The organism is Rhizobium sp. NZLR8 (assembly GCF_019685025.1).
Taxonomy (GTDB): Bacteria; Pseudomonadota; Alphaproteobacteria; order Rhizobiales; family Rhizobiaceae; genus Rhizobium.
The window spans coordinates 57,672-115,342 of sequence record NZ_JABDVY010000010.1 but is presented as its reverse complement, the minus strand read 5'-3'; the positions used below and the strand labels follow the sequence as shown (position 1 = coordinate 115,342).

At 58.4% G+C, this 57,671-nt stretch carries 47 protein-coding genes and 4 pseudogenes (2 of these 51 cut by a window edge); 29 read left to right on the top strand and 22 right to left on the bottom strand.

The features are described from left to right. The 4 genes from HJB89_RS21500 to HJB89_RS21485 all read left to right on the top strand — a co-directional run. Positions 1-429 carry the 3' end of a molybdopterin-dependent oxidoreductase gene (locus tag HJB89_RS21500; RefSeq protein ID WP_028734623.1) on the top strand. 558 nt of this gene lie to the left of the window's left edge, so the window shows 429 of its 987 coding nt (coding positions 559-987); its start codon lies beyond the left edge, outside the window; the stop codon is at positions 427-429. Positions 430-2,009: 1,580 nt separating this feature from the next. Then, the gene (locus HJB89_RS21495; protein ID WP_158081456.1) at positions 2,010-2,717 is read left to right on the top strand and encodes a hypothetical protein; all 708 of its coding nucleotides are present in this window, start codon (positions 2,010-2,012) and stop codon (positions 2,715-2,717) included. A gap of 205 nt (positions 2,718-2,922) precedes the next feature. Then, positions 2,923-3,636 carry a GntR family transcriptional regulator gene (locus tag HJB89_RS21490; RefSeq protein ID WP_018482090.1) on the top strand — a complete coding sequence of 238 codons (714 nt, stop codon included), beginning with the start codon at positions 2,923-2,925 and terminating at the stop codon, positions 3,634-3,636. 209 nt (positions 3,637-3,845) lie between these two features. Next, the gene (locus HJB89_RS21485) at positions 3,846-4,598 is read left to right on the top strand and encodes a hypothetical protein (protein ID WP_245315078.1); all 753 of its coding nucleotides are present in this window, start codon (positions 3,846-3,848) and stop codon (positions 4,596-4,598) included. A 342-nt stretch (positions 4,599-4,940) separates the two neighbouring features. On the opposite strand, the gene HJB89_RS21480 is transcribed toward HJB89_RS21485, so the two are convergent. The 5 genes from HJB89_RS21480 to HJB89_RS21460 all read right to left on the bottom strand — a co-directional run bounded on the left by HJB89_RS21480 (position 4,941) and on the right by HJB89_RS21460 (position 10,347). Then, on the bottom strand, positions 4,941-6,011 hold the full coding sequence (locus HJB89_RS21480) for a hypothetical protein (RefSeq protein ID WP_017958604.1): 1,071 nt from the start codon (positions 6,009-6,011) through the stop codon (positions 4,941-4,943). A 48-nt stretch (positions 6,012-6,059) separates the two neighbouring features. Then, positions 6,060-7,268: a glycerophosphodiester phosphodiesterase family protein gene (locus HJB89_RS21475; protein ID WP_020572027.1), complete on the bottom strand. Its 1,209-nt coding sequence runs from the start codon at positions 7,266-7,268 to the stop codon at positions 6,060-6,062. Between the two features lie 304 nt (positions 7,269-7,572). After that, a complete protein-coding gene (locus HJB89_RS21470) occupies positions 7,573-8,094 on the bottom strand; it encodes a GNAT family N-acetyltransferase (RefSeq protein WP_245315079.1) in 522 nt (173 codons plus the stop codon). A 154-nt stretch (positions 8,095-8,248) separates the two neighbouring features. After that, positions 8,249-8,920, bottom strand: a complete 672-nt coding sequence (locus HJB89_RS21465; protein WP_018517066.1) for an HAD family phosphatase — start codon at positions 8,918-8,920, stop codon at positions 8,249-8,251. 140 nt (positions 8,921-9,060) lie between these two features. Further along, on the bottom strand, positions 9,061-10,347 hold the full coding sequence (locus HJB89_RS21460) for a DegT/DnrJ/EryC1/StrS family aminotransferase (protein ID WP_094231111.1): 1,287 nt from the start codon (positions 10,345-10,347) through the stop codon (positions 9,061-9,063). Between the two features lie 458 nt (positions 10,348-10,805). On the opposite strand from HJB89_RS21460, the gene HJB89_RS21455 reads away from it, so the two are divergent. Continuing rightward, the gene (locus HJB89_RS21455; protein WP_026242369.1) at positions 10,806-12,080 is read left to right on the top strand and encodes an ROK family protein; all 1,275 of its coding nucleotides are present in this window, start codon (positions 10,806-10,808) and stop codon (positions 12,078-12,080) included. Between the two features lie 71 nt (positions 12,081-12,151). Here HJB89_RS21455 and HJB89_RS33795 read toward each other — a convergent pair whose 3' ends face one another. The 7 genes from HJB89_RS33795 to HJB89_RS21425 form a co-directional block, all read right to left on the bottom strand. Next, positions 12,152-13,162 carry a methyl-accepting chemotaxis protein gene (locus tag HJB89_RS33795; RefSeq protein ID WP_376767660.1) on the bottom strand — a complete coding sequence of 337 codons (1,011 nt, stop codon included), beginning with the start codon at positions 13,160-13,162 and terminating at the stop codon, positions 12,152-12,154. Then, complete coding sequence (locus HJB89_RS33790) at positions 13,126-14,016, bottom strand: HAMP domain-containing protein (RefSeq protein WP_376767661.1); 891 nt, start codon at positions 14,014-14,016, stop codon at positions 13,126-13,128. The genes HJB89_RS33795 and HJB89_RS33790 overlap by 37 nt, the downstream gene beginning before the upstream one ends. A gap of 182 nt (positions 14,017-14,198) precedes the next feature. Then, entirely contained in the window at positions 14,199-15,365 is a 1,167-nt protein-coding gene (locus HJB89_RS21445; protein WP_077988183.1) for an ABC transporter ATP-binding protein, read from the bottom strand. 78 nt (positions 15,366-15,443) lie between these two features. After that, positions 15,444-16,469 (bottom strand): Gfo/Idh/MocA family protein, encoded by a 1,026-nt coding sequence (locus HJB89_RS21440; RefSeq protein WP_077988184.1) that lies wholly within the window; start codon positions 16,467-16,469, stop codon positions 15,444-15,446. A 28-nt stretch (positions 16,470-16,497) separates the two neighbouring features. Beyond that, positions 16,498-17,331, bottom strand: a complete 834-nt coding sequence (locus tag HJB89_RS21435; RefSeq protein WP_077988185.1) for a carbohydrate ABC transporter permease — start codon at positions 17,329-17,331, stop codon at positions 16,498-16,500. A gap of 1 nt (position 17,332) precedes the next feature. Further along, positions 17,333-18,262 (bottom strand): carbohydrate ABC transporter permease, encoded by a 930-nt coding sequence (locus HJB89_RS21430; protein ID WP_032982638.1) that lies wholly within the window; start codon positions 18,260-18,262, stop codon positions 17,333-17,335. Positions 18,263-18,332: 70 nt separating this feature from the next. After that, positions 18,333-19,787, bottom strand: coding sequence for an ABC transporter substrate-binding protein (locus HJB89_RS21425; RefSeq protein WP_077988186.1), 1,455 nt, complete (start codon positions 19,785-19,787; stop codon positions 18,333-18,335). A 286-nt stretch (positions 19,788-20,073) separates the two neighbouring features. Here HJB89_RS21425 and HJB89_RS21420 point away from each other — a divergent pair, with 286 nt between their 5' ends. After that, complete coding sequence (locus HJB89_RS21420; RefSeq protein ID WP_077988187.1) at positions 20,074-21,333, top strand: ROK family transcriptional regulator; 1,260 nt, start codon at positions 20,074-20,076, stop codon at positions 21,331-21,333. A 116-nt stretch (positions 21,334-21,449) separates the two neighbouring features. Here HJB89_RS21420 and HJB89_RS21415 read toward each other — a convergent pair whose 3' ends face one another. Continuing rightward, positions 21,450-22,607 (bottom strand): ROK family transcriptional regulator, encoded by a 1,158-nt coding sequence (locus tag HJB89_RS21415; RefSeq protein ID WP_018482070.1) that lies wholly within the window; start codon positions 22,605-22,607, stop codon positions 21,450-21,452. A 147-nt stretch (positions 22,608-22,754) separates the two neighbouring features. Between HJB89_RS21415 and HJB89_RS21410 the strand changes: the two genes are divergently transcribed. The 5 genes and pseudogenes from HJB89_RS21410 to HJB89_RS21390 all read left to right on the top strand — a co-directional run. Then, positions 22,755-23,759, top strand: a complete 1,005-nt coding sequence (locus tag HJB89_RS21410; protein WP_077988188.1) for an extracellular solute-binding protein — start codon at positions 22,755-22,757, stop codon at positions 23,757-23,759. A gap of 50 nt (positions 23,760-23,809) precedes the next feature. Further along, positions 23,810-24,814 (top strand): ABC transporter ATP-binding protein, encoded by a 1,005-nt coding sequence (locus tag HJB89_RS21405; protein ID WP_026236765.1) that lies wholly within the window; start codon positions 23,810-23,812, stop codon positions 24,812-24,814. Continuing rightward, positions 24,811-26,520 carry an iron ABC transporter permease gene (locus HJB89_RS21400; RefSeq protein ID WP_077988189.1) on the top strand — a complete coding sequence of 570 codons (1,710 nt, stop codon included), beginning with the start codon at positions 24,811-24,813 and terminating at the stop codon, positions 26,518-26,520. The genes HJB89_RS21405 and HJB89_RS21400 overlap by 4 nt, the downstream gene beginning before the upstream one ends. Positions 26,521-26,537: 17 nt before the next feature. After that, the gene (locus tag HJB89_RS21395; RefSeq protein ID WP_018482066.1) at positions 26,538-27,461 is read left to right on the top strand and encodes a sugar phosphate isomerase/epimerase; all 924 of its coding nucleotides are present in this window, start codon (positions 26,538-26,540) and stop codon (positions 27,459-27,461) included. A gap of 322 nt (positions 27,462-27,783) precedes the next feature. Beyond that, a pseudogene (locus HJB89_RS21390) lies at positions 27,784-27,927 on the top strand (L,D-transpeptidase); the annotation flags it as partial. Between the two features lie 37 nt (positions 27,928-27,964). Here HJB89_RS21390 and HJB89_RS21385 read toward each other — a convergent pair. Next, positions 27,965-28,687 carry a Crp/Fnr family transcriptional regulator gene (locus tag HJB89_RS21385; RefSeq protein ID WP_077988190.1) on the bottom strand — a complete coding sequence of 241 codons (723 nt, stop codon included), beginning with the start codon at positions 28,685-28,687 and terminating at the stop codon, positions 27,965-27,967. Between the two features lie 518 nt (positions 28,688-29,205). Between HJB89_RS21385 and HJB89_RS21380 the strand changes: the two genes are divergently transcribed. The 4 genes and pseudogenes from HJB89_RS21380 (at position 29,206) to HJB89_RS21365 (ending at position 31,629) form a co-directional block, all read left to right on the top strand. Then, positions 29,206-30,087, top strand: coding sequence for an N-acetylglucosamine kinase (locus HJB89_RS21380; protein WP_077988191.1), 882 nt, complete (start codon positions 29,206-29,208; stop codon positions 30,085-30,087). Further along, a pseudogene (locus tag HJB89_RS21375) lies at positions 30,084-30,847 on the top strand (GntR family transcriptional regulator). Before HJB89_RS21380 ends, HJB89_RS21375 begins: the two are co-directional and overlap by 4 nt. 29 nt (positions 30,848-30,876) lie before the next feature. Further along, entirely contained in the window at positions 30,877-31,296 is a 420-nt protein-coding gene (locus tag HJB89_RS21370; RefSeq protein WP_221150508.1) for a hypothetical protein, read from the top strand. Between the two features lie 198 nt (positions 31,297-31,494). Further along, entirely contained in the window at positions 31,495-31,629 is a 135-nt protein-coding gene (locus HJB89_RS21365; RefSeq protein WP_259666420.1) for a hypothetical protein, read from the top strand. A gap of 345 nt (positions 31,630-31,974) precedes the next feature. On the opposite strand, the gene HJB89_RS21360 is transcribed toward HJB89_RS21365, so the two are convergent. Next, entirely contained in the window at positions 31,975-32,124 is a 150-nt protein-coding gene (locus HJB89_RS21360; RefSeq protein WP_157633263.1) for a hypothetical protein, read from the bottom strand. Positions 32,125-32,310: 186 nt separating this feature from the next. Here HJB89_RS21360 and HJB89_RS21355 point away from each other — a divergent pair, with 186 nt between their 5' ends. The 5 genes and pseudogenes from HJB89_RS21355 to HJB89_RS21335 all read left to right on the top strand — a co-directional run bounded on the left by HJB89_RS21355 (position 32,311) and on the right by HJB89_RS21335 (position 41,977). Further along, positions 32,311-33,372: a DUF3991 and toprim domain-containing protein gene (locus HJB89_RS21355; RefSeq protein WP_108565351.1), complete on the top strand. Its 1,062-nt coding sequence runs from the start codon at positions 32,311-32,313 to the stop codon at positions 33,370-33,372. A gap of 64 nt (positions 33,373-33,436) precedes the next feature. Next, positions 33,437-34,042, top strand: coding sequence for a DUF1419 domain-containing protein (locus HJB89_RS21350; protein WP_077988196.1), 606 nt, complete (start codon positions 33,437-33,439; stop codon positions 34,040-34,042). A 10-nt stretch (positions 34,043-34,052) separates the two neighbouring features. Beyond that, positions 34,053-34,438: pseudogene (locus HJB89_RS21345) on the top strand (DUF3085 domain-containing protein). Between the two features lie 116 nt (positions 34,439-34,554). Continuing rightward, positions 34,555-39,654, top strand: a complete 5,100-nt coding sequence (locus HJB89_RS21340) for a DEAD/DEAH box helicase family protein (protein WP_026242325.1) — start codon at positions 34,555-34,557, stop codon at positions 39,652-39,654. Between the two features lie 514 nt (positions 39,655-40,168). Then, entirely contained in the window at positions 40,169-41,977 is a 1,809-nt protein-coding gene (locus tag HJB89_RS21335; protein WP_018516746.1) for a ParB N-terminal domain-containing protein, read from the top strand. Between the two features lie 279 nt (positions 41,978-42,256). Here HJB89_RS21335 and HJB89_RS21330 read toward each other — a convergent pair. After that, positions 42,257-42,887, bottom strand: a pseudogene (locus HJB89_RS21330) (IS3 family transposase); the annotation flags it as partial. 716 nt (positions 42,888-43,603) lie between these two features. Between HJB89_RS21330 and HJB89_RS21325 the strand changes: the two are divergent. From HJB89_RS21325 to HJB89_RS21310, 4 genes are all read left to right on the top strand, one after another. Beyond that, a complete protein-coding gene (locus HJB89_RS21325; RefSeq protein ID WP_221150507.1) occupies positions 43,604-44,710 on the top strand; it encodes a TlpA disulfide reductase family protein in 1,107 nt (368 codons plus the stop codon). 607 nt (positions 44,711-45,317) lie between these two features. Continuing rightward, positions 45,318-45,989: an NPP1 family protein gene (locus tag HJB89_RS21320; RefSeq protein WP_018516743.1), complete on the top strand. Its 672-nt coding sequence runs from the start codon at positions 45,318-45,320 to the stop codon at positions 45,987-45,989. An 849-nt stretch (positions 45,990-46,838) separates the two neighbouring features. Further along, a complete protein-coding gene (locus HJB89_RS21315; protein ID WP_018516742.1) occupies positions 46,839-47,423 on the top strand; it encodes a hypothetical protein in 585 nt (194 codons plus the stop codon). A gap of 296 nt (positions 47,424-47,719) precedes the next feature. Continuing rightward, positions 47,720-48,646, top strand: a complete 927-nt coding sequence (locus tag HJB89_RS21310; RefSeq protein WP_018516741.1) for an ArdC family protein — start codon at positions 47,720-47,722, stop codon at positions 48,644-48,646. Positions 48,647-48,652: 6 nt separating this feature from the next. On the opposite strand, the gene HJB89_RS21305 is transcribed toward HJB89_RS21310, so the two are convergent. Next, positions 48,653-48,829 (bottom strand): hypothetical protein, encoded by a 177-nt coding sequence (locus HJB89_RS21305; protein ID WP_018482051.1) that lies wholly within the window; start codon positions 48,827-48,829, stop codon positions 48,653-48,655. Between the two features lie 452 nt (positions 48,830-49,281). Here HJB89_RS21305 and HJB89_RS21300 point away from each other — a divergent pair, with 452 nt between their 5' ends. From HJB89_RS21300 to HJB89_RS21290, 3 genes are all read left to right on the top strand, one after another. After that, positions 49,282-49,593: a DUF736 domain-containing protein gene (locus tag HJB89_RS21300; protein WP_018516740.1), complete on the top strand. Its 312-nt coding sequence runs from the start codon at positions 49,282-49,284 to the stop codon at positions 49,591-49,593. Positions 49,594-49,892: 299 nt separating this feature from the next. Next, entirely contained in the window at positions 49,893-50,054 is a 162-nt protein-coding gene (locus tag HJB89_RS21295) for a hypothetical protein (protein WP_018516739.1), read from the top strand. Positions 50,055-50,346: 292 nt separating this feature from the next. Then, complete coding sequence (locus HJB89_RS21290; protein ID WP_018482048.1) at positions 50,347-50,520, top strand: hypothetical protein; 174 nt, start codon at positions 50,347-50,349, stop codon at positions 50,518-50,520. Positions 50,521-50,582: 62 nt separating this feature from the next. On the opposite strand, the gene HJB89_RS21285 is transcribed toward HJB89_RS21290, so the two are convergent. After that, complete coding sequence (locus HJB89_RS21285; protein WP_026242324.1) at positions 50,583-50,891, bottom strand: WGR domain-containing protein; 309 nt, start codon at positions 50,889-50,891, stop codon at positions 50,583-50,585. Between the two features lie 443 nt (positions 50,892-51,334). On the opposite strand from HJB89_RS21285, the gene HJB89_RS21280 reads away from it, so the two are divergent. After that, positions 51,335-51,649, top strand: a complete 315-nt coding sequence (locus HJB89_RS21280; RefSeq protein WP_018516737.1) for a hypothetical protein — start codon at positions 51,335-51,337, stop codon at positions 51,647-51,649. Positions 51,650-51,891: 242 nt separating this feature from the next. Here the strand turns inward: HJB89_RS21280 and HJB89_RS21275 are convergent, their stop codons facing one another. From HJB89_RS21275 to traC, 4 genes are all read right to left on the bottom strand, one after another. After that, positions 51,892-52,341, bottom strand: coding sequence for a thermonuclease family protein (locus HJB89_RS21275; RefSeq protein ID WP_018516736.1), 450 nt, complete (start codon positions 52,339-52,341; stop codon positions 51,892-51,894). Positions 52,342-52,778: 437 nt separating this feature from the next. Continuing rightward, on the bottom strand, positions 52,779-54,710 hold the full coding sequence (gene traG / locus HJB89_RS21270; RefSeq protein WP_018516735.1) for a Ti-type conjugative transfer system protein TraG: 1,932 nt from the start codon (positions 54,708-54,710) through the stop codon (positions 52,779-52,781). Next, the gene (gene traD, locus HJB89_RS21265) at positions 54,697-54,912 is read right to left on the bottom strand and encodes a type IV conjugative transfer system coupling protein TraD (RefSeq protein WP_018516734.1); all 216 of its coding nucleotides are present in this window, start codon (positions 54,910-54,912) and stop codon (positions 54,697-54,699) included. The genes traG and traD overlap by 14 nt, the downstream gene beginning before the upstream one ends. A 4-nt stretch (positions 54,913-54,916) precedes the next feature. Continuing rightward, on the bottom strand, positions 54,917-55,210 hold the full coding sequence (traC, locus tag HJB89_RS21260) for a conjugal transfer protein TraC (protein WP_018516733.1): 294 nt from the start codon (positions 55,208-55,210) through the stop codon (positions 54,917-54,919). A 255-nt stretch (positions 55,211-55,465) separates the two neighbouring features. Here traC and traA point away from each other — a divergent pair, with 255 nt between their 5' ends. Further along, positions 55,466-57,671, top strand: partial view of a Ti-type conjugative transfer relaxase TraA gene (gene traA / locus HJB89_RS21255; RefSeq protein WP_018516732.1) — the 5' portion only. The gene runs 1,121 nt beyond the window's last position; the window shows 2,206 of its 3,327 coding nt (coding positions 1-2,206); the start codon lies at positions 55,466-55,468; the stop codon falls past the right edge of the window.

Genomic DNA, 57,671 nt, shown 5'->3' with positions numbered 1-57,671 from the left:
GTAAAATGGGTTGGTTCGATCACGGCTGCGGATCGGCGCGCAAGCGGCGCCTATACGACGCGCTTCTACAATGACCCTGCGGCGTCGGGGATGAAGCCGGTTTGGGGGGTCGCCCCGGAGTCCGTTATCGTATCGCCGTCCCCAAATGATCTGCTGTCAGCGGACATGCCAACGAAAATATGGGGCTGGGCTTGGGGAGATCACCAGATCTCCAGCGTCGAGGTCAGCGTGGACGGTGGAGGCTCCTGGCGGACTGCCTCAGTAGGGCCGCGCGAAGGAAGGAGTTGGCAACGGTTCGAGTTGTCGTGGACCCCTACATCAGGCCAGAATATCTTGCTATGTCGGTGCACGGATGAATGTGGGGCGGGACAGCCGCTGACTGACGCGAGAAATGCGGTGCACACGGTTAAAGTTGAAGTTGATCCTTGACCCGGAGCCCACTGCGACATTGGGATGGGCGTCCACCGACGCACGAAAAAATCGAGATTTCTCGATGAGCCAGCGGCACTACGGTCTGCCAGATCGACAGGACAAGAGCTTTCCTGCGATCGGGTGGAACAGAGGCGGTAGCCCGCCGTCACACCGGCCCACGCATGACAAAAACCGCCTATTGAACGGCCGAGGCGATGATCGCGATCATGCGCTATAGATCAGCAGTTGTCGCAGCACCTGTCCGCGCTTGTCATCCGATCATTGGCGACACCAGGGCGCTTGTTTTGGAATGCGGACTGGTATCGTCATCATGGCCACCCGTCTTTCCCCTAGTCATCACGGGGTGCATTTCGTTTGTGACTCGATTGAGAAAACCATGCGCAAGAGCCCTCACTCCTGCCAAATCTGGGAGGCTCGCTGCCACGACCTCTTCGCCGATGTCCTCGGACTACCTACAATCTGGATACCTCATTCGTACGCCGATTGTGGGCAATATGGGCCCGACGAACACGCCTCGCTTTCTGTCACTCGCAAAGAAATTATGAAAATGACTGGTATTTTTCTCGACATCGGCGAATGTGCGTCGGCTCGTGGCTGCCATGGGGGGAGTAGGACATTAATCGGATGTACCTTTGCTGAATCTGCTGCGAGACTGTTCACCTCTGTAGGTACGCAACCGCCGGCGCGATAGTCTAGCGTGGCGCGCCCAACGATTCTCGCGGCGACAATTGCGTTCGCCGAATGTGCACGAATAGTAGCTGACCCTGCTACCTCATTCGGAAGACCAGATTCTCGGGAAAACCTTTCGCCTCCCAAGGCAGCGTGGTTGTCGTCGAACTTGTTTCGACGGCAGCCACGTGTTGTGGCTATGAGACCGCCTGTGTCGCGGGGATAAAAGTATCAATGGTCCGGGAGCGAGCGCCGGTGACTGGCGCGATAAGAATGCCGTTCGTTTTTGCTTTGCGGTGTGTCGCTCGCCCAGCGAAACTAGTCGGGTCCACCGCAAGGGAGCCAGAATGTCATCGTTTCCGACCTGACGAGAACGCCTTTTGTGCCGGCCGAATATAATGGTGGCCCGAGTAAACCGACTTCGGCGTAACCGGTGTTCTTCCCACGCGTTCTCCTGTCAGCGATCTGTGTTCGACTTTCAATACAAGAGCGAAGGAAGTGTCTTCGAGACTCCGATTCGGCCAATAAATTCAACTCACTGGCGATCGGCGCGATGGTGACGAAATACTCAATCCGACCAACTTTTCGGAGTTGTCAGATAGAGGGGAACTCTTCGTGCTGCTTGAGGGAGTCATAGCCGTACATGACCACTTCGAGCTTTGGCCATCACCAACGGAGATTGTCAGCTCGAACATTCGCGGACTCAATCAAACCTTCAGCTCGTATGAGAAAGACTATATCGTTTCGAGTTTTGTATTTGACGATTAAAGTATAAAGTTACGCTAGTGCGATTGGCCAAATATATAAAAAAATATATTATTGCTATATATTGATCTATGGCGGAGCGCCGTCTAGACCTGCTCAACACGCGCCAGGGGGACTACCCTGGTCAGCGACGGGAGGCTTAGATGAACCGACGTGACAAAATGCATCCAAACAAAGCCAGGCGTGATAGCCCGGAAATGAGGCTCGCCTTCCTCGATTGCGTACGTGTGGTTGCTCCACGGGGTGCTATACGCTGGCCGGCCGCACGGAACGACCATCTGAATGCGCTTCGCGAAGTCGCAGATAGCGGAAGATATTATCGGATTAACCGTCCCGTGGTGACCGGCACGGAGCCGAGCCTTGAAAAATTGCCGACATTGCAACAACCATCTGCCGAATACGAGGCAAGCATAGGCCTGGGCCTAACCAAGGCACTTCTCGCCACCAAACACGAACCGGAACGAATGGGCCAGATCACATGGTCTCTTTCAAAATCTGAACGTGTCTTTGATTGCGCTGGAGGTGATTCTGACAACGGCGAAACCATCGCTACTGATGGACACGTCGAGGCTCTCGCGAACCGCGGATACTCCAACACCCCCGATGCCTATTATCGGCTGGTTGATAGGAATAACCGATCGGAAAAATTGCTCATTGACGATGAGGCCGACACACGTCCACCGAAGAACTATCATGAACATGTTGATTTCGAAAACTGCCACCACATTGATGGCACTTGCAGGCCTTGGAGACACGGTTCGCTTAAAGCCGGCCGCTTACGCGAAATACGACAGGCGGTAGACATCGGACCAGCGCGCCATCCCGACGCAGCTTTGTGCCTATGGCATTGAAATTAGCGGCAGAATGCGATAGCTGCCAATTACGGCCGCGGCTGTAATGCAGGTGGTTGATGCCGTATCTGGTTCGGGCGCGAAACGCGGTGCCGGTGTTGGAAGGGCCGACTAATTCGACCTTCAATTCGAAGCGACCGTCCGGTCTCAATGCAAGAAGCTCCTGTAGGGTCCTTGAAGGATATCGACAGAGGAAAACTATCAAATGTGGTGTTGCAAGAACGCGCCCCAAGGTCGTGGGGGTGACCCAAATTTTTCTACTGAACCAGAACCTGCAAAGGCCGATATTGCCTACGAGGCTATTCGACGAATTCTCCACAGTAACGGTCGTGTGCCGGGGCAACATCTCAGGGAACAGGATCTAGCGTCTAAGCTCGATCTTGGTCGAACGCCAGTTCGCGAAGCACTTCAGCGGCTTGCAGCTGAAGGGAAGATCCAATACATCCCTCAAAGAGGCTTTTTCACGAGACCGATGTCGGAAAGAACTCTGTTAGATCTTTATGTTGTCGGACGTGAGACCCTGATCTCGGCATTAAATCGAATGCGGCCGCAGGTCCCAGAGAGCTGGACCGTGACGGATAAATTGTCCCCTGACGAACTCGCCTTAAGGGCAGAAGCGATATTCACTAAAGTCGCCCAAGAAGCATCGAATTGCGAGGCTTGCAAAATCGTCCACCGATTCTGTTTTTGCACTCACCCTCTACGAATGGAAATAACTGCGTCGGAACTTCGGCCCGCGTTTGTCGAAAGCCTCGAGAAGCTAATTGCCGCAATGTCTGAACTAGGCACGGCAACGACCCTGGTGGAGTCCGCGTTGGTGAACCACCTTGATCTAGAACAGGGTGCCGTCTCAAGGATTGTACAAGAGGTGAACGAACGTGGATTAACAGGTTTTCCGGGGCCTGCGAGAAGTTTGTGACATCGCATACCGTCATCTCGACGAATGATCCTAATCAACGAACCCGAAGAATCTTGTCGAGTGCCGCGCATATCTGCGGCTGCTGCGGGCAATCCAAAAGCCGACGTCGGCATTACCTACCAGCATTTTAATTATGTTGCCAAATCAAAGAGGCTGCCACCATCCCTTCAGCATTCCAGAATACAGCGCTGGCAAAGCGAAAGTTGCTCGTGTCCTATCGGGCAACGCCCTCCGCAGGTTTCCATTTGCCGCAGCTTGCCCAGGCCAGCTATGATGATCGAGCGACGTTTTCAGCCGAAGTCTCAAAAGACATTGTGCCAAAGATAATAACAGCCAACGGGATCGACGCTGCGACCTTGAGGACAGAGGTTACGCCAGGCGGGTATCTCCTCAAAACCAATGCATCGCTTCAGACCGAGGGTGATCTCGATGACGCCGCGGCGGATCGACTTGCCGGCTCCCTTGGCTACGTCTTCCGCCAATATCGCGTCCTTACCTCTCGCCTCAACGACACGACAGGTAAGACAGGCTTTGTTGTCGTGCGGTTTCCGCAGGGCAGCCTTAACGCCACCGTCGCGCAGAGATTCTTCGAGGCAGCGGACGCAACGAAAAAAGGCTTGGGCGGCGGATATGCCGTGTTCGGTGACGAGCAGATCTTCCTTAATGCAACGAATTCCGAAGGAAAGCCTTATAGCGGACTCGATGACGCAAGCTTCCAAGACGGATTGAGACGCGCAGCCGTATCGTTTGGCAGCCCCAAACCAATGGTTTCTTCCCTCGGCAATGCGACCGCGCGCTCTATTGGGAATGATTGGCAGAGGTCAACAAGAGGCGAGGGCTATCAAACTTTGCTCGGTGGATCGGACGGCGAGTTGGTGAGAAAGCTCGACGAGATCAGCAGGTGTTATGCATTCCTCCTCGCGAAGACAGCCGACAGCAAGGGCTGGGCCAAAGATGAATAAGGGCCGGACGAGGACCTACGCTCAAGTCGCTTAGCGAGTTCAAATGGCGTTTCGCAAAACGGATCTCGCAGTCGATACGATTTTGAGTGATCGTACGCCGGCCACCTGGGGCCGCGCCGGAGAAAATCTCACTGCTGCAATGCTCGAGAAATTCAAGACGGCTTAATCCTGCTTTGGTTCTAGAATATCTTAGCGCGGCGACGTCACAGCTTGAGTGGTCACCATCTTTGCTCGATCTGGCTCAGACATTTGCTGCGCAAGCGGCCGGGATTGCGGCATCGAGGTAGCTGAATCTGATGCCGTCTAATCGCCGTCGGAACAAATGAGAGTCGTCCAACATCGCTAGTCATAGCGTTCGATATTGGTGCGGATCCCATCACCAGCCACCGATTTTACATTCGACGGGGGATTACCAGGGCGAGCCGTGCCGCAGGGAGTCCTTATCTCGCCGGAAAGGTACTGGCCGCTGTTGCAGGGCAGCATGTTGACGTCGAGAAAGTCGCTCCTCTTCAGGGAGTTCTGATACGCTACAACTTCTTTTATCGACATCGGGGTCGAGAAGATCGTCGCTCCCTCAAATCCCGGCAACGCCTCTATTGGCTCAATCATGGGCGACGCCTGACCGGGCGCGGCTGCAGCGCCAATAACCCATGGTCCAACCGATCCGAAAATCACAGATTTCGGACGATCGGCTGGCGTACCAGAGCTGAAAGGAGAATGCGGAAACCCACTGTCGAGCACTGCCTCATCCCATTGGTAAGCTGTAAAAGCTAGAAAATAGGTATACGGCGCAAAACGGTCGATGCGCACTTTGCCGTCTGGAGTAAAGGTATAGTAAATCCACTCTGTGCCGGAGAATGCCCCTGTTGGCCCCACGACGTTCATATCCCAGGGCTTCTGCCACCATGCAATAGACGCCATGTCGCTTTGAAGCAGGCTTTTCGCAAAAGACCACTTTTGACCATTCGGATTGGGCGTGGCTCCCAACGCGAATGATAGGTAAGCATCGTTCGAATTAGAACTTAGAAGCGATAAGGCGCTACCGCCATTAGGAGCGGTATTTTCACGGGTCTTTTCGACCAAAAGGACAGTGAACCCCGTGTCCGGTCGGATCGACGCGCTTTGACTAGTCACGATTGACGCGTGCGGTGGAAAGTTGAAGGAAGTCTTGTTGGTATAGAAGTCAAATGCCTGCCTCGTATCTTCGGGCACCGGATAATCCGCTTCTGTCGCCGAGTCGTGGATGTACAGCTTTGGAAATTCCCAGAAAATTGGCACTACCTTCGGTGTGAGCGTCTGAGATACTTTGTCCGACGCGCTTCTAAGACAATTGGCTTCATTGGTGCATGATGCCCCTTGCCCTTCGCCAGCGACAAGACAGCCCAGCGTGGAAAACAACAGGAAGAATTTCATTCCATTATTCATCAAAACAATCCCGTTTTTGGAAGCGGAGGTCTTGCTCTAGCGCGTGAGCTCGGTGGTGTTGCGGCGCCCTATCTGGCGCAACATATCGCCGACTACGTCGGGCCAATCAGTGGTGATAAGATTGGTACGATTGACGATCGCCATCTCCGGATCTCCTCGGTAATCTGGTACGATCCCTCGTTGAGCGGTCGATTTCGGATCCGTGTTGTGGTCGAAGCAGCATTTTCCGGCGCTGTTGGCGACGCCCTCTGGAAAGTAGTTACTTTCATGATAGGTGGCGAAGCCCTGCTTCTGGTCGATATAGTCGAAATATGCCTGCAGACCGTCACCTTTATAGAATTGGTTCATTTCAAACTGAATGGAGAACGGCGCCACATTCCATTGATCGTAGATTGAGTCCTCGTGGGGATCGTAGCTGGAATCCTTCACATTCTCGTCATCCGGGTTTTCGACGACAATTAGCCCGCCAATGAGGTTGGGGTCGTAGGTCGTCCGATTTAAAATCGTGCCGACATCCACCGCATCCTTTGCTTTGAGCTTGAATACAACGGCTTTGCTGAGTTTCGCATTTCCCTTGGTCGCGAGAATGTCAAGGCAGCGTTGCATGAGCTCGATGGGATCAGTAGGGTCCTGATCATCGACTGCCGCCTTGATATCGACGATCATCACGTAGCCATGACCATCATCGGAGACATATTGGGCGAGTAGATCAAGCGCGGCAGAGAACGTTAGGAACTTCGCCTTTCGCCCTTGTGAATCCGTAAAAACGCGGCCATGTCGGTCCCGTAGATCGGCCTGTCGTAGCTGCGAAAAGTTCTGATTATATAATAGGCCGCTTCCAGTTGACTCGCGCTCAATCCTGTAGTCGTGAGATAGAACGACTTCATTGTCAGCGGTGAAGCGGGCATCGACTTCCACGCTCTCGATCTGCGAATTCCAGGCGTCTTGCAAGGCATAGGCTGAATTCTCGGGATAGATCTCCCAAGATCCGCGGTGCGCAGATAGCAGGACCAAGTCATCGTCGGGTTTCGGCAGCTTAAACATGTTTCTTGTAATCGCACTTACAAGATATGGTGAAGGCTTTACCGGAAGCAGCGCCTCTGCTTCGGCATAGGATGGAATAGCGAAAGCAAAAAAAGAAGTCAAAATGAGCGATGCCCGCAGATCCCGTCGGCCGCCGAGGTAACCAAAACGCGAGGCGTAAGAATTTAGGATCGCTGATGCTACGTTGTTGCTGGTGTGCATAAGGTTTCAGAACCTTTCGATGGGAATTTGGGTAGCTCGCTACGTTGTACGGCCTGTTCCTGGGGCTTTTTGCAACAGCACGAACCGCCTCAGCAGTGGCTAAGGCCTGGGCTGGGAACGAAAGAGGGGAGATGGCCTCGCTACGCGATGGGATTTGTTAGCCGACCGCCTGGTTCCCCCCTTGCTCTATGGCTGTAATAACAGGCTGTTCGACATCAAGATGATCCATAAAAGCGGAGCCTAACAAAGGCGTTGCGTTAAGAGAGTTTCGGTGAAAGCAGCTTGGAGCTCGACACGATTATTTTCATCCTGGTGCAGCGGTTCTCAGGTGAGGAGGCGTTGGCAGGGTTTTCTCCATCAAAGCTGCTGCGCCATAGGGTGTTTGGACGCAATCAATTGCCTGCCAGCCGCTCTTTTCGTAAAGAACTCGCGCGTCCTCCGTTATCAAGAAAAGGCTTTTGTAACCGAGGCGCGATGCTTCGTGCTCCAGCCGCTCGATCAACAACGTGGCTATCCCTTTCTTGCGGTGAAATGGATGGACAAAGAGCGACTTAAGCCACGGGGATAGATGAGATTTTCCATCGAAATCACGATCAGCCAACGTGACCATCCCAACCGGCAATGCGTTTTCAATGGCAATCAATGTTAGCGGTATCAAATTTTTTGTTGCTGCTTCAAACTCGCCCCGCGTTTGTTCGTACGAGCCATTTGATTGAGAACCCCATTGTCCGAAAGTCCAACTTGCGCAAATGGAAATGAATTTCGGAAGTCTTTCTAGGTACTCGATCGTTACCGGAGTTGCAGCTACCATTGGTTTCGCGGTCATAGTATCTCCATTCTTCTGGCGGGCCGAGCAATCGAGCGAGGATCGGTCAATTTGAGGTGAAGCCCGTGCACCAACCGATGCTATCGGATCCCACGATATATCCTGGACGGTGACGCTGCGATTCAAGACGCTTCGCCTGAGCGCAACTGCGTGATCACAAAGCTGCTAAGATTTGTGGCAACGCCGTCATGCGGCTAAACAGCTTTGTGGCACCTGCCTCCATCAGTTTGTCTCCATGCCCAGCAAGGCAATGAGAGCCACCCACGAAGCCAATCACCATCATCCCGGCTGCCACTGCCGCCTGAGTTCCAGCAACGCTGTCTTCAATAACGAGACAACTGCCAGCCGGTGTGTTCATATTCTGTGCTGCAAACAGAAAGAGATCCGGCGCTGGCTTACCACGCGCAACTTGCGAAGCGCTGAAGACATGGGGCCAAAAGAAATCATGCAGGTCTGTGACTTTAAGAGCCAAGCAGAGCTTCGCAGCATCACTGTTCGACGCCACGCACTTCCTTAAATTGATAGCTTCCAAGGTTTGCCGAACGCCGCTGGTTGCACGCAGATCACGAGCATATCGATTTGCAACTTCGGCCATCACACGTTCATGATGATCCTCCGGTAGGCGCAAGCCGCCCTCGGATTCTATGACTGAATAACTTTGCTGGTCAGTCATTCCTATGAAGCGATCGTTATACTCTTCAGCGGATATGATATAACCACATTTCGCCAAAGCTTCGATGTGCACCCTGGTTGCGATAAGCTCGCTATCGACGAGAACCCCGTCGCAGTCGAAGATCAGTAATTCCGGACTTTTCGAAAAAGACATACAAGGAGTCCTCGTTGTAGAATCACTCTGAGTTTTGTCCCAGCGCAGCTTTCAATCTTCCGGGCATTGAGCAAAGTATGATTGAAAAGGATCGGATGTTGACCATTGCGGCACTGGGAAATTGGTGCGACGCGCGGGGCTCAGCCAGAAATTGCTCCTGCGGCGACCTTCGGACCTTGCCTATGAAGAGCATTCCAAACCTTGTGAAACGCCTCTGCATAAAGCTTCATCAATTCGCCATCGTTGGGTGGCGCAATCTCGGAAACGTAAAACATCGTATCCAAGAGTTTCACTGTATTTGGAAAATCGGCAGCCTTCCAGTTGTCGCGAATGTCTGGAAGATATTCGAATACGGGCTTCGTGAGCCAAACACAGATAGGCACGCCTTCGGCCTGCAGCGATTTCACCACGAAATCCCTTGCAGCCGGGCCTGGCGCGAAGCCAAGTGCCGCAGGTTCGATCCGGAGGGGAAAGTTGAGCATCGAATGGTCGCAGTCAGATGGGTTGAAAAGAGGAAATATACCCACAAGCTCGCTGATCATCTCCCATAAAAGCTTGCTATTGTCTCTTCGGATTTGCAGTTGCGTATCCATCTCAGTGACCCGCAAGTTCGCTATAGATGAAGAGAATACGTTGGGCCTGTAGTTGTACCCTTGGGAATAGGGCGAGAATATTCGCGCTCCGCTCCGAGACGAGCTGGACAGCGATACGCGATCAACATGTGCAATCAAGGTGGCGTCTTCCGTGATGACAAATCCTAGCTCCCCAGCCCCAAGGTGCTTGGCGCCGTTTCCGGATAGAGCGAGTGCGTCTGCATCAAGATGCGCACCGTCGACGATTGGTTTCGCGGCGCCGATCGATTGGCAGATGTCGTCGATCACAGCAATGCCTTGAGCTCGCGCTGCAGACCTCGCGTCGGGGACGAGAACATTGTTTCCGAAAAGGTGAGTGACTAAAACTGCAGCCACGTTGGGGCCGAACTCTTCAGCGGCGGCGCGCTGATCAATCCCGGCCAAGTTCATGTCGACATCAACGAAGACGGGTTGAAGACCGCTGATCGTGATTGGCCCTACCGCTCCCGGCCAATTCAATGCTGCGGTAACAACTTGCTCGCCTCGCTCTTTCACGTAGTCGAGCTCGATGTGAATGGCTGCCGTTCCGCTGCCGACAGCGCGCACTTGCCACTTCCCGGTCCACCTTGCAAGGCTTTCCTCCAAACCGCTCACAATTGGATGATTAACGCGGTGATATCTTCCACCATCCACAACTCCACGCAGGGCATCCGAGTGCTTCTTCTCCGCGGCGGGCCAAGGTGTAACACGTCCCTGGGGGACCACAGGCTTCCCACCGAAAACGGCGAGCTTCTCGACTGAGAAAGCACCAGTTGCGTTGCGAGTTATGAGCCGTAGTGCACCGAATCTGTTCATCTCGATCTCCAATCATGCTCATTAGAATGCTGATCAGCCCACACAAACGCTAGCACTGCTTTCCCCGGCATGATAGCTCAAACTAAGTATATAAAAAAGTATATGCTAAATTATATTCAAGCTACGCGAGATAAAATAAGTATAATATTCGATTCTGTCGTGTATGGTCAGGCAGCTGCTTGGGCGTCACCTTGGTCAGCTTCTGCACGGAGCGCTTGGGATATTTCAATAGTTTTTAACGATTGGGCGGACACTAAGATCACTGAATGAAGGCTTGGGACGGGAACCGGCCAAAGTTTCCCGTAAACGCCAGGTGCCGATCATAAGATGCGTTGGAAGAACAGCACATGGCCCCCAGATCATAACCCGAGCCTCACCAGATTGCGAAGAAGCGGTTAGCCCCCTGATAGTGCTGGCCGTTGGCGGCGCAATTGGTTCGGCCAACAGGATTGGATGCTATGGACTCTTTGATAAGAAGACTCGAAGCTCACCGACTGGGAGAAAGTGAGGGCAGTTCTGACGATCGCCATAAAGATGAGAGCGCTAAGGGTATAGTACCGGCCCAAAAACTGATTCCAACGCGAACCTTGGGCCCTGCGAATCGGGGCCGATTGCTGCAAGCCTTGTACGACATAGGGCCATCCAGCAGGGCGGACCTGGCCCGCCTTGCGGGTGTGACTCGAGGGACTATCGGAGGGATTGTGCAGCCCCTGATCGATCAGGGTGTTCTTGCGGAAGGAGAGGTGATACCTCCCAACGAAGCAGGCGGCAAGCCGGCTACCAAGTTGTGGTTTTCCAAGGATGCAAGGCCAATATGCGCGGTGCTCCTGATGCACGACCGCGTGAGTGCTTGTTTGGTCTCTTTGGAGGGCAAGGTCTATGCTCAACACGCCGCCGATTTTCCGAAGAACCTTACACACCCCACCGACGCATTCCGAATTATAAGCACCTGTGTCGAAGAAACCATCGCATCTGGCAAACCGATCTTAGGGATAGGTGTAGCAGTTGCAGGAATGATCAATACGGAGACGGGCACAATTGTGACCGCCAGTCTCGGGCCATTCCTGGACGGCTTACCGCTCGAAGCCGAGTTGCACAAAAGGTTCGGCGTTACCGTGTGTGTCGATCAGGATACCAGAGCCTTGCTGGTTGGGGACCGATGGTTTGGACAAGGCCGCGGCCGGAGAAACTTCGCCTCCGTCCATATCGGCGAGACTTTGGGTGGAGCGCTTTACCTTGATGGGCATCTCTATCGGGGACCCGCAGGTGCAGGCGGCGAAATCGGTCATACGACCGTAGACATCAAAGGTCGGATATGCCAGTGCGGCCGACGTGGATGCTGGGAAACAATCGCCGGCTCGAAGTGGTTAACGGACGAGGCCAAGGTTAGGCGGTTGCCACAACCGCACTCACTGGATGTGAGCCGATTATTGACTCTGGCCAACGACGACGTCCCAGGCGCACGAGAATTACTTCGCGACTACGCGTTCAACATTTCGGTCGGCCTGGCGAACCTCCAGCAGTTCATGGCGCCCAATTTTATCGTTATTCACGGCGACATCGTACGAGGGGGAAACCCCATGCTTCATTTAATCCAGGAAAGCTTCCGGGAATTGGTATTCCATCGCCCGGGCGATGAAATTGCCCTTGCTTTCGGAGATAGCGAATGCCTGGCGGCTTTACGCGGTGCCGCCAGTCTGCTTCTTTCTGAATTGCTGAATTTCGTCATCTAAAGACATCCGCAATTCGTTCCTGCGGGAGGTCCGCGGTCATTGCCGGGATCTATCTGCAACTCGACCGTCACTCACTTTGCCGAGTTCGTTCGCGACCTTTGCCAGCATCCGGCGTGCTGGCAAAGATATTGACGCTGTTTCACGGTTGCTTTGACTGGTCTGCTGCTCAGACAGTGCATTCTCAATCTGAAACTCCGCCACAATCCCGCGCAACTGTTTTGCCTCAAGGGCAAGTGCCGTGCTTGCAGCCGTGGATTCCTCGGCCATGGCTGCATTTGCTGCGTAACCTGATCCATTCGATTGACTGTCCGGTTGACCTCAAAAAGGGTTGCGGACTGCTCGTTGGAAGCGGCCGTGACGGCATCAAGCTGAGTGTTAATCAGCACTATCTGGTCCACGATGATCTTGAGCGCCTCGCCGGTATCGCGGACCAGCTTGACGCCACTGCTGACCTCATCAACCGAATTGAGGATAAGATCCTTGATCTCTTTTGCTGCATGCGCAGAGCGTTGAGCAAGCTCCCGCACCTCCTGGGCAACCACTGCGAAACCTTTTCCTGCCTCGCCGGATCGTGCCGCCTCGACGCCTGCGTTGAGCGCCAGAAGATTGGTCTGAAACGCGATTTCGTCGATGACCCCGACAATACTGGAGATCTGCGAGGATGACCGTTCGATGTGTTGCATTGCCGCGACAGCGCTGGAGACCACTCCCCCGGAGTGGCGCGCCGACTTGTTTGCCTCGATCGCAACATGTCGCGCCTCCGCTGTGCGCTTTGAGGAACTGGCGACGTTCTGGGTAATTTGATCCAGCGCGGCGGCGGTTTGCTCCAGTGAAGCAGCCTGGTGCTCTGTGCGGCGTGACAGGTCCTGCGCGCTCAAACTGATTTCCTGCGCGCCATCATCTATCGATTCGGTTGCGTTCGACACAGCTCTCAAGCTCTCGGCGAGCTGGGCAACAGCAGCATTGAAGTTCGCCCGCAACGGTTCGAAGTCCTCGGCGAACTTGTCGTCGAGGCTGAACACGAGGTTCCCGTCGGCGAGATGCCTTAGGCCCTCTGCAAGCCCGGTCGTTGCCTCCGCCATATCCCGCGCCCGCTGACGATCGGTCTCGGCGAGACGCGCACGTTCAATCTCGTTTGCGCCACGACTTGTCTCTGCATCCTTTCCGAGATCGCGCGCCCTCGGGCCATCGATCCGATCTCGTCGCGGCGAATCGTTCCCTCAACAGTCGAAGTAAGATCGCCGTCGGCTATGACCTTCATCGTCGTAACCATCTGTTTGATCGGTTTGACCAACCAGGCGCGAATTGCGAGAAAGCCGAAACACGAGACAGCGAAGAGTGCCACAATAGCTGTTCCCAAACTCAGCACGGACGTGTCACGGACAACGTTTGAAACGCCAGCACGCTTTTGATCTGCGTCGGAAGCGAGTTTTTCCGTGACGGATGTGAATCTTGGTGAGATGGCAGCAAAGGCGGGTTGGCAAAGAGTGAGATAGAGTTGCTGCACCATGGCAAGCTCGGCTTCACTAGTTGCGCCGCGACCAACAGCGATGGCTGCACCACACGTATCGGTCAGGACGGAGAATCCATCCGCCTTCAACTTCGGCAGTTCGCTCTGCTCAGGAACTGCGGCAATCGCCATATCCATGAACCTGACGAAGTTTCCTCGTGCGTCATTCAAGCCAAATTCTGCGCGCGCCCTCGCCTCTTTCGACCGCGTCATCACCATGTCGCTGATGTTGGCACGCGCTATTTCCAGACTTCGGTTCGACTGGGTCAAGCGAAGTGCTGCAGATGCATCTTTGTCGAGAAGCTCCTGATAGCTGTCGTTAACTTTCAACATTTGCCGGCTCTGATAGAACGTCAGACCGAGTGCCATGACGCCAAAGACGGCCATGATGATAAAGAACTTACCGACAATGGAAATGTGTTTCACGGGCCACTCCTCTAAGCTCGGTGTCACTTACGGCGGATGGATGTTCAGATTCTGATGGTTTGATGTCTCGAGTTTTAAAAAAATGGCTGCCGCCGACCTCGTAATCGACGACAGCCAAGTTGCCTGGGAGGGCAGGAGAAAAGAGTTGAAACCCCAGCTGGCGATATTTCGTGCACGTTCTGTCAGTCGCGGATCGCAGCCCCCGTTACTGGGTCGAACCAGTGCAATTTCTCCAGGTCGACTGTCAATGGCAGCACCTGATTGGGTCGAGGTGTCAGCGCCGGTGGTATACGCGCCACAAGCCGGTTCTTACCCTTATTGGGAAAGTCTTCGGTATCTTCAGCATCGTTGATATTGACCGGCGGTGAGGCGATGTCGAAAAACACGAAAGTGTCGGCTCCAAGCGCTTCGGCAACCGGGATCTGCTCATTGAACAACGCCTCGGCCTCGGGACAAACCTTGAACATCTCCGGGCGAATTCCAACAACGACTTGTCGCCCGGCAAAGACCGACAATGCTGGCTGGGCGGGGATGGAGAAGGATATATTCGTTCCGGTAATCGCAGCTTTCAGCGTCCCGGCTTCCGCTGTCAGCTCGATGCGTACGAAATTCATGGCGGGCGAACCGATGAACCCCGCGACGAACAGATTGGACGGCTTGTCGTAAAGCTTCTGCGGCGTGTCGATCTGCTGAAGATTACTCTCCTGTCCGTTAAACACCGGCTTCAGCACAGCCACGCGATCGCCCATGGTCATAGCCTCGACCTGATCGTGGGTCACATAAAGGGTTGTGACGCCGAGCCGCTGATTAAGCAGCTTCAGTTCACCGCGCATCTGCACGCGGAGCTTGGCATCCAGGTTGGAAAGAGGTTCGTCCATCAAGAAGGCCACGGGATGGCGAACGATCGCTCGACCCATCGCCACGCGTTGGCGTTGACCACCAGACAATGCCCCCGGTTTGCGCTCGAGATAGCGCGCGAGATCAAGCATTTCGGCTGCATCGCGCACCAGCTTGTCAATCTTGTCCTTGGGCATTTTGCGCTGCTGCAAGCCAAAAGCCATGTTGTCGTAAACAGTCATATGAGGGTAAAGCGCGTAGTTCTGGAAAACCATCGCAATATCCCGGTCCTGGGGTTCTGTCTCCGTCACATCAGCGTCATCCATGAGCAGCCGGCCGCTGTTGAGCGCTTCAAGACCCGCTGCCATCCGCAATAATGTCGACTTGCCACAACCCGAGGGGCCGACCAACACGACGAATTCTCCGTCCGCGACCGAAAAACTTACATTCGCAACGGCAACGGTTCCGTCCGGAAAGGTCTTGCCGATCCCGTCGAAGGTCATGGACGCCATTTTTATGTACTCCCCGTATTTTCAAGCGAGGCAAGCCGCACCGTTATGCGGACATGCCCCGCGCCTTTGGTTCCGGCTTTAGCCGATGTTCACAGCCTTGCCGGTCGCAACGGATTCCTCGATGGCGGCCAGGATCTTGGTGTTTGCCAGGCCGTCCTGCGCATCTGCCAGCAGCGGAGCGTCACGCAGGACGCTATCGACAAAGCGAGCAATGGACTCCAGGACAAAGCCGCCGATACGCGTCGCGCCGGTGGGCGTTATGCCGATATAGTCATTGTATTTCAGTCCGCCGTCGACGATACGGCGCAGGCCGCCGCTATGGGTCGGGTCTGCCTGGATCTGGCCCTTTTCACCAACGAACTCGACCTTGAAATCGACGAGCGAAGGATTGTCGCGCGACAGGATCCAGCTGTTCTCCATGGTCACGACCGTGCCCTTGGAAAATTCAAGGATCGACGCATGGAAGTCTTTCGTATCCACGCCGCCGGCAGACAGTGTCCCAGAGCGGGCGACGGAATAAACACGCACGACCTCGTCTGCGAGAATGAAACGCAGGACATCGACGAGGTGGCTTCCCAGGAACCAGAGTGCCGAAGACTTTGCAGCCCAGCTCAGCATTTCGAATGGAACGAATGTCGTATTCGAAAGACGCGCGGTCCCGTGCTTTGCCAAGCCGATCTGACCGTCCTGAATCATGTCGCGAACCTGGGCGAGGATCGGATTCACACGGTTGTGGAAATCAATCATCAGCTTGCCCTTGGATTTTGCGGCAGCCGCGGCAATTTCCTCGGCTTCACTCACCGTCGTCGCAAGCGGCTTTTCGCTCAACACGTGTTTGTCAGCTTTCAGAGCGGCGAGGATTATCGGCGTGTGGGTAAAGTCGGGTGTCGCAACCGAGATCGCATCGATCTGATCGCTGGAGATCAGCTTCTGATAATCGGTGAAGGCCCGCGTTGCGCCGTAGGTTTCCTTCATCTTCAGCGCCCTGCCCTCATCGAGGTCGCAGACGCCGACCAGCTCGGTCTCCGGCAAGACATTAAAGGTGTGGGCGTGATTGCCGCCCCAAAGACCGGCGCCAATGACGCCCATTCGCAGTCTGCTCATTTCATTACTCCATTCATAAAGGGAAAGCTCAGCCCTTCACCGAACCAAAGGTGAGGCCTCGTACGACGTATCGATCGAAAACAAGGAAGATGATCATCGGAGGTATCATCGCGAGCACTGCGGCGGCGGCGATGTAGTTCCAGGTCACTCCGCTCGTTGCGAAATATCCAAGTGTTCCGATCGGAAGAGTGGCGGTCGAGCGTGAGCTCAGCACCAGCGGAAAAGCGGCATTGTTCCATGCGAACACGAAGGCGAACATCGACGTGACAATGACGCCGGGACGAACGATCGGCAGCGTGATCCGCAACATGATCGTGTACCAGCGGGCGCCGTCGACCCGGGCAGCCTCCTCCAGTTCCACCGGCACTTCATCGATGAAACTCTTCATCAACCAGACGGAAAACGGGATCGTCAGCGTCTGCAGGACCAGGATCATGGAGAAATAGGAACCCTGCAGACCGATGCGCGTGATGAGGATGAAATAGGGGATCAGGAACGCGACCGGCGGGGCCATCAGCAACCCGAGATACCACAACATGATGTTCTTCTTGCCGCGTAGCTTGAAACGGGACAACGCGTAGGCAGCAGGAACCGAAAAGGGCAGATTGAGTAGCACAGCACCGATTGCGACGATGAGGCTGTTGACCAGTTGCGGCGCGTTGGTACCCGGATCGACGAGGATGTGCCGGAAAGCATCGAGATTGGGTTCGAAGGTAAGTTGCGGCGGCATGGTGAATGCCGTCTCGGCCGGCCGGATCGCAAGAGCGATGAACCACAGAATCGGACCGACAAAGATTGCCAGGAAGAGGAGGCCGGCGGCGTAGGTGAGTGCCGTGTTGAAGCTCGTGTGGCGGCGGGACATTTTACCACTCCTCGTTTCGGAACGCGAAGAAGACGTAGAGGGCAACGATGACGTTGACGATCAGCACGGTGATCCAGGTCATGGCGCTGACCAGGCCGATGTTGAAGTTGACAAGGCCCTGTTCGTAGAGAGAGTATCCAAGGGTGCGCGTCGACGTGCCCGGTCCGCCGCGGGTGAGCACAAGCACTGTGTCGAAGGTGTTGAAGATCTGCATGAAGCGCAGCATGACGATAATGATTGCGGTGCGCTTGATCAGCGGCAGCTTGATCCGCATCAGGATCGTCCATGCAGACGCGCGATCCAGGCGTGCGGCCTCCAAAATCTCGTCGGGCACGGCCAAAAGGCTCGCATAGAGAACGATTGCAAAGAACGGCGTCCACTGCCAGATGTCGACGAAGAGGATGGCCGCGAGTGCTGTCGATGGCGAGCCAAGAATTCCCTCTGCGGGAACGGGGAGCCAGAGCGACTGCAACAGCCAGCTCAACAGTCCACCGCCGGGATCATAGAGGTAGCGGAACAAAAAGCCGACGACGATGGGCGCGATCGTGGTGGGCAAGATCAGCAGGGCCCGCACGATGTTCATGCCAGGCAGTGCCTTGAGCAGAATGAGTGCAATCGCCAGGCCGAATATGAATTCAAGTGCCGTGCCAAGGATCGACAGGATCAGGGTATTGGTGAGCGCGGCGCGAAAGTCGAATGCGTTGAAGGCCTGCACATAATTTTCGAAGCCAACGAACTGGAGCGGCTCCGGGCCGATTTGCAGGTTCCAGAAGTAGAAGCTCGATCTTAGGGCAAACAGCAAGGGGTAGGCGATCAGAGCGAGCAGCATCACCACCGAAGGCGCAATCAGCAAGTATGGCAGGTTTCGTCGGATAAAGCTCTTCCGGGCAGGCCCGAAGGCTCGCGGAGAGCGAACAGTTGTCGTGTGCATTGCCAGATCCAGTTCTTCTTCAAGTGGATGCCGGCGCGATCGCTGTCGCGCCGGCCCGAGGAGAACTCTGTTACTTCTTGGCGATCAGGGCTTTGGCCCCGTCAAGAGAATCCGAGTAGCTGTCCCTTTGATAAGGGATCATGAGATTGCCCTTCAGGATGCTCTCGAACAGGCTGTTGGCGCGCTCGAGGCCGGTCTTCGGCTCCTCGCTGCCGGTCAGAAGCTGGTTCAATGTGAGACCCAACACGCTTTCGACAGCCGTGTAACCAGGGACCGGCGGGCGTGCGACCTTGCCGTTGCCCTGCTTCATCATCGCATACTGCACATCGAGGTAAGGATAGATCGCCTTGACTTCCTCGTCTTGATAGAGCGAAACGCGCGCAAAGTCGGAGAACTGGTAGTTGAGGTCCGGCCAAAGAGCCATTTTCTTCTGCGTGGCCTTCGAGGTCGCCCATTTGATGAAGGCGTAGCCTGCCTCTTGCCTTTCGGAACTGGATGGGATGCCAAGGCTCCAGCCACCGAGGCTGACCGTCTGAGGCACGCCCTCAGCTTTCGGCAAGGCTGCGGTTGCATACTTCTCCATGACGTCCGATTTCTTACCGGTCATGTAACCGGAATTCTTGATCAGATAGAAGTACGGGGTCCACCAATAGAACATGCCGATGTCGCCCTTGGCGAAACGGGTGCCGGCGTCGAACCAGACATAATTGATGGCTTCAGGCGGAGACAGCTTGTAGAGCTGCCTGTAGACTTCGACAGACTTGATCCAGGCCGGGCTTGTCAACTGCGGGGAGAAATCCCACGGGGCGGTCGGGAACGATTTGAACCAGTTCGCCCCGTGGCTTGCTGAGACCTGCGTAAACATGTGGACGATCGGCGACGGCTGGGAACCGCAAACGACGGTTGGGAAGAGCGGCTTGCCGCCAAATGATTTGCCTTCCATCGACTTCAGGGTGTCGACGTATTTCGTCCAGGTCCAGTCTTCCGACGTCTCGGTCGGCGGTGCTGCAATGCCGAGTTCGTCAAAGACGTCCTTGCGGTACATAACCCCCTGGGCATAGGCGGCGACCGGCAATGTGCCGACCTGGCCGCGCCACATATTCGAGGAGTAAAGGACCTCCGGGATGAAGTCTGAGAGATCGAATTCGTTGTCCTTGGCAATAAAATCATTCAGTGAGATGATCCAGCCATTGTCGAGGTACTGCCCGAGCCACATCTGGTCGACAACGATGACATCGGCGTCGGAGGTCTTGGCGACAAAGGCAGAGACGAGGCGCGACTGAAGGGCGTCATACGAGAGGCTTTCCAGTTCCACCTTGATGCCGGTTTCCTTCTCGTATTCTGGCACCAGCGCCTTCATTGAGAAAAAGAATGGGTCTTCAACGGACAGGACGCGCACCGTGTTCGCATCCTGTGCCGCCCCTCGCCGTGGCACGGCCAATGATCCCGCGCCAACCACAAGAGCTGCGACGGAAGCGCTTTTCAGCAGGTCACGTCGCGACATATTTCCGATATCGATTGTCATAAACAGCCTCCTCAGTTGCTTCGTATCCCAACCCCGGCCCTTCAGCGCAGCCCTGGGCTTCCGCTTGTCGATACTGAGATTGTTACCCCTAATGTGCTTTTTGTAAGCAGTTAGTTTGTACCTCGCACAAACTTATGTTAGTGTCAAGAAGTTGTCGCGGCGAAAATTTCTGCGCTGTACCGCGGTTGTCATCGACGTCCTGCTTGCATCACCGGAAAGGGCCTTATGTTGTATGGCCGTTCGATAATGTACGGGCTAAAAGGATCCGGTAGATTGGAGAAGAGAATTGAAGTTTGAGAGCCAGCCGTCCTATTCGTTGGGCCAGCGCACCCCTGCAAGCAGAGAAGTCGCCGCCGGCGAGAACGGCGGTAACGTGACACTTGTCTCCCAATCGGCACTTGGCGCGATAAACCGCGGTCGCGTCCTTCAGGCCTTATATGATAACGGACCCAAAAGCCGGGCAGATCTCGCTCGACTTGCAGGTGTCAACCGGACCACGATAACCGGTATTGTGCAGCCGATGATCGAAGACCAGCTTCTTGTTGAGGGAGATGCGTCACCTTCCGACGTCAAAGGCGGCAAGCCGGCTCGTCCGCTTTATTTTAACCCCGATGCTCCGATGCTTGGCGCAGTCCTCCTTCTGCCCGGCACGATACAAACATGCCTCGTGGCGCTAACCGGTGAGATCAAGGCCGTTGCGAAAGCTGAGTTTGATACGCATGGCGACACAGAAGCATTCATCGCGGTCATGACGGAGACGCTTACTGCCACACTGTCTCAGGCCCAACAGGCGCCTTTCGGCATTGGCGTGGCCTCTGCTGGAATGATCGACAGTGACAATGGAACCATTCTTACCGTCAACCTTGCTCCCGTTCTAACGGGACTTCCCCTCGTAGCAATACTACAAGAACGCTTCTCTCTTCCGGTTGTCATCGATCACCACCCCCGTGCCTTGCTTGTTGGGGACAGATGGTTCGGACCCGGTCGCGGCCAACAAAATTTCGCAGCAGTCTATACTGGCGAGGTTCTCGGCGGCGCCTTCTTCATCGACGGCAAGGTCTATCGTGGACTCGCCGGATCCGGCGGCGAACTCGGTCACAGCGTGGTGCAGATCGATGGTGCCCTTTGCAATTGCGGAAAGCACGGCTGCTGGGAGACCGTCGCTGCCCTTCCTTGGTTACGAAAAGAAGCCGCCCGATTGAGCTTTCCGCATCCCAAGAGCGTCACCTGTGCCAGGCTTGTCAAGGAAGCAGACGAAGGCTCGAAGGCGGCAGAGGAGCTTCTCGACCGTTATACGCGGAACGTAGCCTTCGGCATCGTCAATCTGCAGCAAACACTCTCTCTCAACTCCTATGTCCTTCATGGAGACGTCGCCGGAGGCGGATTGAAGGCAGCAGAGCTGATCAGGCAGCATGTCGAGCAACTGGTGGTGAAGAGACCTGGTCAGGAGATATCGATCACGGTGAATGGTATCGGCGAAGGCCATACGGCTCTGCGCGGCGCCGCGGGTCTGGTTTTATCCAGCCACCTCAAGCTGGTCATTTGAGGCTTTGTAGCGGCACCGATCTGCAAGGAAGGGCTTGCGGACCTGCAAGGTGCGGTTCGCGCCTGGGCCTGCCCCGGTTGACTTCTTAAAGAGACTCAGGCGCGCAATCAAATTTTCTAAGGTCGGGATTTGGGCTTGCGACCGTTAAGGTAAGGACTGCCATCGTCTGCGACGGCGGCGGAAAAGAGAGAGGCAAAGAACGGAATGCAGGCCGCCCCGATCGCGCCGGCGCGAGGGCCAAGTCGAGAGGCCTCGACTGCGGCAGCCTCCAAACCGCGCGACGGGCCAAGGATTGGCTGACTGGAAATTGCGCGTACCAGCCTGTCTGTCACGAGTTCTGGCAGCCGTCCCCCAAGGACAATCAGCGCGGGGTCGAACATCGCCGTTGCTACACGTACCGTCTCGCTGAGCTGCTTTCCGGCGCGTTCAACCCAGATTTCTAACGCCGCTTCGGCGCTATCTGGCAACCGATCGAGGTCGATGAAGTCGTGGATGGCGAAGCCGGCACCGTTGAGGGTGGCAAAAAGGTCTTGGCCGGATGGGCGCGGCTGGTCGTACGGGTAGAGAACTCCGGGCAGGCAGGCGTTTCCATTGACACCGCGGTACGGCCGTCCGTCGATAACCGCCCCTCCCCCGACACCGTGTCCAATGTGAATGAAGAACATCGGATCAGGCTGCGGGATGCGTCCGCCGAACACATACTCTCCGAGCGCTGCAGCTGTTCCATCATTCTCGATGTAATAGGGCGCTTCGAAAGTCGCTTTAAAAGCTTGGTCCACCTCACCATCATCGAAAGCCGGGAAGAAGCTGTGGGCCTTGAGGATGTTCGACATCGTGCCGAAATTGCCGGGCACAGAGCAGCCGACCCCGAGAAGGCGATCCTTAGGCGTACCCAGGTCGGTCAGCATCGCCGCGATAGCAGCCTGCGCGGCGCCTGCCACAGACAAAGCCGTGCTGGTCTCGATGTCGACTGATCGGGAGGTAAGAATCTTACCTGCTAGATCAACAATTGCTACCTCCATTCGGGAGACCGAGAATGTTATCCCCGCGGAAAGATACCGGTCAGCCCGCAAGCTCAGCAAGCGCCGAGGCTGGCCTTGGGCGCCGGTCCGCTCGACCACCTCGATGAGAAGTCCGATCTCAAGTAAGCGACCTATCAGCCGAGTGACAGAAGCGCCTGTCATGCCGGACCGTTCGGCCAGGTCGACGCGCGCAATCTTCTTGCCCACGAAAATCAGTTCGACCAGTCGTCGTTCGTTCCGTGAAAGGTCCATTGGTTCCAAGAGTGCCTCAAATCGTTAGTAGCCAAAGAGCTATTGCAATATATATTAAATTACGCAATGTAATTAAACTGTCATGTAGCTCCGGTAATAAGGCGCCAAGCCGGGGATGACCGGCCAAACTGAAACGAGAGGAACACCATGCATCAGATCAAACGTTTATTGACCCTCGCAGCCGTACTGATCGCGGTCACCTCTCCGGCCTTGGCCAATAGTCTTGTCGTCTATTCACCTCAGGGAGAAGAGAACGTTCAGTGGATAATCGACCAGGCTAAAGCCGCCGGTCACGATGTGCAGTTTCTGCGCGCACCCGGAGGAGAACTTTTTGATCGGCTGGTCGCCGAGAAGAACAACCCCCAGGCCGATGTCGTACTCGGCATGGTCGACACGTCTATGGGTCTGCTCAAAAAGAACGGCCTGTTCCAACCATACACACCAGCCTGGGCAGCGGACCTCCCTGCGCAATACAAGGACAAAGAAGGCATTGTCTACAAATTCTGGAGCACACCGGTTGTCATCGCCTATGATTCCGACAAGCTTGCCGCTGAGCGGGCGCCGAAAAGCTGGCTGGACCTGACAAGGGGCGAATACAAAGCCAAATACGTCATCGGCAACACCGCCTGGCAGACGACAAGGGTCTATCTTGCCGGCATCTTGGCCCGGTTCCTCGACGACAAGGGCGAAGTCACTCAGGCTGGATGGGATTTTCTTGGCGCATTCTATGCGAACGCCATCGTTGTCGATGACGCCGATGCGCGCAAAGAAGCCTTCAAATCGGGCGGTGCGATCATCAATCTGAACTGGTTCGGCGGCGTCATCAAAGACGCCAAGGAGCTCGGCATGCAAGTCAAGGTCATTGACCCGGAAGGTGGCACGCCCGTCATCTCCGAAGGCGTGGCGATCATGGCGGGAACCGATCAGCTGGAGCAGGCAAAGGCATTCGTCGACTGGTTCGGCTCTGCCGATGTCATGGCCGGCTACGCCAAAAAGTTCGGTCAGGTTCCGGTGCTACCGGCGGCGCTGGCGAAATCACCGCCAGAGGTGCAGGCGAATGCGGAACTAGTCAAGGCGCAGCCTATCGACTGGGATGCCGTCGCGCCCAAACTGGACGGCTGGTTGCAGAAGATCGAGCTTGAAATCCGGTGAGGATGCAGGACCGGGCGACACAGATCGCCAGGCTTCACAGGAGTATGATCATGCCGACCCCGATCCTCATCATCGATAAACTGCATATTGGCTATGGCGATAAGGTAGTCATCCGCGACCTCTCGCTTGAGGTTCACGAAGGCGAGTTCGTTGCTCTGCTCGGGGCCTCCGGCAGCGGCAAATCCAGCGTTCTAAGGACCCTCGCCGGCTTTCATCCGGTCATGAGCGGGCGGATTATTCTTGAAGGAAAAGATATCACCAACGAGCCGCCGGAGCGCCGTAATGTCGGTATGGTATTCCAGAACTATGCGCTGTTTCCAACGATGACGGCGTTCGAAAACATCGCCTTTGCTTTGCGTGTGGCGAAGATGCCGCAGAGCGAGATCGGCAAGCGCGTCGCCCAGATCGCCGAAACATCCGGGATTACGGAGCAGCTGCACAAGAAGCCAGCGACCATGTCAGGCGGGCAACAACAGCGGGTCGCGATTGCGCGCGCGCTTGTCGCGGGCTCCAAGGTGCTTTTGTTCGACGAACCATTGTCCAATCTCGACGCCAAGGTGCGAGTGACGATGCGCCGCGAGATCAAGAGGCTCCAGCAGGAATTTGGCTTCACGGCAGTCTTTGTCACGCATGATCAGGAAGATGCACTCACGATGTCCGACACGATCGTCGTGCTGGCGAACGGTGGCGTTGAACAGATCGGTGACGGACGTACTCTTTATCGAGAGCCGGCGACGCCGTTTATCTGCGAGTTCATCGGCACCGCCAACGAACTGCCCACGCCGCTTGCCGGGCAAATCCTGGGCAGCGACGTTCGGGGGCGCATTTTTGTTCGCCACGAAGATGTACTCGTTGGGAAAGTGATACCAGCCGGGTTGCCGGCGACCGTCCGTCATGTGGAATTCCTTGGCGCCCACAGCCGTATCGACCTGGATACCGGCGGATACTTCATTTCGGCCGCCAGGATGGGGCACGAGTTACCCGAAATCGGTGAGACCGTGTCCTGGACGATCCGGCCGGGCTCGGTGCATATCTTCGAGGAAGCGGACAGATGAACCGCGCGGCTGCCGCCGAGCGCGTAGTCTATTGGATCGGGTTGGCGGCCCTGATCTGGATCGTCGTCACCTTCCTGATACTGCCGCTCGTCGCGTCACTTCAAACGGCATTTTTCAGGGACGGCAGCCTGGTGGTCGGTCAGACCCTAAGCGAACTTTCAAGATCACGAAGAGTGCGCGCTGCCCTTTGGAACACGGTTTGGATGACGTCAGCGACCATGGTCACGGTGACCATTGTCGGGATTTTCCAGGTGGTCGTCCTTGAATATTTTCACGTACGCGGTCGCGCACTCTTGAAAATCGCCTATGCAACGCCGCTGGTCTTCGGCGGTGTCGTTGCGGCGGCGGGCTATAACTTCACCTATGGTCCCGGCGGTGCGGTGACACATCTGGTGAAGGCGATCGTTTCCAGCCTCCCGCAAGACTGGTTCATCGGCTGGTTTGGCGTGCTCTTCACGCATACCTTTCTGATGACCAACTTTTACTATCTTTTTCTGCGTGCTGCGATGCGCCGCGTCGACTACGCAACCATCGAAGCCGCGCGCAGTATGGGTGCCTGGGAATATACGATCCTGTGGCGTGTGGTACTGCCCGCAATCATGCCGACGCTCCTCGCTGTCACCCTTCTCACCCTTTACACCGCGATCAGCTCTTTCGCCGCCCCTCAGGTGCTGGGCGGTCGCGATTTCCACATGCTGAGCCAGATGGTGCTGACTCTGAACAGCCTGCGCCGTCCCGACATGGCCGCCTTACTGGCGCTTATGATGGGACTGTGTCTCATGGCGCTTATCCTGCTGTCTCAATATTACGAAGCGCGCGGTTCCTATGTCGGCGGCGCGAAAGCGACTGCGCCCATCCAGCTACGCAAAATTTGCAGCCCGATCGGCAATACAGTGCTACATTTTTTTGCCTATCTTCTTGTGGCTATTTATGCGGTGCCGATCGCTCTTGTCGTACTCTTCTCCTTCGCCCCGGCCGCGAGCATCGGCATCGAAGTGATCCCATCCAGCCTGACCCTGAAGAACTATGCCCGCGTCTTTACCGAAGGCACCGCCTTTCTTCCGTTCTTCAACTCCATAGTGATGAGCCTTGCCGCGGTATCGGCGGCGCTGGTCGTTACGCTGTTTGCTGTCCCGGTTATTCTTGGCCGGCGCAGTTGGCTGACGCGCCTTCTAGACATCACTTTCTTCCTGCCATGGGTAGTTCCTAGTATTCTGCTCGCTGTCGGGCTGATCGTCACCTTCGACACGCCAAACCCGCTCGTTGGAAACGCAGTCCTCCTCGGCGGCTACTGGCTCCTGCCGATTGGCTACGCCATCGTCGCCTTGCCGCTTATGGTGAGGTTCCTGCGGGCAGCCTTCGTAGGAATCGATCCGGCCTATAACGAGGCGGCCCGCTCGATGGGCGCCACTGGTCTTTATCGCTATCGCCGCATCATTCTGCCGATAGTGGCGCCGACTGTAATCCTCGTCGCCGGGATGGCGTTCAACGATCTCCTGTCGGAATACCCCCTGTCGGCGTTTCTATACAACGTCAACAACAAACCGCTGCCGATTGCAATCGTAGACAGCTCGCTGTCTGTCGATCCTGAGCAGGCCGCGCTCAACCTTGTCTATGTCACTCTGATCATGGCGTTTTCACTGGCGATCATTCTGTTGGCCGAGCGCATCGGCCTTGGCAAAGGTCCAGAAACCACAACATTGTAGAACTGGAGACTGATCCATTGGATACCTGCATCACCGTCTGGCATTGGCCGCACCAGGAGCGTTGGTACGACGAAGGCATTCGCAACTCGCTCACCCTCATCAAGGAAGCTGGCTTCACACACATCAACTGGAATCCCGACTCCGGCAGTTCGTACTGGCTGGCCGACGCCGAGATCGAGTTTACAAGCAGGATCGTGGCCGATGCTGGGCTGAAAGTACACTCGGTTCATGGCAGCAATGGCCGCAATCCTATCACCGAGATCGGCCACAAAAACCCTGGCCCTTTCGCGATGGAGACGCGCAAGGACTTCCTGTCGCCGCATGAATGGCAGCGCCGCAGCGGAGTCGAGCTGTTGCGTAACCGTGTCGACCTGGCGGCCGCGTTCCAGTCCCCCAATATTGTTCTGCACATCGATATCAACGACAACGTCTTCGGCAGCGAAGCCGCCGAACGAGCGTTCTTCGACCCCCTTTTCCAGTCTCTCGACGAGATCAGGCCTTACTGCGTCGAAAAGGGCATCCAGATTGCCGCGGAAACTCTTCTTTGCGCCAACGCTCAGAATTTCCTCAACCTCTATGATCGGCTGTTCGCTCGATACGGCAAGGAGTTCATCGGCGTCTGCTTCGATTGTGGCCACTGGGAACTGATCGAGCCAGGCAAGCTCAGCGTGCTTGAGCGTTTCGCCGATCGCCTCATCGCTACTCACATTCACGACAATTTCGGAGCAATGGATAACCATCTCTTGCCATTCGACGGACGATTAGATTGGCACACGATCACCTCGGCGATCGCCGCAACTCCTTATCAGACTCCGCTCAACTTCGAGACGCCAATGGACCGGTATGGGATTCCAGAATCCGCCTACTATCGCCGCGCTCACAGTGTTGCTGTTAGGCTCGAGGAGATGGTCGCCGAGGCGCGCGAGAGGAAAAGCGCATGATGGCGAATGCGCTTACCCTCGACAATCCTCCACTACGTCGTGACAAAGGTAGCAGCGTTGACCCCTGAACAGTTCCGCGGTCCAGATGGATGGACAGTCGAGACCAAAGAATCTGTCGGCTACGTCGGTGCCGTCAATCAATAGGCGGAGATCCTCCAACAGGCAGAGATCCTCGCCGGCGACTGCTGGCCAACGACGTTTCAGACCACCTTGTAGTTGGCAAGGTGGTAGCGCGACAGTCATCTAACGGCTGATCGATCTGGTGAACGGTACTGCAAATTTCACCAGCAGGATACCCATTCGGCCAATTTCGATCGCCTACGGCGGTTACGCCGTTCATGCCACCTTCGACCTGAAACGCCTGGGCCGTCCGGCCTCGCATGGCTGCGTTCGGCTGCATCCCGATAATGCGGCGCAGTTCTTCTCGCTGGCGCCACAGGCTGGCCTCGCCAATACCGCGTCGTGATCACGCTCTGATCCCGAATTCGGCAGCTGATCCCGTTCTATGCGCTGATCATCCGCTCCAGCTCATCCATGTCGGGGACGATGATATGTCGAGAGTTCTCGATGCGAATGACACCGCTCTTGCGCAGCCTGGTCAACTGGCGGCTGACGGTTTCAATGGTCAGACCGAGAAAATCGGCGATCTCGGCGCGGGACAGCGGCAGGTCGAAAGAGGTGGTCGTGGCGGTCTGCGGTTCGGCGTGGGTGGCGATGAGGTGGAGCAGGCTTGCGACCTTCTCCTCGGCGGTGCGCCGGCCGAGCGTCAGCATCCATTCGCGCGCGGCGTCCAGCTCCTTCAGCGCCTGATCGTGCAGGCTGCGCTGCAGCTTCGGCGCCTCCGATATCATGCGGTCGAGCAGGTCGCGGGGGAAGACGCAGATTTCGGCGTCGGTCGCAGCCTGAGCCGACAGCATGCTTTCGGGCACGAAGGGCCTGCCGACGAAATCGGGGGCGAATTGCAGGCCGACGATCTGCTGGCGCCCGTCCGGCATCACCTTGCAGAGCTTTACTACCCCGCGCATGATGTTCGAATAGAAAGAGCTTTCCGACCCTTGAGCGATGATCTCGCTGCCGGCATCGACCGTGCGGCGCAGCGACTGGTGGCCGAGCTCTCGGAGTTGGCCGCTCCACAGCGCGCCGCAGACGACGCCGTACCGCGCTTGGCAGGAAGCGCAAGCGACGGGAGTGCCGGCGTCGGAAACCTTACTGCGTGCAACGTCCATTTCCTGATCCCTTCAAAATCCGCGTGTGCCATGATGTGGCTGCGCATGCTGGGCATACCCCAGACGATTACGCCGTGATTGCGGGTTCGGCTATCCCGATTTCTTCCGGCGCGGCTTGATGATTACCAATTTCGCCGGGACCGCGAGTTGATCCAGATCAGAGTATCGGTGCCATGGCTGTTTTTGGATAGCGCCTGCCTCGACACGAGGCCGTCCCGCACAATCCTTCAAACTTGAACGACGGAGCAAAGATCTTCCAATCCTGGGCGACGAAGCCGCCGACGTCTTTTCGCACGAGCATTTCCCAAATTGCATGCCGGTTACTCGCGACGGGGAAAGGATTCAGGTCGAAAGGCATTACGGGTTCCTTCAGCTGGGTCGCCCATACTCTCTCTAGCCGGTTTCCAGTTGACAATCCGGTATGTTTGTGCGACGTACGTACTAACACGGTGCGCGCAGCTGGTGCGGCCCGAACGCGAACGACGCTGTGTCAGATGACCTCCTGAAGGAACGCGCGGATGACTGTCTACCTAATCGGAATCGACGGCGGTGGCACCAGCTGCCGTGCTGCAGTCGCCGGTGCGAACGGGAGTATCCTTGCGCGGGCTCAAGCCGGGCCCGCCAACATTCTCTCCGATCCGGATACGGCCCTCGACAGCATTGCCAGTGCGACCCACGCGGCTTTTTACGCAGCTGGCATCAATGCGCGTAGCATCGCCTCGGCGCGTGCAGTACTTGGGGTCGCGGGCAATAATGTCGGTGAGGCCGTTCACTACGTGAAAAACAGGCTACCCTTCGCCCAGGCGGACATCGAGTCAGACGGGCTGATCGCGCTACAAGGCGCGCTTGGTGATAAAGACGGAGCCGTCGCCATTTTAGGAACAGGCACGATCTACATTTCCCGCCACTGGGAAACGGTGACCTACGTCGGCGGATGGGGCTTTACTGTGGGCGACCTCGGCAGCGGCGCTCGTATTGGACATGCGCTTTTGCAAGAAACGCTGCTCGCATATGACGGCATTCACGACATGTCCGCGATGACCGCCTCCGTCCTTGCGGAATTCAAAAATGACCCACGCAATATCGTCGAGTTTGCGCGGCAGGCAAAGCCCGGCGCCTTCGGCCGCTATGCGCCGCGCGTATTCGAGCACATGAAACAGGGCGATGCCGTCGCCGCGCGCCTGTTGCAAGAAGCCGCTGTTTCAGTTGACGAAGCACTTGATCGTCTAGTCGCGCGAGGAACGCAGAAGATTTGTCTGCTCGGGGGATTGGGGCCGCTGTATTCGTCCTGGATCGCTGCACGGCATCAAAGTTTATTGGTAACGCCCGAAGGCGATGCAGTGAGCGGGGCCGTGGCCCTGGCTGTGTCGCGCTTCGGGCATCTGAAAGCGATCGAATGAGTGACAGGCTTGCGGCCATGCTTCCAGGATGGGGCATAGACATCAAGGGCGCCGGCCCGCTCTACCATAGACTTCGCCTGGCGCTTGAAAAGGCGATCCTGTCGGGTAAACTCAAAGAGGGCGACGTTCTTTATCCCGAACGAGACCTCGCTGAACATGTCCGCGTTAGCCGTGTAACGGTCCGCAAAGCAATCGACCATCTCGTCCAAGAGGGCTTTCTGGTCCGCCGGCGCGGCTCAGGAACCTTCGTTGCCGGATCGGCGGTGCGCGCAGATCGGCCTCCGTTATGCGCGAACTCTTTGACGGGTGACATTTCCTTCGTGGATCGGACACGAAAGTCGAGTGCATCGGGCGCAGCACGTCTCATCCCGCACCAGAGGAGATGATGACACTCGGCTTGTCAGGCGACAGTCACGTCGTGCGCATCACCCACTTGCGGAGCTCGGCGGGCCAGCCGCTTGCGATCGAACGCACATGCATTTCCTCGGAGTTCCTGCCCCACGCTCGTGCCGTTACCTCTTCTATCTGCAACACACTCGCGGACGCAAACTTCAGACCCGTTCGTGCGATCCAGCGCACTTTCGCATCCAACATCGAAGATCCGGACGCCTCCTTGCTTGGCGTCGCGATTGGAACGGCTGGTCTTTTGACAAAGCGCGTTGCCTATCTTGCTTCGGGCCGTGCGATCGAATTCACCCGCTCACTTTTTCGAGGCGATGCCGAAGGTTTTGTCAGCGAGCTCACCTTTCTCGAAAACTGACCGCTCTTCTTACAAGACAGGATCCTATCATGCAGGCCACCGTGCAAACGAACATGCGCCGTGAGATCGACGAAATTCCAGAAGCTGCGGCCAGATTACTCGATCGCTTAGCGAAAGAGTTCGCTGCCACCGGAGCGGCTTTGCGGGCCGAGGACTCCACATTCGTCGTCACAGTCGCGTGCGGCTTGTCCGACTATGTCCCTGAAATAGTCCATCGAGCTGAGGGCGAAATTGCCCGCCGCTTCGATTCGAGGGTCACTCCCCTCAATCTACGATATCGAGCTCAGCTTTGGTCGCGGCGCTGCCTTGCCGAGGCAGCCACGCGCGTCATCGCAGCCTCGATCGCTCTGACGAATAAGCCTCCGCTTGCGGAACCCGCAAAGGCTATGAGCATGCTGAGCACAAAGGTCGGCTTGTACCTGAAGACGACGCACATCTCGTGGTGTTGACTCCCGAGTTTGAGTTGAAGTTGAGGCAAGCGGTCATGGCGATTTCGGATCAAATTTGCACAGGTTCTCCAATGGTAAGGTCGATGTTTTCCGCAAACCTGCTGGGCTTTAGCTGAGTGGAACCAGCGCCCCATGAAGATAGCAATGCTCTCGCCGTTTGAACGAACCTGTCTCCATTGGATATCGAGAGGCTGGACTGTGGCTGATATCGCGTTGATCGAGGGAAAGGATACCGCTGAAATTCAGGCGTGCGTGGAGCGTGCGGTTAAATCGCTCAACGCCGAATCAGTGGAACAGGCGCTTGAGAAAGTGAAGCTCACGCGATCAGGCTGATCGCAGTGTGGTTGCGGGCGCCGGACGCTTTCACCTTGCCTTGCATGCTGCCTGCAAATGCATCGTTCTGGCAACGTCAGGCCCGCAGCAAGATCGCGCCATCGGTTTGAAAACACGGAGAGAATGGCTCCTGCGTTCGGCGGAACGCAGCCGAACCGAGGTGACCACGAAAGCAAGCCAATCCGCGCGTTTGTGATGGGTCCTTGCCGAGTTCCGGATTCCACGAACAACACGCTGAAAGGTCCGCTCGCAAGCTGCGGCCGCTCCGCGGCGCGGTGATCGCGCCCGTCCCGAGCCTTTGAGGAGCCATCGAGCGGGAATTGGCCCGCTCCCACTGGAGCCCTTCTAAACTCGCTCGATCATTTCCTCGCACAGTCCCGCGCCTTCCAGCTCCCATGACCTGATGGTCCGGTCACCGTCCTTGAAGTCGAGGGTGAATACAGCGTCTTTCCCTCTGACGAGATCGATGCCGACGACGACCTTGAGATCGCTCATGAATTTTTCCCCTGGCCGGCGCATCGAGCCGGCCTTTGGCGTGCCGCTTGCGAGCAGCAGGCCGCAAGGGAGGCTTCGCCGCGGCCGTGCATTGCATGATCCGACAATTGCCAGCCGCGCCCTTGCAGTCTTTGCTCTTCGCGGTGGGCCGAACGGTGCCCACGAAGCGACGGGCAAGGAAAGGCAATGGAGGCCGATCGCAGTGCGATCGGGAGCAAAATGAAAAGAAGAGAGATAGAGGCGCTGCGTGAGCAGGTGAGCTGCGCGGCCGTTCTTGAACAGGCGAGGTTCGCCATCGACATCAAGGAAAGCACCCGGCGGGCAGTCAAGTTTCGCCGTGGTGGTGAAATCGTCATCGTCGCGCATGAGGGGCGCGGATGGTTTGATCCGCTCAGCGATGCGAAAGGCGATGTCTTCGGGCTTGTCGAGCATCTCGATCATGTCGGTTTTCTCGAAGGCGCCGATAGGGTCGCGGATCTCGTTGGTTTCGAGATCACGGAACCGGAGTGGCAGCCTGCGAGCCGCGATAGAGGATGCAACCTCTCTCTTGTCGAGCGCTGGCAAGCGCGCCGCAGCCCATGGCCCGGTTCATCGACGTGGCGCTACCTCAACGGCGAGCGCCGGCTGCCACCACCTATACTCTGTGAGGCGATCAAAGCGGGGCTTCTTCGGGAAGGCCCGCGTGGCAGCATATGGGCAGCGCATACGGATAATGCCGGCGTGGTGACCGGATGGGAGGCGCGCGGACCGCAATACCGTGGCTTCGCCTCTGGAGGAGCGAAGGTTCTCTTCCGTCTAGGGTTGGATACTGCGTTGCGCCTGGCCGTCACGGAAGCTGCGATCGATGCCATGAGCCTTGCGGCAATCGAAGGGTTGCATGACGGCACGCTTTATCTCAGCACCGGCGGCGGGTGGTCGCCGGCCACGCAAGCCGCACTGCGGGAATTGGCCTCCCGACCGGACGCCCGGCTGGTCGCTGCGACGGACGCCAATGCACAAGGGGATCTGTTTGCCACGCGATTGCGGTCGCTTGCCGAGGATGCCGGTTGCGAGTGGACCCGGTTGCGCCCGGCCGAGGAGGACTGGAACGAAACCCTGAAGGTCAGGGAGAAAGAAAAGGGGGAAAGAAAGGCAGGAAGCGTGCCGCATTCGCACCGCCCGCGTCAAGGGAGGCTTCGCCCGGCTGAGCCGGCCCTTGACCCAGCCAGTCGCGATGCCGGCGCCAGGCAAGGGGTCATGAAGGACTGAAGGGGATGGCGAGGTCGATAGGACGGCGCCGCACTTCGGTCCGAAAACGCGCAAGGAGCCGCAGATGATCCCCTCTCCCGCAACCACCAGGGTTTTCCAGGGCGTCGCAAGCCGCCAACAGATGTTCCGCATGTTTGACCGCCACGCGGAGCGCCCAAAGCGTTGGGATGGTGATGCCGCGCCGTTCTACTCGGGCGAATGGTTCGAGATCGGCGAGACCGAACATGACTACATGTTCGAGGTCCTTCCACCATTGTGGATCCGAGGATCCACGTTTGCGATGCGCGAGTTCATGACTGGCTCGGTGACATCAGTATTCTTCGCGCTCAGGATCGAGGCGTCCATCCGATATTTCCATGGCTACTGCGATCTTTCCGGTAAGGCATCCGTCGAAACGATGCGCGTCGCCATCATCGAGCGCGAAAGCCGAGCGGTCCGGGCGATGACGCGGCAAGAGCGGCTCGAGCATATCTGGAGCATCACTGCCGGCGATTACCGCGGCTATGCCGGAGACGAGTGGCCGCAGTCCGCTCGCGGCAAGCGCACCGTCATACTCTATGGCGGCAACGAAGGCACCTTGCTGAAGCTGCTCGACGAACTCACGGACGGGGAGACTGCTGCGAAGCTGCCGGTGCATCTTCGCCACCTTCCCTCCCAGATCGCCGCGTGAGGGGGAGGCCATGTTCACTTTCAGCGTGGTCGAGGTCAGTGCGGTGATCGTGCACGGACGTACCGACGCGGAAGCCAATGGCGGCTTCCGCAACCCCCACTATGGTCTACTCCCGGGTAAGGACGAACGGCCAGGTCTGTGGATCGTCGGCGACGAAGGCGTCTATCTGCTGTCCAATGGCAAACCGGCAGAAGGTCAAAGGGCGCTGAGTGCGATCCGCAGACCGATCCGGACTGCTGGCATTACAAGCGTCGGTATTTCGAGGGAGACGACGGGATCGTCTTCATCGCCGGCGCGAGCCTTGAAGCCATGCTTTCCACAACCCCGGAACCCACGCATCTGCGGGCGCAGTTTACGTCGGAAACCATGCAGTTCTCCGTAGTCACGCGCTCGTAGCTCGCGATCGCTGCAGCCGGACGAACCAGATCCAAATTCCTCACCTCATTCATCCGCCATCGCCCGCGGGACCTGTCCTGCGGGCGATGGCGCATATCCTCGAAAAGGAGCTTTCCATGTCCACCGATCCCTTCACCCTCGATATATCAGGCAGCAGCGCATTGTCGTTCGGGCTTGGCTTAGGCGTCACCGCGTTTGGCGGTTTCGCCGCCAACGACGACGATCCCGATCCGCCGCCGCTCTCCCCGACGCCGGCATTGCATCTGCCAGCTGCGAAGCGGCCGGCACCGCTGAGACAGGGCGCGTGCGCTAACTTCTATCTCGAGGATGGCGATCGTGGACTTGCGATCGACTGGAAGCAAAGAGCGAAGGCGAATCTCGCAGCCATCCTGACCGCCAACGAAATCGAAAAGCAGGATCGATCCGCCATCCGTGACGAGCAGGCGAAGCTGATCCGCTTCACCGGTTTTGGCGCATCGGAACTCGCGAACGGCATGTTCCGGCGTCCAGGCGAAGTCGATTTCCGGGAAGGCTGGGATGACCTCGGCAGTTCGCTGGAAAGCGCCGTCACCGATGCCGATTATGCTTCGCTCGCGCGCTGCACCCAGTATGCTCACTTCACTCCCGAGTTCATTGTCCGGGCGATCTGGGCGGGCTTGCGGCGGCTCGGCTGGCGCGGAGGCCGTGTACTGGAGCCGGGGGTGGGTACGGGCCTGTTTCCGGCGTTGATGCCAACGGCGCTCCGCGACACAAGCTATGTCACCGGCATCGAACTCGATCCGGTGACGGCGCGGATTGTCCGGCTTCTTCAGCCGAAGGCGCGCATCATCAACGCCGACTTCGCGCGCACCGATCTCAACGCGATCTATGATCTCGCGATCGGCAATCCGCCCTTCTCCGATCGAACAGTTCGGTCGGACCGGCAGTACCGTCCGCTCGGTCTGCGGCTGCACGACTACTTCATTGCCCGGTCGATCGATCTCTTGAAGCCCGGTGCACTCGCCGCGTTCGTGACAAGCAGCGGCACGATGGACAAGGTGGGCAGCACAGCGCGAGAGCATATCGCCAGGTCCGCCGATCTGATCGCAGCGGCCCGCCTCCCCGAGGGCAGCTTCCGCCGCGACGCTGGCACGGATGTGGTCGTGGACATCCTGTTTTTTAGCAAGCGCAAGGCCAGCGAGCCGGAGGGTGATCTATCATGGCTCGATCTCGAAGAGGTTCGTCCTGCGACATCCGACGAGGGGGCGATCCGCGTAAACCGCTGGTTCGCACGGCACCCGAATTTCGTGCTCGGCGAGCATGCCCTAACGTCTGGCCCGTTCGGCGAGACCTATACGTGCCGGCCACGCTCCGGTGAAGATCTGGAAACGGCACTGAAGGCCGTGATCGCTCTACTCCCCGAAGATCGGTATGACGGCGAGCCGTCGCAGATCGACATCAATCTGGAAGAGGAAGTGGGCGAGATCGTCGATCTCCGCCACAGCAACGACAAGGTTCGCGAAGGCAGCTTCTTCCTCAACAGCCGCCACGGTCTCATGCAAATGATCGACGGAGCACCGCTCGCGGTGTCGGTGCGGAAAGGCAGGTCAGGCGAGGGCCTGTCCGAAAAGCATGTCCGGATCATCAAGAAGCTGATTCCGATCCGCGACGCCGTGCGCGAGGTGCTGAAAGCGCAGGAACGCGATCAGTCGTGGCGGGATCTGCAGGTTCGGCTGCGCATCGCCTGGTCGAGCTTCGTCCGAGACTTCGGGCCGATCAACCATACGACGGTTTCGATTTCTGAGGATGATGAGACGGGCGAACTCCGCGAAACCCATCGCCGGCCGAATCTCCAGCCGTTCCTCGACGATCCCGATTGTTGGCTGGTGGCCTCGATCGAGGACTACGATCTCGAAACCGATACGGCAAAGCCCGGTCCGATCTTCACCGAGCGGGTGATCTCGCCGCCCGCGGCGCCGGTCATAACCTCGGCAGCCGACGCGCTCGCCGTCGTTCTCAACGAGCGTGGCCGCGTTGATCCCGACCATACTGCCGAGCTGCTGCACCGTGATCCGGATGCTGTGATCGACGAACTCGGTGACGCCATCTTCCGCGATCCCGCCGATGGCTCCTGGCTGACGTCAGACGCCTATCTCTCCGGTTCGGTCCGCACCAAGCTCACGGTCGCCGAGGCAGCCGCGTCGCTCGATCCAGTATACGAGCGCAATGTCCGAGCGCTGCAGGACGTCCAGCCTGCCTACCTCCGGCCGTCAGATATCACCGCCCGTCTCGGCGCGCCATGGATCCCGGCTGCCGATGTCGTCGTCTTCGTCAGGGAGACGATGGATGCCGACATTCGGATCCACCACCTGCCGGAGCTTGGGTCATGGACGGTGGAGGCGCGACAGCTTGGCTACAACGCCGCTGGAACCTCCGAATGGGGCACGAGCCGCCGTCACGCCGGTGATTTGTTGGCGGATGCGCTGAACAGCCGGGTGCCGCAGATCTTCGACGTGTTCAAGGACGTTGGCGGTGAACGTCGCGTTCTGAATGTCATCGACACGGAAGCAGCCCGCGACAAGCTGCAAAAGATCAAGGAAGCTTTTCAGAACTGGGTCTGGACCGACCCCGACCGCACCGACCGGCTTGCGCGCGTCTATAATGACCGCTTCAACAACATCGCGCCGCGAAAATTCGACGGCTCCCATCTGAAGCTTCCCGGCGCCTCTGGCGCCTTTGTTTTGTATGGGCACCAAAAGCGCGGTATCTGGAGGATCATTTCCTCCGGCTCGACCTATCTCGCCCATGCTGTCGGCGCCGGCAAGACGATGACGATGGCAGCCGCAATCATGGAGCAGCGCCGTCTCGGCCTGATCGCCAAGGCGATACTGGTCGTGCCGGGCCATTGCCTCGCACAGGCGGCGCGCGAGTTCCTCGCCCTCTATCCGAACGCTCGTATCCTCGTCGCCGACGAAACCAACTTCACCAAGGACAAGCGGGCACGCTTCCTGTCGCGGGCCGCCACGGCAACCTGGGATGTTGTTATCATCACCCATTCCGCTTTCAGGTTCATCGCCGTGCCGTCTGCGTTCGAGAGCCAAATCATCCATGACGAGCTGGAGCTCTACGAGGATCTGCTGACCAAGGTGGACAGCGAGGATCGGGTGTCGCGTAAGCGGCTCGAGCGCCTGAAGGAAGGTTTGCAAGAGCGGTTGGAAGCGCTCTCAACCCGCAAGGACGACCTTCTCACGATCTCGGAAATCGGCGTCGATCAGATCATTGTCGACGAGGCGCAGGAATTCCGCAAACTCTCTTTTGCGACCAACATGTCGACACTGAAAGGCATCGACCCGAACGGATCGCAGCGGGCTTGGGACCTCTATGTGAAGTCCCGCTATATCGAGACGAAGAATCCCGGCCGCGCGCTCGTGTTGGCCTCCGGGACACCGATCACCAACACGCTTGGTGAAATGTTCTCGATTCAGCGACTGCTCGGCCACGAGGCGCTGCGCGAACGCGGGCTTCACGAATTCGACGCCTGGGCCTCGACCTTCGGCGACACGACGACCGAACTCGAAATCCAGCCGTCCGGCAAATACAAGCCAGTGAGCCGGTTTGCGAGCTTCGTCAACGTGCCGGAACTGATCGCCATGTTCCGCTCGTTCGCCGACGTTGTGATGCCGCAGGACCTGAAGCAATATGTGAAGGTTCCGGAACTCTCGACCGGCCGGCGGCAGATCCTGACGGCGCAGCCGACGGCGGCATTCAAACTCTATCAGCAAATCCTCGACAGCCGCATCAAGGCGATCGAGATGCGCGAGGGGCCGGCGCAGCCCGGCGACGATATCCTGCTGTCCGTCATCACCGACGGCCGACACGCGGCAATCGACTTGCGCCTGGTCATTCCGGCAAACGACAACGAGCCGGGCAACAAGCTCAATCTCCTCATCGAGAATGCCTTTCGCATCTGGGCGGACACGAGCGAAAACACCTATCTTCGTCCGGACGGCAAGCCCTATGAGCTTCCGGGCGCCGCGCAGATGATTTTCTCCGATCTCGGCACCATCAATGTCGAGAAGACGCGCGGTTTCTCCGCCTACCGCTGGATCCGTGACGAATTGATCCGACTGGGCGTACCCGCGTCGGAAATCGCCTTCATGCAGGACTTCAAGAAGACCGAGGCCAAGCAACGTCTGTTCGGTGATGTCCGTTCGGGCAAGGTTCGCTTTCTGATCGGCTCGTCTGAGACAATGGGCACCGGCGTCAACGCTCAACTCAGGTTGAGGGCGCTGCATCACCTCGATGTGCCGTGGCTGCCGTCGCAGATCGAGCAGCGCGAGGGCCGCATCGTCCGCCAGGGCAATCAGCACGATGTCGTCGATATCTTCGCCTACGCGACCCAGGGGTCACTTGATGCTGCCATGTGGCAGAACAACGAGCGCAAGGCCCGCTTCATCGCGGCGGCCCTTTCCGGCGACACCTCGATCCGTCGGCTGGACGACCTCGGTGACGGCCAGGCCAACCAGTTCGCCATGGCCAAAGCGATTGCCTCGGGCGACGAGCGCCTGATGCAGAAGGCAGGGCTCGAAGCGGATATCGCTCGTCTCGAGCGGCTACGCGCCGCCCATGATGACGACCTGTTCGCGGTGCGCCGGCAGGTCCGGGACGCCGAACGCGACATCGAGATATCAATCCGTCGGATCGGCGAGATTGGCAAAGACATCGAGCGGCTGGTTCCGACTGCGGGAAAGGCTTTCACAATGACCGTCACGGGTGTTTCATATGATGAGCGAAAGGATGCCGGCCGCGCGCTGATGAAGGAAATCCTCACTCTCGTTCAGCTTCAACAGGAGGGTGAGATCGTCACCGCCTCCATTGGTGGCTTCGATCTCGTCTACGATGGCGAGCGCTTCGGCAAGTCTGACGGTTATCGCTACACCACCATGCTTCAGCGCACGGGCGCGGACTACGAGATCGATCTCGCCGTCACGGTGACACCGCTCGGCGCCGTCTCCCGCCTCGAGCATACGCTCGATGATTTCGACGGGGAGCGGGAACGCTATCGCCAACGGCTGGAGGAAGCGCGCCGGCGTCTTGCTTCCTACCAGTCCCGTCAAGGTGGCGATTTTGCCTTCGCAAGTGAGCTGGCCGAAAAGCGTCGCCAGTTCCAGGAGGTTGAGGCGGAGCTCGCGGCCGAGGCGCGCGAGGCAGGGGCCTCTCCCAGGGAGGCAGCCTGATTTTGGAAGCAGTGCAGCATGTGCATAGGTGCATTGCACAATAAATGTTTTCTATCTGATCAAAATATCATCATAGTGCACACAGCTGATGCACATGGCGGTCTCCTCCCAGTGCCGCCGCAACAGCTGTTCCCCTCTGGAGGTTAAATAACCTTCACACTTCATGGGCCTCGGTTCTTCCGACGGCCCATTTTTTTGTTCCCGCTCAACCCAGATTCCGAGCGCTGTAGCAGAGCGCTTATCAGAAGAAGTTGGGAAATGGAGAAGGGGAAACGGAAGAAAACCGGTCGCAGATCGGTCCTCCCGTCGCCGCTGGCGCTCAACCGCCGCCTGCGCATCCCGGGCACTCGTCCTTCGCAAGGCTGTTAGCCTCGCTTGTCCTTCGCGGCAGGGCTGCTCGACCGCGGTTGCGCCGGTCCGACCGCTTTGCGGTCCGGGAGGTGTCTTCAGGAAAAATGAAGACAGAAAGGACCGGCAGAGGGCCGCGTCCGCATCCCCGGAAAGGAACACTCCCATGCAACTCATGAAGGTCGATCCGCGTGCGCTGAAGGACAATCCCGACAATACTCGCCAGTCGAAGTCGACGCCACAGGCCGACGCGCTGCTGCTTGCGACCATCAAGGCTGTCGGCGTCATCCAGCCGCCCGTCATTTTTGCCGAAGCCGGCGGCAACGGCTATGTCATCGAAGCCGGTCACCGGCGCACCCGCATGGCCATCGCCGCCGGCATCGAGGAAATTGATGTTATCGTCGTCGAGGCGGCCAACGACAATGGCGCCATGCGTTCGATGATCGAAAACATCGCGCGCGAGCCGCTCAATCCGGTCGACCAATGGCGTGGCATCGAGCGCCTCGTTGCACTCGGTTGGACCGAGGAGGCGATTGCGATCGCGCTGGCCCTGCCGGTCAGACAAATCCGCAAGCTTCGCCTGCTCGCCAATGTACTGCCTGCGATGCTCGATCACATGGCCAAGGGCGACATGCCGAGCGAGCAGCAGCTTCGCACGATTTCCGCGGCGTCACTCGATGAGCAGAAGGAAGTCTGGAAGGCACACAAGCCGAAGAAGGGTGACACAGCATCCTGGTGGGCGATCGCCAACGGCCTCACCAAGACCCGCATGTTCGCGCGCGATGCGAGTTTCGGCGACGATCTCCGCCAGGCCTACGGCATCGAGTGGGCGGAAGACCTGTTCGGACCCGCCGACGAGGATAACCGCTACACCACCAACGTCGAAGCATTCCTCGGCGCGCAGCAGGAGTGGATGAGCAGCAATGTCCCGAAGAAGGGCGCCATCGTTGAGGTCAACAATTGGGGCCAGCCGCAACTGCCGCCGAAGGCGGAGCGTATCTATGGCAAGCCCTCCAAGGGCGATTGCACCGCCATGTTTCTCGATCGTGAGGGCAAGGTGCAGTCTGCCCATTTTCGGATGCCGGAAGCCAGACAAGCGAAAGGCAAGGGCGATCCGACCGCGCCCGGCGGCGAGGACGGAAACGAGGCCATCGAAGTTTCAGCCAAGACCCGGCCGGACGTGACCCGAAACGGCATCGACATGATCGGCGATTTCCGCACCGACGCGCTGCACGAGGCGCTGGCACGGGCTCCGATCGAGGACGATACGCTCATGGCAATGCTGGTGCTTGCGTTTGCCGGGCAGAACGTCTCGGTCGACTCCGGCTCCGAAGTCTCCGGGCATCTCTATGGGTCCAGGCGGTTCGTCCGGCACGTCGTCCGGCTGATCGGTGAAAGCGGCAAGCTGGAGTTCGACATGGATACGCTACGCGTCGTGGCTAGATTGACCTTGATCGACGCGCTGTCGGCCCGCACCAATCGTTCGGACAGCGGCGTCGTTGTCCGGGTCGCCGGCGATGCCATCGGTGCCGACGCTTATCTTCCGAACATGGGCACGGAGGAGTTCCTCGCGTGCCTCTCTCGCCCGGCATTGGAAGCGTCCTGCGGCGGCACGAGTGTCGTTCCCTGCCCGCGCGTCCGGGACACCCGCGCTGCCCTTGTCGAACACTTCAAGGAAGAGCGCTTCGTGCATCAGTCTGCCCTCTTCGCGCCCGATGACGCGAAGCTGGCCGAGTGGCTTGCCAAGAGCGTGGAACATGGTGGCGAGGACGGCGAAGCCCCCGCCGACGGGCCGGTCGGCGGCAGCGAGGACGGTGAGCCGTCGGTCGAGGACGAAGCGGAGACCAATCCGCGTGTTCCGGAAGCCGAGGACGACGGCAAAGCGGCGGACGCCGAGCACGAAGAGTTGGACGAAGCCGACGCTGACGCCAGCGCCTATGGCCTCGAGACCGCTTACGGGATCGCCGCCGAGTAGCAATCTCCTCACTTCGTTTCGACCGATACCACCGCCGGCCATCACCGGCGGCGCCTTTGTTTCCACACATCAAAACAGGAGAACGAAGATGTCTGCGTCTTTGGTTTATGAGCTCGCCCCGAGTGGCTCGATCGTCGCCTGGTGCGACGGCCCGCCTCGCCCGCCCGAACGTCACAGGAGGAAGCTCGCCGCAGGGAAAGCCGCTACAGCAAGGGAGGCTGATCCGCTGACCTGCCACGTTGTGTTAGTCCATTTGGGACTGGAACTGGTTGCGCCTGCCTAATTTATCAGCGAGATCGGTACCTCATTGCCGATTGCACCATGAGGCCGTTCTTCGTTGTAATCTACGCCAATCCTCCATCGTTTCGGGCGCATCCGCAAGTGTTAGGAACCAATGCTGGTTCAGACTTTCCGCGCGGAAGCGGCCATTGAACGCTTCAATGAACGCATTATCGGTCGGCTTGCCTGGGCGTGAGAAGTCCAAGGTCACCCCCTTGGCTTAGGCCCAAAGGTCAAGATCGCGGGATACGAACTCCGTCCCCGCGTCGACACGGATCGTCTTCGGATTGCCGACGTTCCGGCACACCCGTTCCAAGGTTTGCACGACATCTTCACCTCGATAGCTGTGGCGTGGATCAAGCACGGGAGTATAACGCGAGAAGGTGTCGACCATCGTCACAACGCGCAGTTTCTTTCCGGTGGTGAGCTGATCGTGAACGAAGTCCATCGCCCAGACATCATTCGCTCCGACAGCCATTTGCCGATCCTCGCGAAGTTTGGCCTTTACCCGGCGCTTGGGCGTCTTGTTCCGCAATTGCAGGCCCAAGTCCCTGTAAAGGCGATAGGTTCGCTTGATGTAGGTGCCCCAACCCTCACGTTCCAACAGCACGTGCACGCGACGATAGCGGTACAAATCTCCCCGCTCGTAGCGCAGCCTTCATGACTTATCCGATTGGAAGCCCATCGGACCGCCTCTCCAACGCGGTAGTGATCGCGGGCGGATTGCGACACGACATGTCGGCAGCCCCTACAAAAACCTCCGAATAGCGACAATGAAACATGTGCAATATCGAAAGCTTACCGGCGCAACCTGACTGGCACGAGTAGTGCTCAGAGTAAGCCAGGTCGCTACAGACCTAATCCGATTTTGGGAGATCAAGTGACTATGCACACTGTGCCTTTTATCAAACGGGTGCCGGACATTCAGGCCGTCTTTACCGGAAAGCAGACAATTGATGGTGACCCGGCCCAAGGCGCCCCGGAATTGCAAAGAGGCTAAACCCCCGGCACCTGACTTACAGGCGTCGCTTGCGCGACCCCGCGGCGTCCAACGCGGAGAAACTTAATCGGTGTTCATGACGAATGGGAACTCTTTAATGACCTCCATCTGCATCAGGCTCGGCGCCTTCCTGTCACGACGGAGACATCGCCACCCTCCCAAAAGAAGGACACTATCGCAGTGGCGGCCCGCACCCGCAGAAGCCATTTCAGAAGACGAGATCACAAGCGTGCGTCCAACAGACCGAACATGCGCCGCGTTTCGAAATCGAAACAACTCGACCTGATACTTAACACGCTTATTCCTGGTGCACGAAGCGCCGGATAAAACCCTGGTGGAGAATAAAAGTGACCTGTGGTTTAGGCATAGACTCTCCAGCTCCGTCTATCAATGTGCAGCACTGGCTGCGCGGCGATCCGCTTTCCAACTTACAGCTCGGCAAGATATACATCCTCGACTTCTTTTCGACTGGCTGCGGACCTTGCGGGCCGGCACTGGCCCGCCTGGCGCAGCTGCAGGAGGAATACGGGGACATGGGAGTTGAGATTATCGCTGTCGCATCGCGTGAGGAAGCTGCAACGGCTGACGAGGCCAGAGCTCAGGTGGACGCGTGGGCAAGTAAATGGCTCCCCAACTCGAACATTCGGATCGCGTTCGACTACTCAGGCGAAATGGATGAGCATTGGATGGATGCCAGTCTATCTTTCGGCGTTCCTCAGGCCTTCGTTGTCGACCGAGACGGCAGCATCGCCTTTATCGGTGATCCGGATGAACTCAAATTCATTTTGCCAAGAGTGATTGACGGCAGTTGGCGCGCCAGCGCGGAAGCAAAAAATGCCGAAAGCGAGCGCATTGCTGAGGGCGAGCTAGATGCTCTGGAGAAAGCGTTGCTTCGTCGAATCCGGGCGGCGACAGAGATTGAGGATTGGAAGACGACGCTCTCGGCCATTGAAGAGGGCATCAACCTTTTTCCAGATAGTATCAACTTTCACCAGTGGCATGTCGGGACATTGATTGGAAGAATGCGCGACATGGATGCGGGCTGGATAGCATTAGGTCAATTTGCTCGCAATGCAATTGAACGAAACTCTGAAGATTGGCTTTCTGCGGTGTTGGAACAACTCTTCGGTTGGTACGATTACTCGGGCCTTCCCTCGGCGGAACGCTTTTCGATGGGCAAGGAGCTCTCCGAACGAATCCTGAGACTGTATCAGCAACAGGCTCTGTCACGCGCTGATTCTTCTCTGTCGGTTGCCCTTTACTACCATGAGAGTGGCGACAACGGCCGGGCTGTGGATGTGCTCGAGCAGGCTTTGAAGTTCGTAGATGGAGAGTCTCTCCCGGAGGTCGAGAAGGAGGTATGGCTGCTGCAATTGCTGCATACCCTGGCGGAATACAAGGGTGAGCAGGTTTGTCACGGGAAATATTGCGTGCCACCGCCGAAGCAGCCTTGAAAATAGGAACCTGTTGGCGCTGCTCAGGCAGCGCCGACAGGAATTCTAACAAACCATTGGAGCAAAAACGCATGTTTTATCCGACCGGATCGCTCGCGTTTCGCGCGAGCTTCTGCATTGGACAGGTTCGCGGATCTGTGGGCCCGGTCCCGCGGCTTCGCACTCGAGTGTACGCCGACAGGTGGTGGCTCTGTGCCAGAATGTCTGATGTCGAGCTAAGGGAGCTCCTCAACGGCGCATCGCGGATTCCCCAAAGCCAGAAAGTCCCAACATCTCCGGACGATATCCAAAAACTTCACAAGCAAATACGGGGTCTCGGCGACGCGACCTCCAGTCAGGCGATTTAAGCTCGCTCTAAGAACGAAAGCCTCGTGTCTGGCCCAAAGTCTTTGCCACTCTCGATCTGTACCCGCCGCAGCGGGCGCAGTTGGCGGGTCAAGCGAGGTGAGGCGGACGCTGAAGATTGGGGGAGGGACGTGACGATGCCGCGCGGCTTGAGGACAAGCGGTCAGCACTTGTCGGCTCACGAGAGATCCGGCGCGTGTCAAACGACAATTCGACTTGCGTGCAAGCTGGTCAAAACGGTTTAAGACAAGGAGGAATAAAGTTGCTACGCAAAAAAAGCAAGGTCGCTCTCACCAGTGCATCTCGTCGGCGAACGCTCTTTGCCGCATTAATATTTGCCCTCATTTGCGGACGATCGGTTGAGGCCGACGCTCCTCAAGTCATCAATCACGACGAGGTGCAAGGGTTTCCCGACAGCACCTCCGAATTCCTCAAGACCTACCAGCCTTACCTCAAAGTCTATAGCGGCTGTGTGCCTTTCCCGGCAGTAGATGCCGCCGGCAACGTCAGCGGCGGTCTGAAGCCATCTGGTTTTGCGTCGGACGGGTGCTCAAAAAACTTTGGACAAATTTATGTCAGGGCGGATGAGTTTAAGGGCGAGTGCGCGGTCATGTATTCTTGGTTCTTCCCCAAGAACAAGATCGGAGATTGGCCAACCGATATGGGGTCTCGATATGATTGGCAGAATGTCATCGTATGGCTATCAAGTTGCGACGGCCAAGCGCACGTCAACGCGGTTAGTTACTGGAGCAGTCGTGGTTACTATACGACGACAAAGCCGCACATGGATGGAACGCATCCACTGGTTGCGTATGTGGATGACTATTCAATCGGGCACAGAGTCGTGGGCGCGAGCACCCGTGGCGGTATGCAGCCTGCGATCAGTTGGTTCGATCTGACCTATGAAGCAATGTTCACGCTTCGACTTGTATGACTTCGGCGTGAGCGTGCCGTTCATCACACGCAATTTTTATCAAAATCTGGCTAGGGCGTATTATCGTTGATTCTGGGGTTCCTTGTGGCGCTAGAAGCGTATGAATTCGTCTGCCTTCCAGGCGCAGGGACAGGCGCGACCGCGGTCAGTTGCGGTCTTCTTCTGTCCCGCATGGTGACGGCGAGGCGAGAGATAACCCGCTATCCCGGTCGCATGCCGGCAGATTAGGCGTCGGACCGAGCGCATCGCGGTCACGGAGAAAGCCGCGATCCACTCGCACCGCTGGGTGGGTGGCGCTGGACTGGCCGATGAACAGCTGTTTCAGGATCTCATCGAGCGGCGCACCTTCGAGCGACGAACGGAAATCGCTGCGCTGGCTCGCAAGCTTAAACGTCAGGAGGGGCGATCGCCACCATGCGTATGACGCTCGGCGATGACACGGAAGGTGCGGCGGCATGGGCCCGGCCGAGAGGGCGCGTTTTTGGTGCGGGCTGATGCGCTGGAGGAGGAATGCGGGCTGTCGGTCGCAGAGGTTCTCTCCTTCGGGATTTCGGAGTCATAGCCCGAAGCCTGCCGGCTTGCCCTTCGTTTTCGCTGCGGTCTGAACCGGCGGCCGGTGGTTTCAAGGCCGCTAGCGCGCCGCGGAGCGGCCAGTGCAGCCTTCCTCGCAAAACGGGTTCGCGCCCTTCGCAGGGCTTTACCCCCGCTTGTCCGCAAACCCGTTTCGCTCGCTCTGCCGTCCCGGACCTGTGAAAGCGCCCGTCCTCAGCCGGTTCCTGTCGACCGCATCGAAGGGCAGACCGGCAGGGGCCGGAGCCGCTTCGGTGGAAACCACGAAAGGAAGATCCCATGGCCAAGCCCGTAACCACTCGATCCGCAGCCCGCGTCGTGCCGCTCCGCAAGGGCGCCACCCTCGAAATGGTCAGGTTCACTTGCCCGGATACTGCGCAGGCAACGCTGATCGCCGAGAGTTTCGGGATCGCGGTGGTCGACAGCGATGGCATCCGTGAACTCCACGAGCGCCTGATAATCGAAACCGCCGACAGCCTCTCGAACGGCCTCGGCGACAAGGCGATGCAGATCCATCTCCAGCGCATCGTCGGAGCCTATGTCGGCTCGGCGCACGGAGCCGGCCAGTTCTACAGCCGGGCAGTCTCCGAGGCGCGAGACGCCACCGCCAAGTCGGCAAACGATGCCCGTGACGAGGATCTCGATGGCCCGGTCGGCTACGACAGCGCCGCCCAGCGAAAACGCGAGTTCGCGGCCGACATGGGCATTCAGTCCCACGCGCTGCGGATGGCCGCTGAGGGTGCCGTCGCAGCCTACGGCCAAGTCATCGGCGAAGCCTGGAAGCCTTTCGACCGCCCGGTCGAAAACGCGGGCCACTCGCTCGACCGCAAGGCGGCCGAGGCGCAGCTGGCGGCTCTCGGTTGAGCCGCGTTTGGCGGAGCTTCGGCTCGCCCATTTCCCTCTCTCTTAATTCTCGGGCCGGTTCCTTTGGGACCGGCCTTTTCCGTGTCAGGGGAAGGAAAGGAAGGACAAAGACCCAGCCCGCCACGCCGGCCCCGTCCCGGTCGGCGGTCCTGCAGGAGCCGGCGGTCAGCCGCAACGGCTTTGCCGTCCTCCACTCCGTTCTGGCCGTTCCGGTGCCGCGAGCCGCCTGATCGCTCCTGCCTTCGGACCTCCGCGACGGGGTCGCGATGGCGCGGCCTCAAACGAAGGATAAGGACATGAGCAGGAAAGCCGAAGGCGATCGCGCCGACATCTATGCGCGGATCACGGATAGAATCATAGCCGACCTTGAAAAGGGCGTAAAACCCTGGATGAAGCCATGGCATGCGGCCAACACCAATGGCCGGATTACCCGGCCGCTGCGCCACAACGGTCAGCCCTATTCGGGCATGAACATTCTCTTGTTATGGTCGGAGGGGATGGCGCGCGGCTTCACTTCACCCATGTGGATGACCTTCAAGCAGGCGCTTGAACTGGGGGCGGCGGTGCGAAAGGGCGAGACCGGTTCGACGGTCGTCTTCGCCAGCCGGTTCACCAAGTCCGAGGCGGACGGCAGTGGTGGAGAAGTCGATCGAGAAATCCCATTCTTGAAGGCTTACACAGTGTTCAACATCGAGCAGATCGACGGACTGCCCGAACACTATCGTCACCCACCGACCCCGGTGCTCGATGCGATCGAGCACATCGAGCACGCCGATTGCTTTTTCCGCAACACGGGCGCTGTCATCCGCCATGGTGGAGCGCAGGCCTATTATTCCCCTATCACGGACCACATCCAGATGCCGCCATTCGAAACGTTCCGCGACGCGGCGTCCTACGTGGCCACGCTCAGTCACGAAAGTTGCCATTGGACTGCGCGCCCCGATCGCGTCGATCGCGATCTTAGCCGCTATACGAAGGACAAGACCGAGCGGGCTCGCGAAGAGCTGATTGCGGAGCTCGGGAGTTGCTTCCTATGCGCCGATCTCGGGATCGCACCGGAGCTGGAGCCACGGCCGGACCATGCGTCTTACCTGGACTCGTGGCTGAAGGTTCTATCTGACGACAAGCGGGCCATCTTCCAAAGCGCGGCGCATGCCCAGCGTGCTGTCAGCTTCCTGCACGGTCTCCAGCCCGTTCAGGCCGACGAGAGAGCGGCCGCGTAGGAGACGTCAAGGTCGGTCGTTGTCACCCGCAACGGCCGACAGCTCTTTCGGCGCTCTCTCCGCGAGCGCGTGCTCATCGGACGTGAGGTCCAGCCTCCCCCAGATCGATGGTTTCCGATCGTTGGCTTTCAGCTTTCGGGACTGCTTGATTTCGACGGTAAACGGCTTTGTCTGCTGACGCATAGATCCTCCAGGCGACGAATCGCGGCCCGACAATATTGCGTTGATGAGAGGAGACAACTGCCCGGACGGCCGAGTTTGTCGCATCCGAAGCCGACGCTATGCTTTAGAGACCTGGGGAACGGCTTCGCGGCCGGGCTGTTCTGCCGGGGCAACGCACGGCGAGGGCCATGACCAAGTTCCTTCCACCGCTGTCATAGGCCACGCCCTCCGCGGGCTCGATGAGGCATGTCTGATCGGAGACCGGCTTCGCCTCGATCGTTCTCCCGCAACGGCCGTCCGCAACTTTCTTCCCCAGCGAACTGCGTTCGCATTCCTCGCGCGACAACAAAGTTTCTCCCGACCGCCCTCCATTTCATTACGGCCTTCCAGGTGCGGTCCGATCGTCCCCGATCCTTGCGACAGCCATCGAGGCCGCGAAGGGCGCGGCCCGAAACAACCGAAAGGAACAGACAATGGCTACCATCGGCACTTTCACCGCAAACGAAAACGGCTTCACCGGCTCGATCCGCACCCTCGCACTCAACGTCAAGGCCCGCATCGCCCGCGTCGACAGCCCCTCCGACAAGGGCCCGCACTTCCGCATCTACGCCGGCAATGTCGAGCTGGGTGCGGCTTGGCAGAAGCGCTCCGGCGAGAGCGACCGCGATTATCTCTCGGTCAAGCTGGACGACCCGAGCTTCCCCGCCCCGATCTACGCAACGCTCTCCGAGGTCGATGGCGAGGACGGCTACCAGTTGATCTGGTCCCGCCCCAATCGGGATTGAGATCCCAACAAGGCCCCGCCACCGAGGCGGGGCCAACTGGCCGCTTTGAGAAAGCCGGCAACGGACATCGAGCCCGCTCCCGACTTTTAGGGTGCCATACGGAGAGGTGGGGGTCTGCTCATATCGGGCCTATCGTGCCGTGGAGCCGGGACAGCCTCAAGGACGAGCGGTTCCCCCAAAATGCCGGCGCATTTCGGCTCCCCCACTCACCGCCGCTGGCGGTCGCATGCGCGATCCTTGACCCTGACCCACCGCCACGCCGGAGGGCGTCATCTTTCTCAAACATCAAGGAGATGACGATGATCGAACAACAAATCGAAGAACTGCGCGCCGAGCTGAACGCCTGCATCGAGCCCGCCGAGCGCCGCGAGATCGAAGCCGAGCTCGAAATCGCCCAGGCCGAGCTGATCATGATGCTTGGCGAACAGGACGGTTCCATCGACGCCGAGCCGCCCTTCTGAGGGCGGCATACCACCAGCACCGGGGGACCGCCGGCATCCAGGATCCCGAGAGGGGCGATCCGCTGCGACTCTCCTTTCGATCTACCGTCATCGACATCGGGGATGCTGCATCCCGTCCGTCGCCCGCAACCTGCCGCGCCAGAATTTTCCCCGCCGCATTGCGGCTCCTCGCGTGCCAAATTCTTGGCGCCGGCAGGTCCTTCACTCTCGTTTCGGCCTTTCAGGTGCGTCCCTCCTTGTCCGCCATGCGGCCTATCCCCGCGATATCCGCATTTCGAAAGGAGAAAATACCGTGCAACAGCTCGCTCAGTTCCTCACCGCCACCGGCCGTCGGCTCCGCACCCTCGGCAAGGTGATCTGTCACTACTTCCGCAAGGGGAAACTCGGCCTGAAACTGGCCATCAAGATTCCGTTCTTCGTCGAGATCGAGGCGTCGTTCGAGACCGACTGGAACCGGCGCGAATAACACGCCGTGCGCCGCTTCAGCGGCCCCTCCTCTACCAGCTGGAACGCGGAACACAATCATCGTCAGCTCGGCGAATATCGGCAGGTTGTTTTTGGGCGATAGCCGCGACCACGTTTTTGCTTCAACAGCTCAAGGAACAAGCGAACCGCTTCCTCCTCCCGTTCGAACACATGCTGTTTTTCCTGTCCACGCTTGCCGATCCGTCCCCATCGCCGGGTCAGGCAGGCCTCTCCGAACATCGTCTGCTCGATCTCCATGGCATAATACCGCGCCATGTTCTTGGCTGGATCCGTTCGTTCGACATAGAGCTGGTATGGTTGCGAAATCATGCCGGCATGATCCTCACACGGCGCCGCTACGTCCAACGACATATGTGAATCCCACAGATGCGACCGATTCATTTTCGTGAAGAATGGGGCTTGGGCGAGGCGCCGATGGCGCACGGCTCTGGTCGCACCGCGACCGGAGCCCGCACGCGGTCTCCGCCTCGCCGGGTTACGATCCTCTCGCAGCAAGAAGCATGGCTCTGCGAAATCTCATTGTCCGGAGACAGCCGGAGCCTCCCGTCGCCATCGGCGATGGCAAGCGGTCGCGTCCCTTCAGGACGCGGTTCTATCTCTCTCTGACGTCCCATTTTGCACCCGTGGTTCCGGCGTCAAGGACATCGCGGCCCCTCCAATTTTCCCAACGCCGCAAGCGGCACAGAGAAAATCGGTTCCTCCGCTCGCCGCAGGGCGGCCGCGTTCCGCGGTCCCTGACCCCTCACGGACTACGGTGCGGACACCTTTCGTCAGAAAACGAAAAGGAGACTCTGATGACAAAGCATCAAATCACTCGTGTGGTGGAAGAAGATCAGAAGCGGCCGGATCAACAGCCGGATTGGCTTGAACGACTGCGCCGAAATTTCGATGCGGAAGTGCATCTTCCCGCCGATATCTCGCGGGAGTTTCTGTCTGCAGCGCTGCTTTGGGCAGTCGACAACAAGGTCGATTTCGGTTTGTTCCACGAGGCCAGCGAGATCATCATTGCGCACTTCGGCGGTGATGAGATCTACCTCCCGTCGCGGTGGTCCGACAAACGATGGCACATCGGCCTTGAGGACAAAGAGCCTTTCGATCCGAGCGACTGAGGTCGAGACCAGAGGCGGCTTGTCGCCTCTGGTCTTTGCCTATTCACATGAGCCCCTCCAGCCGGATCGACCGAGCAGAGCGGCTATGAAAGGGGGGCTCTGCCGCCCCTCTCAATCTCACCCCATGAAGGAAGGGCAATGCCCCTCCTTCAAACTTCCTCCCAGGGAGAAAGGGGACGGTTCCCTCCTCCCTTTCCCCAAACCCCTATCCCTCTCCCGTGCAGGGAAGGTGATGATGGCTGTCACCCGCCCTGGCACCAGCCGTGTCGGGCACCATCCCATGATCGGGCAAGCCCTTCCTTGATCAAGGCATCGCCCAGCGAATTGCCTGCACGAAATACGGTTCGCAGTTTGCGTCCATATTTGTCTTCGTCACGGAACCCGGCCGCTAGCGAGAATTTTCCAGCGTTGAGCAGCGTCAGCAGGCGGGATTTTGCCGCCTCACCCTTTATCCGTTCCGCCTCGCACCGGGGCGGGCAGAGTTCAGGCGTATCGATGTCGGCGATGCGGATTTTCTCGCCGTTGAACCAGAATGTGTCGCCGTCGACGACGCAGTTTGCTCGATGGCTTCCGTCGCACATCGAAAATGCGGTCGACAATGAATCCGTCGTCGGTTTCTTGGTCAACGTGGCGAGATCGGGGAGAACGTCGGCGCCGCCATAGGCAAGCCAACCCCCAACAGCAATGATCACGGTGCATAGAACTGCCGTCGAGCGTTTACGCCATCTGTTCCGGCCAGATCTCAGCAGTCCTCCACCCGCGCGCTGCCGGTCGCGACCGGCTCCGGCCTTCGGCGGCTTTCTAAACGGAACCACATTTGATTTCGCCACTTTCCGGTCCCCTCGTTTCGTCTCAACCTATGTCGGACCCGGTTTCATCTGCGTTTACGGAGGAGCTTGGCTCCGGGCTGCGGTGTGGCCGGCAAAATGGTGCGCGACGGGCGGGGGCAGTCGATCCCGCCTCCCCTTCGGGCCACTATGTTGAGGCTCCTGCGGCTGCCCTGTTTCCCACCCATCGCACGACGAGAATTCCCGAAATCCCGCCCGCCGGGCGTCGCTATGCTGATTTCTCCGATACTCTTCATTTTTCTGGATCAGCCTTGCTCGGTTGCACCGCGCGCCGGCTTGGATCATGCAGGCTTTGGCGTATCCCCGACCATGTGAAACCTGTTTGTGCCGACGCATGCTTTCATGTCGTCGCGCCGGAACCAGATGGCTCGTCCGCATCGGAGTGGCGCGTTTCCTGCGGTGAAGACGATCTGTTCGTCGGCCCGCATGCGCAGAACTTCATGGGGCTGAATGAGTGGTCTGGCAGCGAGCTGCTTCGAGCGTGTTCGTGATGATCCCTTTGCCTGGAAACTGCGGCTCACCTGGTCAATCTCGACCGTGGTCATGCCGCAGCGTCGGGAGATGTAATCGGCGGTCTCTGGATCGTTGATCGCGGCAAACGAAATCCAGCTGGCACTCTCGAACCACTTACTTGCCGCGTCGCGGCCGCCATAGGTTTCGCGCATCTGGCCGATCGACTGATAGATCATCGTCAGCGTGATGCCGTATTTGCGACCGGCGTCGCGAGCGGTCTCTATGATCCGCATGTAGCCGAGGCGCGCGACCTCATCGAGGAGAAACAGGGCGCGCCCCTTGATCTGTCCGTCGCGATTGTAAATCGCATTAAGAAACGAGCCGATGATGACGCGCGCAAGACCCGAATGGGTCTCCAACGTCTTGAGGTCTATGTTGATGAAGACGTCCGTATTGCCGGCCGCGATCTCGTTGGTCGCGAACTTCTTTCCAGACACGAGTGCTGCGTAGTTCGGATAGGAAAGCCAGTGTGTTTCCTTGACCGCGTTGGCGTAGACGCCGGAGAAAGTTTCCGGCGTCATGTTGACGAAGGCTGCGACGTTTTCCTTCACAAAATCCGAGCCCGAATTGTCGTAGATGTCTTGCAGCCGTTTGCGCAATGTCGGCTCCGGCTCCGAGAGGTTCATGCGCACCTGCCGAAGCGTCTGGTCGTGCTCGTCCGTGCGGCCGGACAGGCAGACATCGGCGATCAGCGCCGTCAGCAGTTGCAGCGCCGATGCGCGAAAGAAGTCGTCACGGACACCACGCACGCCTCCGCCGTCGCTCATGATCCATGAGGCGACCGAGGCAATATCCTCTTCCTTCGTCCCGCCGAAACGACCGACCCAGTCCAGCACGTTAAAACCGATGTCAGGCTTCCTTGGATCGAGGACGAATACATCCCTTCCGGCTCCGCCGCGATGCACGGAGACCATCGGTGCGACCTCGTTCGAAGGATCGAGCACGATCAGCGTGCCGCCCCATTTCAGTGCCGTCGGGATCGTCACCGACGTCGTCTTGAAGCCACCGGAACCGGCAAAGACGATCCCGTGCGACGAGCCGAACGAGCCATCGAAGCACAGCAACGGCGACTTGCCGCCGGCGCCCCACGTCTCAGCGCTGTCGGCGCGAAACGCTTGGCTCCCGACACTGTCCTTGTCGACCCGATAGCGCTCGCCGATGACGATACCACCGGCATCGGGAAACAGCTTTGCTGCCTCCGTCAGTTTCATCCAATCCGCTTCGCCATGGAGCGCCCGCTTGCCCTGAATGCGTTTTGGCTCGGCCCTTGCGAATGCCGCATTGCCGATGAGCGCGACGCGAAGCGCGAAGCAGGCACATAAGAGCGCCGCACTCGCGCCGATCGACGTCGCCGGATCGAGAAAGGCCCAGACCGTCTTGTCGGCGGGTACTGTCATGAAAGCGGAAAGGCGCATTGTTTCGCGAATGGCTGCGATCAAGATCGTCCCACTCGATCCCGTGACGACACCCCAACCTGCCTGCTTGATGTTGATCGAGCCGGCGCTCGAAAACAGCAACAGAATTCCGATCGCCGCACTGGCCACATAGGGCAATGCGATGCCCGCCCGCCCCCATGCCAGTCGCGCGGCCTCGGTCTTGCCAAAACCGGAAAGCCACTGCTCTACCCCTGTCATCCCGATGACGACCAGGATCATCAACGTCCCTGGCATGACGACGAGCGCAATCCTATTGATCGTCATTGCCGAAGGCCTCCACGCCGATTGCCGTGAGCCTGGACCGCTCGGTATCGTCACTCTTGATGCGGCGCGCTGCATCGACCAGCGCGCCCAGCAACAGCGCTCGCTTCTCGTAGCGCAGACCGGCCTTGACGATCAGTCCGCCGAGCTCGATCTTTTCCCGCGTGTCCTTCTTGCGGGCGTCGGATGTCGTCGTCCTCGCCATGCCTTCAAGCCTCGCCAGCGCTGCCCGCGCCCGCGCCAGACGTGACCGGCGCGGTTTGCTGCGAGCCGACGGCTGCCCCTCCCCTTTCTTTTCCGGCCGTAGCGCCCTGCCCTCCGCGAAATCGCTTGGTCAGTTCCTCAAACGCTGCCTGAAGTTCCGCCTCGTCGATTTCGATCTCGCCAAGGCCCGCCTTGAGCGCGATCCGTCCGATGCGTTCCGCTTCCCGGGTCTCGGCGATCTTGAGCTGTTCCTGCAGCTTGGCGATTTCGTCGCGAAGTTTCGCGGATGGCTTCTTCATGTCCGTCTGTCTCCCTGGGTGCGAAAGCTTGTCTTTCGAACCCAGTTTTTCGGACCGGAGTGCGGAACGCACTACTGTGAATCCTACAATCGCCAAGGGCGATGCTTTCGGGAATGATCCCGGCCGTTCCGAAGGAGCGGCTTCCAAGGGCGCAATTATACGTCGCTGACGCGACGCCCTTGCTGAGACCCGGTCCGGGCCACCCGCTTCCGACGAACATATTGATTTCGTTCGCAACCGGGAGAGAACTCCGCCGTGGCCGTCCCTCACTTCTCCGTCAGCGTCGTCGCCCGTGGCTCCGGCCGCAGTGCCGTCCTGTCGGCTGCCTACCGGCACTGCGCCAAGATGGAGTTCGAGCGGGAAGCCCGGACGATCGACTACACGCGAAAGCAGGGGCTCCTGCATGAGGAGTTCGTGATCCCTGCCGACGCGCCGGAATGGGTGCGCAGCATGATTGCCGATCGCTCGGTCGCCGGCGCGTCCGAGGCCTTCTGGAACAAAGTGGAGGGCTTCGAGAAGCGATCCGACGCGCAGCTCGCCAAGGACGTCACCACAGCCCTGCCGCTCGAGCTGACGGCCGAGCAGAACATCGCGCTTATGCGCGACTTTGTGGTGCGGCACATCACCGCGAAGGGGATGGTCGCCGACTGGGTCTATCACGACGCCAACGGCAATCCTCACGTCCACCTCATGACCACATTGCGGCCGCTGACCGAAGACGGTTTCGGTTCGAAGAAGGTCGCGGTGCTCGGCCCGGACGCCAAGCCAATCCGAAATGACGCCGGCAAAATCGTCTATGAGCTGTGGGCCGGTAGCACTGAGGATTTCAATGCGTTTCGCGACGGCTGGTTTGACTGCCAGAATAAGCATCTGGCGCTTGCCGGCCTCGATATCCGCATCGATGGCCGTTCCTTCGAAAAGCAAGGTATTCCCCTGGAGCCGACTATTCACCTCGGCGTCGGCACCAAAGCCATCGCGCGCAAGGCCGAGCAATCCGACCGCAAGTCGGAGACCTCGACTCCCAAACTCGAACGCATCGAGCTTCAGGAGGAGCTCCGCAGCGAGAATGCCCGCCGCATCCAGCGCCGTCCCGAGATCGTGCTCGACCTGATCACGAAGGAGAAGAGCGTCTTCGACGAACGCGATGTTGCGAAGGTGTTGTATCGCTATATCGACGATGTCGCTCTGTTCCAAAGTCTGATGGTCCGCATTCTGCGAAGTCCGGAAGCGCTGCGGCTCGAACGCGAGCGGATCAACTTTGCGACAGGTATTCGGACACCCGCAAAGTACACCACGCGCGAGATGATCCGGCTTGAAGCTGAGATGGCCAATCGCGCGATTTGGCTCTCCGGTCGCGCCTCCCATGGCGTCCGTGAGGCGGTGCTGCAGGCGACCTTTGCGCGCCATTCCCGTCTATCGGATGAGCAGCGAACGGCGATCGAGCATGTCGCCGGGGCCTCGCGGATTGCCGCTGTCATCGGCCGCGCCGGCGCCGGCAAGACGACGATGATGAAGGCTGCGCGCGAAGCGTGGGAAACGGCCGGCTATCGTGTGGTCGGCGGAGCCTTGGCTGGCAAAGCCGCCGAAGGTTTGGAGAAGGAAGCCGGCATTGTTTCCCGCACGCTGTCGTCGTGGGAGCTTCGCTGGAACCAGGGTCGCAACCAGCTCGACGACAAGACTGTTTTCGTACTCGACGAGGCGGGCATGGTGTCGTCACGGCAGATGGCGCTCTTCGTCGAAGCCGTCACCAGGGCCGGCGCCAAATTCGTCCTTGTCGGCGATCCGGAACAGCTTCAACCGATCGAAGCAGGCGCCGCCTTCCGTACGATCGCCGATCGCATCGGCTATGCTGAACTCGAGACGATCTACCGGCAGCGTGACCAATGGATGCGCGACGCCTCGCTCGATCTCGCTCGTGGCAATGTCCGCAAGGCTGTCGACGCCTACACCGCCCATGGTCGAATGATTGGTTTGAGACTGAAGGACGAGGCCGTCGAAAACCTGATCGCAGCTTGGGATCGGGACTACGACCCTTCGAAGACCAGCCTGATCCTCTCACACCTTCGCCGCGACGTCCGAAAGCTCAACGATATGGCCCGCGCCAAGCTGGTCGAGCGCGGCGTCGTCGCAGACGGATTTGCGTTTAAGACAGAGGACGGAACCCGCATGTTCGCGACCGGCGACCAGATCGTGTTCCTCAAGAACGAGGGCAGCCTTGGCGTCAAGAACGGCATGCTCGCAAAGGTGCTTGAGGCTGCACCCGGCCGGATCGTCGCTGAGATCGGCGAAGGGGAACATCGTCGCCTGGTCATGATCGAGCAGCGCTTCTACAACAATCTCGATCACGGCTATGCAACGACGATCCACAAGAGCCAGGGCGCGACCGTCGACCGGGTGAAGGTGCTTGCTTCCCTCTCTTTGGACCGGCATCTCACCTATGTCGCCATGACGCGCCATCGTG

Bases quoted from the DNA above. Each gene is read 5' to 3' on its own strand.
- HJB89_RS21465 (WP_018517066.1), bottom strand. From the start codon at position 8,920: ATGTCTTTTTCGAAAAGTCCGGAATTACTGATCTTCGACTGCGACGGG.
- HJB89_RS21370 (WP_221150508.1), top strand. From the start codon at position 30,877: ATGCAGGCCACCGTGCAAACGAACATGCGCCGTGAGATCGACGAAATT.
- HJB89_RS21480 (WP_017958604.1), bottom strand. From the start codon at position 6,011: ATGAAATTCTTCCTGTTGTTTTCCACGCTGGGCTGTCTTGTCGCTGGC.
- traC (WP_018516733.1), bottom strand. From the start codon at position 55,210: ATGAAGAAGCCATCCGCGAAACTTCGCGACGAAATCGCCAAGCTGCAG.
- HJB89_RS21300 (WP_018516740.1), top strand. From the start codon at position 49,282: ATGGCTACCATCGGCACTTTCACCGCAAACGAAAACGGCTTCACCGGC.
- HJB89_RS21415 (WP_018482070.1), bottom strand. From the start codon at position 22,607: ATGGACCTTTCACGGAACGAACGACGACTGGTCGAACTGATTTTCGTG.
- HJB89_RS21445 (WP_077988183.1), bottom strand. From the start codon at position 15,365: ATGGCGTCCATGACCTTCGACGGGATCGGCAAGACCTTTCCGGACGGA.
- HJB89_RS21410 (WP_077988188.1), top strand. From the start codon at position 22,755: ATGCATCAGATCAAACGTTTATTGACCCTCGCAGCCGTACTGATCGCG.
- HJB89_RS21490 (WP_018482090.1), top strand. From the start codon at position 2,923: ATGTGGTGTTGCAAGAACGCGCCCCAAGGTCGTGGGGGTGACCCAAAT.
- HJB89_RS21295 (WP_018516739.1), top strand. From the start codon at position 49,893: ATGATCGAACAACAAATCGAAGAACTGCGCGCCGAGCTGAACGCCTGC.
- HJB89_RS21280 (WP_018516737.1), top strand. From the start codon at position 51,335: ATGACAAAGCATCAAATCACTCGTGTGGTGGAAGAAGATCAGAAGCGG.
- HJB89_RS21285 (WP_026242324.1), bottom strand. From the start codon at position 50,891: ATGTCGTTGGACGTAGCGGCGCCGTGTGAGGATCATGCCGGCATGATT.
- HJB89_RS21455 (WP_026242369.1), top strand. From the start codon at position 10,806: ATGGACTCTTTGATAAGAAGACTCGAAGCTCACCGACTGGGAGAAAGT.
- HJB89_RS21380 (WP_077988191.1), top strand. From the start codon at position 29,206: ATGACTGTCTACCTAATCGGAATCGACGGCGGTGGCACCAGCTGCCGT.
- HJB89_RS21460 (WP_094231111.1), bottom strand. From the start codon at position 10,347: ATGAACAGATTCGGTGCACTACGGCTCATAACTCGCAACGCAACTGGT.
- HJB89_RS21425 (WP_077988186.1), bottom strand. From the start codon at position 19,787: ATGACAATCGATATCGGAAATATGTCGCGACGTGACCTGCTGAAAAGC.
- HJB89_RS21310 (WP_018516741.1), top strand. From the start codon at position 47,720: ATGAGCAGGAAAGCCGAAGGCGATCGCGCCGACATCTATGCGCGGATC.
- HJB89_RS21495 (WP_158081456.1), top strand. From the start codon at position 2,010: ATGAACCGACGTGACAAAATGCATCCAAACAAAGCCAGGCGTGATAGC.
- HJB89_RS21350 (WP_077988196.1), top strand. From the start codon at position 33,437: ATGATCCCCTCTCCCGCAACCACCAGGGTTTTCCAGGGCGTCGCAAGC.
- HJB89_RS21405 (WP_026236765.1), top strand. From the start codon at position 23,810: ATGCCGACCCCGATCCTCATCATCGATAAACTGCATATTGGCTATGGC.
- HJB89_RS21385 (WP_077988190.1), bottom strand. From the start codon at position 28,687: ATGGACGTTGCACGCAGTAAGGTTTCCGACGCCGGCACTCCCGTCGCT.
- HJB89_RS21355 (WP_108565351.1), top strand. From the start codon at position 32,311: ATGGAGGCCGATCGCAGTGCGATCGGGAGCAAAATGAAAAGAAGAGAG.
- HJB89_RS21360 (WP_157633263.1), bottom strand. From the start codon at position 32,124: ATGAGCGATCTCAAGGTCGTCGTCGGCATCGATCTCGTCAGAGGGAAA.
- HJB89_RS21470 (WP_245315079.1), bottom strand. From the start codon at position 8,094: ATGACCGCGAAACCAATGGTAGCTGCAACTCCGGTAACGATCGAGTAC.
- HJB89_RS21400 (WP_077988189.1), top strand. From the start codon at position 24,811: ATGAACCGCGCGGCTGCCGCCGAGCGCGTAGTCTATTGGATCGGGTTG.
- traG (WP_018516735.1), bottom strand. From the start codon at position 54,710: ATGACGATCAATAGGATTGCGCTCGTCGTCATGCCAGGGACGTTGATG.
- HJB89_RS21335 (WP_018516746.1), top strand. From the start codon at position 40,169: ATGCAACTCATGAAGGTCGATCCGCGTGCGCTGAAGGACAATCCCGAC.
- HJB89_RS21440 (WP_077988184.1), bottom strand. From the start codon at position 16,469: ATGAGCAGACTGCGAATGGGCGTCATTGGCGCCGGTCTTTGGGGCGGC.
- HJB89_RS21340 (WP_026242325.1), top strand. From the start codon at position 34,555: ATGTCCACCGATCCCTTCACCCTCGATATATCAGGCAGCAGCGCATTG.
- HJB89_RS21305 (WP_018482051.1), bottom strand. From the start codon at position 48,829: ATGCGTCAGCAGACAAAGCCGTTTACCGTCGAAATCAAGCAGTCCCGA.
- HJB89_RS33795 (WP_376767660.1), bottom strand. From the start codon at position 13,162: ATGGCGGAGGCAACGACCGGGCTTGCAGAGGGCCTAAGGCATCTCGCC.
- HJB89_RS21430 (WP_032982638.1), bottom strand. From the start codon at position 18,262: ATGCACACGACAACTGTTCGCTCTCCGCGAGCCTTCGGGCCTGCCCGG.
- traD (WP_018516734.1), bottom strand. From the start codon at position 54,912: ATGGCGAGGACGACGACATCCGACGCCCGCAAGAAGGACACGCGGGAA.
- HJB89_RS21435 (WP_077988185.1), bottom strand. From the start codon at position 17,331: ATGTCCCGCCGCCACACGAGCTTCAACACGGCACTCACCTACGCCGCC.
- HJB89_RS21315 (WP_018516742.1), top strand. From the start codon at position 46,839: ATGGCCAAGCCCGTAACCACTCGATCCGCAGCCCGCGTCGTGCCGCTC.
- HJB89_RS21475 (WP_020572027.1), bottom strand. From the start codon at position 7,268: ATGCACACCAGCAACAACGTAGCATCAGCGATCCTAAATTCTTACGCC.